This window comes from Brevundimonas sp. UBA4553, assembly GCF_002387245.1.
GTDB lineage: Bacteria > Pseudomonadota > Alphaproteobacteria > Caulobacterales > Caulobacteraceae > Brevundimonas.
Window position 1 is genome coordinate 111770 of record NZ_DGLD01000014.1, and the last position, 55267, is coordinate 167036.

The 55267-nt window shown below is 67.0% G+C and carries 54 protein-coding genes (2 of these 54 cut by a window edge); 24 read left to right on the forward strand and 30 right to left on the reverse strand.

Translation table 11 applies throughout. The annotated features are described in order from the left end of the window. On the forward strand, positions 1 to 808 hold the 3' portion of the coding sequence (locus B4A39_RS10025) for a polyprenyl synthetase family protein (RefSeq protein ID WP_292036335.1). Its footprint begins 167 nt before the window's first position; the window shows 808 of its 975 coding nt (coding positions 168–975); the start codon falls outside the window, past its left edge; the stop codon is at positions 806 to 808. Continuing rightward, positions 808 to 1221 (forward strand): hypothetical protein, encoded by a 414-nt coding sequence (locus tag B4A39_RS10030; RefSeq protein ID WP_292036118.1) that lies wholly within the window; start codon positions 808 to 810, stop codon positions 1219 to 1221. The genes B4A39_RS10025 and B4A39_RS10030 overlap by 1 nt, the downstream gene beginning before the upstream one ends. 6 nt (positions 1222 to 1227) lie before the next feature. Here the strand turns inward: B4A39_RS10030 and B4A39_RS10035 are convergent, their stop codons facing one another. Beyond that, on the reverse strand, positions 1228 to 2433 hold the full coding sequence (locus B4A39_RS10035) for a pyridoxal phosphate-dependent aminotransferase (RefSeq protein WP_292036120.1): 1206 nt from the start codon (positions 2431 to 2433) through the stop codon (positions 1228 to 1230). Between the two features lie 121 nt (positions 2434 to 2554). Here B4A39_RS10035 and B4A39_RS10040 point away from each other — a divergent pair, with 121 nt between their 5' ends. The 8 genes from B4A39_RS10040 to B4A39_RS10075 all read left to right on the forward strand — a co-directional run bounded on the left by B4A39_RS10040 (position 2555) and on the right by B4A39_RS10075 (position 10675). Continuing rightward, entirely contained in the window at positions 2555 to 3277 is a 723-nt protein-coding gene (locus B4A39_RS10040; protein ID WP_292036122.1) for a TVP38/TMEM64 family protein, read from the forward strand. A gap of 7 nt (positions 3278 to 3284) precedes the next feature. Further along, on the forward strand, positions 3285 to 3908 hold the full coding sequence (locus tag B4A39_RS10045; protein WP_292036124.1) for a glutathione S-transferase family protein: 624 nt from the start codon (positions 3285 to 3287) through the stop codon (positions 3906 to 3908). Positions 3909 to 4159: 251 nt separating this feature from the next. Continuing rightward, positions 4160 to 5200, forward strand: a complete 1041-nt coding sequence (locus B4A39_RS10050; RefSeq protein ID WP_292036126.1) for a rod shape-determining protein — start codon at positions 4160 to 4162, stop codon at positions 5198 to 5200. Positions 5201 to 5314: 114 nt separating this feature from the next. Further along, positions 5315 to 6493 (forward strand): rod shape-determining protein MreC, encoded by a 1179-nt coding sequence (mreC, locus tag B4A39_RS10055; RefSeq protein WP_292036127.1) that lies wholly within the window; start codon positions 5315 to 5317, stop codon positions 6491 to 6493. Between the two features lie 59 nt (positions 6494 to 6552). Further along, a complete protein-coding gene (locus B4A39_RS10060; RefSeq protein WP_409449570.1) occupies positions 6553 to 7008 on the forward strand; it encodes a hypothetical protein in 456 nt (151 codons plus the stop codon). Next, complete coding sequence (gene mrdA / locus B4A39_RS10065) at positions 7005 to 8996, forward strand: penicillin-binding protein 2 (RefSeq protein ID WP_292036132.1); 1992 nt, start codon at positions 7005 to 7007, stop codon at positions 8994 to 8996. Before B4A39_RS10060 ends, mrdA begins: the two co-directional genes overlap by 4 nt. Then, positions 8993 to 10150, forward strand: a complete 1158-nt coding sequence (gene rodA, locus B4A39_RS10070) for a rod shape-determining protein RodA (protein ID WP_292036134.1) — start codon at positions 8993 to 8995, stop codon at positions 10148 to 10150. The genes mrdA and rodA overlap by 4 nt, the downstream gene beginning before the upstream one ends. 27 nt (positions 10151 to 10177) lie before the next feature. Beyond that, positions 10178 to 10675 (forward strand): DUF6173 family protein, encoded by a 498-nt coding sequence (locus tag B4A39_RS10075; protein ID WP_292036137.1) that lies wholly within the window; start codon positions 10178 to 10180, stop codon positions 10673 to 10675. Here B4A39_RS10075 and pip read toward each other — a convergent pair. After that, on the reverse strand, positions 10672 to 11646 hold the full coding sequence (pip, locus tag B4A39_RS10080; protein ID WP_292036141.1) for a prolyl aminopeptidase: 975 nt from the start codon (positions 11644 to 11646) through the stop codon (positions 10672 to 10674). The two genes, B4A39_RS10075 and pip, sit on opposite strands and share 4 nt — an antisense overlap. Before the next feature lie 31 nt (positions 11647 to 11677). After that, positions 11678 to 12049, reverse strand: coding sequence for a DUF423 domain-containing protein (locus tag B4A39_RS10085; protein ID WP_292036144.1), 372 nt, complete (start codon positions 12047 to 12049; stop codon positions 11678 to 11680). A 49-nt stretch (positions 12050 to 12098) separates the two neighbouring features. Here B4A39_RS10085 and B4A39_RS10090 point away from each other — a divergent pair, with 49 nt between their 5' ends. Continuing rightward, complete coding sequence (locus B4A39_RS10090; protein WP_292036146.1) at positions 12099 to 13259, forward strand: MFS transporter; 1161 nt, start codon at positions 12099 to 12101, stop codon at positions 13257 to 13259. Here the strand turns inward: B4A39_RS10090 and B4A39_RS10095 are convergent. The 3 genes from B4A39_RS10095 to B4A39_RS10105 form a co-directional block, all read right to left on the reverse strand. Beyond that, a complete protein-coding gene (locus tag B4A39_RS10095) occupies positions 13256 to 13849 on the reverse strand; it encodes a hypothetical protein (protein WP_292036336.1) in 594 nt (197 codons plus the stop codon). The two genes, B4A39_RS10090 and B4A39_RS10095, sit on opposite strands and share 4 nt — an antisense overlap. A gap of 117 nt (positions 13850 to 13966) precedes the next feature. Then, on the reverse strand, positions 13967 to 16510 hold the full coding sequence (locus B4A39_RS10100; RefSeq protein ID WP_292036149.1) for a tipN: 2544 nt from the start codon (positions 16508 to 16510) through the stop codon (positions 13967 to 13969). A gap of 142 nt (positions 16511 to 16652) precedes the next feature. Continuing rightward, complete coding sequence (locus B4A39_RS10105; RefSeq protein WP_292036153.1) at positions 16653 to 16826, reverse strand: hypothetical protein; 174 nt, start codon at positions 16824 to 16826, stop codon at positions 16653 to 16655. A 160-nt stretch (positions 16827 to 16986) separates the two neighbouring features. On the opposite strand from B4A39_RS10105, the gene B4A39_RS10110 reads away from it, so the two are divergent. Then, entirely contained in the window at positions 16987 to 18465 is a 1479-nt protein-coding gene (locus B4A39_RS10110) for a phospholipase D-like domain-containing protein (protein WP_292036156.1), read from the forward strand. On the opposite strand, the gene B4A39_RS10115 is transcribed toward B4A39_RS10110, so the two are convergent. From B4A39_RS10115 to folD, 5 genes are all read right to left on the reverse strand, one after another. After that, positions 18450 to 19196 carry an endonuclease/exonuclease/phosphatase family protein gene (locus B4A39_RS10115; RefSeq protein WP_292036159.1) on the reverse strand — a complete coding sequence of 249 codons (747 nt, stop codon included), beginning with the start codon at positions 19194 to 19196 and terminating at the stop codon, positions 18450 to 18452. The two genes, B4A39_RS10110 and B4A39_RS10115, sit on opposite strands and share 16 nt — an antisense overlap. Positions 19197 to 19240: 44 nt before the next feature. Beyond that, positions 19241 to 19927, reverse strand: a complete 687-nt coding sequence (locus B4A39_RS10120) for a TPM domain-containing protein (RefSeq protein ID WP_292036162.1) — start codon at positions 19925 to 19927, stop codon at positions 19241 to 19243. Beyond that, complete coding sequence (locus tag B4A39_RS10125; protein WP_292036166.1) at positions 19927 to 20811, reverse strand: TPM domain-containing protein; 885 nt, start codon at positions 20809 to 20811, stop codon at positions 19927 to 19929. Before B4A39_RS10125 ends, B4A39_RS10120 begins: the two co-directional genes overlap by 1 nt. A gap of 7 nt (positions 20812 to 20818) precedes the next feature. Then, positions 20819 to 21523 carry a LemA family protein gene (locus B4A39_RS10130; RefSeq protein WP_292036169.1) on the reverse strand — a complete coding sequence of 235 codons (705 nt, stop codon included), beginning with the start codon at positions 21521 to 21523 and terminating at the stop codon, positions 20819 to 20821. Positions 21524 to 21618: 95 nt separating this feature from the next. Further along, positions 21619 to 22542 carry a bifunctional methylenetetrahydrofolate dehydrogenase/methenyltetrahydrofolate cyclohydrolase FolD gene (gene folD / locus B4A39_RS10135; protein WP_292036170.1) on the reverse strand — a complete coding sequence of 308 codons (924 nt, stop codon included), beginning with the start codon at positions 22540 to 22542 and terminating at the stop codon, positions 21619 to 21621. 94 nt (positions 22543 to 22636) lie between these two features. Here folD and B4A39_RS10140 point away from each other — a divergent pair, with 94 nt between their 5' ends. The 3 genes from B4A39_RS10140 to B4A39_RS10150 are packed head-to-tail and all read left to right on the forward strand — an operon-like array spanning position 22637 to position 26336. After that, the gene (locus tag B4A39_RS10140) at positions 22637 to 24472 is read left to right on the forward strand and encodes a PPC domain-containing protein (RefSeq protein ID WP_292036173.1); all 1836 of its coding nucleotides are present in this window, start codon (positions 22637 to 22639) and stop codon (positions 24470 to 24472) included. A 10-nt stretch (positions 24473 to 24482) separates the two neighbouring features. Next, positions 24483 to 25514: a type 2 isopentenyl-diphosphate Delta-isomerase gene (gene fni / locus B4A39_RS10145; protein ID WP_292036176.1), complete on the forward strand. Its 1032-nt coding sequence runs from the start codon at positions 24483 to 24485 to the stop codon at positions 25512 to 25514. A 60-nt stretch (positions 25515 to 25574) separates the two neighbouring features. Beyond that, positions 25575 to 26336: a peptidase gene (locus B4A39_RS10150; protein ID WP_292036177.1), complete on the forward strand. Its 762-nt coding sequence runs from the start codon at positions 25575 to 25577 to the stop codon at positions 26334 to 26336. On the opposite strand, the gene B4A39_RS10155 is transcribed toward B4A39_RS10150, so the two are convergent. The 3 genes from B4A39_RS10155 to hutU form a co-directional block, all read right to left on the reverse strand. Next, complete coding sequence (locus tag B4A39_RS10155; protein ID WP_292036180.1) at positions 26320 to 26781, reverse strand: hypothetical protein; 462 nt, start codon at positions 26779 to 26781, stop codon at positions 26320 to 26322. The two genes, B4A39_RS10150 and B4A39_RS10155, sit on opposite strands and share 17 nt — an antisense overlap. A 110-nt stretch (positions 26782 to 26891) precedes the next feature. After that, entirely contained in the window at positions 26892 to 28424 is a 1533-nt protein-coding gene (gene hutH, locus B4A39_RS10160) for a histidine ammonia-lyase (protein WP_292036183.1), read from the reverse strand. A gap of 4 nt (positions 28425 to 28428) precedes the next feature. Next, on the reverse strand, positions 28429 to 30096 hold the full coding sequence (gene hutU / locus B4A39_RS10165) for a urocanate hydratase (RefSeq protein WP_292036184.1): 1668 nt from the start codon (positions 30094 to 30096) through the stop codon (positions 28429 to 28431). A 95-nt stretch (positions 30097 to 30191) separates the two neighbouring features. Here hutU and B4A39_RS10170 point away from each other — a divergent pair, with 95 nt between their 5' ends. The 6 genes from B4A39_RS10170 to B4A39_RS10195 all read left to right on the forward strand — a co-directional run bounded on the left by B4A39_RS10170 (position 30192) and on the right by B4A39_RS10195 (position 35260). Next, the gene (locus B4A39_RS10170; protein WP_292036187.1) at positions 30192 to 30890 is read left to right on the forward strand and encodes a UTRA domain-containing protein; all 699 of its coding nucleotides are present in this window, start codon (positions 30192 to 30194) and stop codon (positions 30888 to 30890) included. Positions 30891 to 30895: 5 nt separating this feature from the next. Then, complete coding sequence (locus B4A39_RS10175) at positions 30896 to 31786, forward strand: agmatinase family protein (protein WP_292036190.1); 891 nt, start codon at positions 30896 to 30898, stop codon at positions 31784 to 31786. 170 nt (positions 31787 to 31956) lie between these two features. Continuing rightward, a complete protein-coding gene (locus B4A39_RS10180) occupies positions 31957 to 32214 on the forward strand; it encodes a hypothetical protein (RefSeq protein WP_292036193.1) in 258 nt (85 codons plus the stop codon). Positions 32215 to 32216: 2 nt separating this feature from the next. Then, positions 32217 to 33428, forward strand: a complete 1212-nt coding sequence (gene hutI, locus B4A39_RS10185) for an imidazolonepropionase (RefSeq protein WP_409449569.1) — start codon at positions 32217 to 32219, stop codon at positions 33426 to 33428. Between the two features lie 67 nt (positions 33429 to 33495). Then, the gene (locus B4A39_RS10190; RefSeq protein WP_292036198.1) at positions 33496 to 33618 is read left to right on the forward strand and encodes a hypothetical protein; all 123 of its coding nucleotides are present in this window, start codon (positions 33496 to 33498) and stop codon (positions 33616 to 33618) included. Between the two features lie 55 nt (positions 33619 to 33673). Then, positions 33674 to 35260 (forward strand): phytoene desaturase family protein, encoded by a 1587-nt coding sequence (locus B4A39_RS10195; protein ID WP_292036200.1) that lies wholly within the window; start codon positions 33674 to 33676, stop codon positions 35258 to 35260. Here B4A39_RS10195 and B4A39_RS10200 read toward each other — a convergent pair. The 12 genes from B4A39_RS10200 to B4A39_RS10255 all read right to left on the reverse strand — a co-directional run bounded on the left by B4A39_RS10200 (position 35247) and on the right by B4A39_RS10255 (position 50953). Beyond that, the gene (locus B4A39_RS10200; protein WP_292036203.1) at positions 35247 to 35624 is read right to left on the reverse strand and encodes a response regulator; all 378 of its coding nucleotides are present in this window, start codon (positions 35622 to 35624) and stop codon (positions 35247 to 35249) included. The genes B4A39_RS10195 and B4A39_RS10200 overlap by 14 nt on opposite strands. Beyond that, entirely contained in the window at positions 35621 to 37132 is a 1512-nt protein-coding gene (locus B4A39_RS10205) for a PAS domain-containing protein (RefSeq protein ID WP_292036205.1), read from the reverse strand. The genes B4A39_RS10200 and B4A39_RS10205 overlap by 4 nt, the downstream gene beginning before the upstream one ends. A 116-nt stretch (positions 37133 to 37248) precedes the next feature. Further along, positions 37249 to 38358, reverse strand: coding sequence for an endo-1,4-beta-xylanase (locus B4A39_RS10210; RefSeq protein WP_292036208.1), 1110 nt, complete (start codon positions 38356 to 38358; stop codon positions 37249 to 37251). Between the two features lie 224 nt (positions 38359 to 38582). After that, a complete protein-coding gene (gene bcsS / locus B4A39_RS10215; RefSeq protein WP_292036211.1) occupies positions 38583 to 39308 on the reverse strand; it encodes a cellulose biosynthesis protein BcsS in 726 nt (241 codons plus the stop codon). 91 nt (positions 39309 to 39399) lie between these two features. After that, positions 39400 to 40536 (reverse strand): NAD-dependent epimerase/dehydratase family protein, encoded by a 1137-nt coding sequence (locus B4A39_RS10220; RefSeq protein WP_292036214.1) that lies wholly within the window; start codon positions 40534 to 40536, stop codon positions 39400 to 39402. A 12-nt stretch (positions 40537 to 40548) separates the two neighbouring features. Beyond that, positions 40549 to 41988 (reverse strand): glycosyltransferase family 2 protein, encoded by a 1440-nt coding sequence (locus tag B4A39_RS10225; protein WP_292036217.1) that lies wholly within the window; start codon positions 41986 to 41988, stop codon positions 40549 to 40551. Positions 41989 to 42068: 80 nt separating this feature from the next. Next, positions 42069 to 43103 (reverse strand): UDP-glucuronic acid decarboxylase family protein, encoded by a 1035-nt coding sequence (locus B4A39_RS10230; protein WP_292036218.1) that lies wholly within the window; start codon positions 43101 to 43103, stop codon positions 42069 to 42071. Positions 43104 to 43374: 271 nt separating this feature from the next. Beyond that, complete coding sequence (locus B4A39_RS10235; RefSeq protein ID WP_292036221.1) at positions 43375 to 44397, reverse strand: DUF2891 domain-containing protein; 1023 nt, start codon at positions 44395 to 44397, stop codon at positions 43375 to 43377. Between the two features lies 1 nt (position 44398). Continuing rightward, positions 44399 to 45364, reverse strand: a complete 966-nt coding sequence (locus tag B4A39_RS10240; RefSeq protein ID WP_292036224.1) for a DUF979 domain-containing protein — start codon at positions 45362 to 45364, stop codon at positions 44399 to 44401. Continuing rightward, entirely contained in the window at positions 45361 to 46095 is a 735-nt protein-coding gene (locus B4A39_RS10245; protein ID WP_292036225.1) for a DUF969 domain-containing protein, read from the reverse strand. Before B4A39_RS10245 ends, B4A39_RS10240 begins: the two co-directional genes overlap by 4 nt. Positions 46096 to 46139: 44 nt before the next feature. Beyond that, complete coding sequence (locus B4A39_RS10250; RefSeq protein WP_292036227.1) at positions 46140 to 49754, reverse strand: hydantoinase B/oxoprolinase family protein; 3615 nt, start codon at positions 49752 to 49754, stop codon at positions 46140 to 46142. Positions 49755 to 49777: 23 nt separating this feature from the next. Next, complete coding sequence (locus tag B4A39_RS10255; protein ID WP_292036230.1) at positions 49778 to 50953, reverse strand: DNA cytosine methyltransferase; 1176 nt, start codon at positions 50951 to 50953, stop codon at positions 49778 to 49780. Between the two features lie 111 nt (positions 50954 to 51064). Here B4A39_RS10255 and B4A39_RS10260 point away from each other — a divergent pair, with 111 nt between their 5' ends. After that, positions 51065 to 52384, forward strand: a complete 1320-nt coding sequence (locus B4A39_RS10260) for an Hsp70 family protein (protein WP_292036234.1) — start codon at positions 51065 to 51067, stop codon at positions 52382 to 52384. Here the strand turns inward: B4A39_RS10260 and B4A39_RS10265 are convergent. Together B4A39_RS10265 and B4A39_RS10270 are read right to left on the reverse strand one after the other, a co-directional pair. Further along, a complete protein-coding gene (locus tag B4A39_RS10265) occupies positions 52381 to 53028 on the reverse strand; it encodes a glutathione S-transferase family protein (protein WP_312217472.1) in 648 nt (215 codons plus the stop codon). The genes B4A39_RS10260 and B4A39_RS10265 overlap by 4 nt on opposite strands. Positions 53029 to 53037: 9 nt before the next feature. Then, the gene (locus B4A39_RS10270; RefSeq protein WP_292036241.1) at positions 53038 to 53625 is read right to left on the reverse strand and encodes a DUF2971 domain-containing protein; all 588 of its coding nucleotides are present in this window, start codon (positions 53623 to 53625) and stop codon (positions 53038 to 53040) included. Positions 53626 to 53827: 202 nt separating this feature from the next. Here B4A39_RS10270 and B4A39_RS10275 point away from each other — a divergent pair, with 202 nt between their 5' ends. Beyond that, on the forward strand, positions 53828 to 54181 hold the full coding sequence (locus tag B4A39_RS10275) for an ArsC family reductase (RefSeq protein ID WP_292036244.1): 354 nt from the start codon (positions 53828 to 53830) through the stop codon (positions 54179 to 54181). On the opposite strand, the gene B4A39_RS10280 is transcribed toward B4A39_RS10275, so the two are convergent. Together B4A39_RS10280 and B4A39_RS10285 are read right to left on the reverse strand one after the other, a co-directional pair. Then, entirely contained in the window at positions 54178 to 54417 is a 240-nt protein-coding gene (locus B4A39_RS10280; protein ID WP_292036247.1) for a DUF2188 domain-containing protein, read from the reverse strand. The two genes, B4A39_RS10275 and B4A39_RS10280, sit on opposite strands and share 4 nt — an antisense overlap. A 10-nt stretch (positions 54418 to 54427) precedes the next feature. Next, entirely contained in the window at positions 54428 to 54922 is a 495-nt protein-coding gene (locus B4A39_RS10285) for a hypothetical protein (protein WP_292036250.1), read from the reverse strand. A gap of 235 nt (positions 54923 to 55157) precedes the next feature. Between B4A39_RS10285 and B4A39_RS10290 the strand changes: the two genes are divergently transcribed. Continuing rightward, positions 55158 to 55267: the 5' portion of a DUF6249 domain-containing protein gene (locus B4A39_RS10290; RefSeq protein WP_292036253.1), read on the forward strand. The gene runs 274 nt beyond the window's last position; 110 of the gene's 384 nt are visible here — the first part of the coding sequence; the start codon lies at positions 55158 to 55160; its stop codon lies off the right edge, out of view.

Below are 55267 nucleotides of genomic sequence, written 5' to 3' on the forward strand. Positions count from 1 at the left end.
CATCGGCGCCGCCGACGACATTTTGGGCGCCAAGAAGCTGGCCGCTTCGGTCGAGTTCATCCACACCGCAACCCTGCTGCACGACGACATCGTCGACGGCTCGGAAATGCGACGCGGCAAGGTGGCGGCGCACCTGATCTGGGGCGCCGCCTCGTCGGTTCTGGTCGGTGACTTCCTGTTCGCGCGCGCCTTTGAACTGATGGTCGAGACGGATTCGCTGCGCGCGCTCGGCATTCTGGCTACGGCGTCCAGCGTGATCGCCGAGGGCGAGGTGCTGCAACTGACGCGCGCCCACGACCTGAACCTGGATCAGGACACCTATCTGCAGATCATCCGCGCCAAGACCGCCGAACTGTTCGCCGCCGCCGCCGAGTCGGGCGCGGTGGGCGCAGGCGCGACCGAGGAACAGGTCAAGGCGCTGCGCGACTACGGCATGGCCCTGGGCATCGCCTTCCAGTTGGCCGACGACGCGCTCGACTATGGCAGCGACACCGCGACCCTGGGCAAGAATGCAGGCGACGACTTCAACGAGGGCAAGGCCACCTTGCCGCTGCTGCTGGCCGTCCAGCGCACCAAGGGCAGGGAAGATCTGTTCTGGGACCGCGTCATCACCAAGGGCGAACGCACGCCCGAAGACTTCATCCGCGCTCGTGAACTGATCCTGGGCACGGGCGCGGTCGAGGCGACGCTGGACGCCGCCGCCGACTATGCTGATCGGGCCAAGGCTGCGCTGTCGGTTCTTCCCGCCAGCGATTGGCGGTCGGCGCTTGAAGATCTGGCCGACTTTGCGGTCAGCCGCGCGGCCTGATGCTGCTGGCGGTCGTCATCGCGGGCATGCTGACAGCCGCCCCGCAAGACCTGCCGCGATTCACCATGACGCCGGAACCTGGCGACGCGCTGAAGGCCGAACTGTTCCGCCTGGCGTCGGGGGATCCCGAGGCGCAGGCGCGCAGCCTGCTTGGAGGGGATCAGGCCGAGGCTGGCGCTTTCAACCTGCACGCGGCCGGGCCTCTGATGATGATGTATCGCGAGGACGCCGGGCCTGCGGGCGGACTGGTGCTCTATGCCGGGGCCGAGGCGGGGCACAGGCCTGACGCCGCCTGCCTGCTGACGCGCAATCCCGACGGCCAGCAGAACAATGCGCGTCGTGCGACTGACTGGTGTCTGTCCTTCATCCTGAAGACGGCGCCGACGCTGAATATTCCGCCGGCGCCGCTTTAGTCGGACCTACTTCAGGCTGGCGCAGAAGGTCTGGATGCGCGCGCAGGCGGCTTCCAGCACGGCTTCCGACGTGGCGTAGCTGACACGGAAGTAGGGGCTGAGGCCAAAGGCCGTGCCCTGGACCACGGCCACGCCCTCCTGGCTGAGCAGTTCGGCGGTGAAGACCTCGTCGTCGGTGATGACGACGCCTGATTCCGTCGTCTTGCCGATCAGGCCTTCGATCGAGGGATAGACGTAGAAGGCGCCCTCCGGCGTGGGGCAACGGACGCCCGAGGCCTGGTTCAGCATGGACACCACCAGATCGCGCCGGCGCTCGAAGGCGGCGGAGCGCTCGCCCAGAAAGTCCTGCGGCCCGTTCAAGGCCTCGACAGCCGCCCACTGGCTGATCGACGACGGGTTCGAGGTCGTCTGGCTGGCCACCTTGCGCATCAGATCGATCAGCGGCTTGGGACCGCCCGCATAGCCGATGCGCCAGCCGGTCATGGCGTAGGCCTTGGACACGCCGTTGACCGTCAGGGAGCGGTCATAGAGGTCGGGCGCCACCTGGGCGATGGTCAGGTATTCGAACCCGCCATAGACGAGGTGCTCGTACATGTCGTCCGTCAGTATCCAGACCTGCGGGTGCTTGCGCAGCACCACGGCCAGGGCTTCCAACTCGGCTCGGGTATAGGCGGCGCCGGTCGGGTTCGACGGCGAGTTGAGGATGATCCACTTGGTCCGGGGCGTGATGGCCGCGTCCAGGACCTCGGGACGCAGCTTGAAGCCGTCGGCTTCCTGGCCGACCACGGTCACGGGCTCGCCGCCGGCCAGAAGCACCATGTCCGGATAGGAAACCCAGTAGGGCGCCGGCACGATGACCTCGTCTCCGGGGTTCAGCGTCGCCGCGAAGGCGTTGAAGATGACCGGCTTGCCGCCCGAGGCGACGTGAATCTGGTTGGCGGCGTAGGTCAGGCCGTTCTCGCGCGCGAACTTGGCCACGATGGCGGCCTTCAGCTCGGGCATGCCGTCCGCGTCGGTGTACTTGGTCTCGCCGCGATTGATGGCGTCGATGGCCGCCGCCTTGATGTTGTCCGGGGTGTCAAAGTCCGGCTCGCCGGCGCCCAGACCGATCACGTCACGACCCTGACGTTTCAGCTCACGCGCCTGGGCGGTCACGGCCAGGGTGGCCGAAGGCTTGACGCGGGCGAGGGCGGCGGACTGAAGGCTGGACATGTCTATCCCGTCTGGTGGATGTGGTGGGGGCCGGGGAGGCGAGGCTTGATACGCAACCCGGCGCAGACGCACAACGTTTGTGCGTCTTGCGGACGGTCAAAAGGCGATTTGGGCGAGATTTATGCGGCGGATCGTCGATTTTCTTCTGAACCTGGAGGCGCAGCGCTGGCGAACCCTGCTGGTCAGCCTGCTGTTGCTCGGGGGAATCATCGCCCTGTTCGCCTTCGGCAAGAGCCACCTCACCCTCGGCGCCGAGGAGAAGCTGGAAGCCTGGCTAGAGGGCTACAGGATCGGACCCTGGGGGCTGGCGGCCGCAATCGTCGTCTTCACCCTGTCGGCCTTCGTCGGGATTCCCCAGTTCATCCTGATCGCCGCCTGCGTGGTGGCCTTCGGTCCCTGGTTCGGGTTCCTCTACAGCTGGATCGCGACTGTGGTGTCGGCGGCGGTCACTTATTGGCTGGGGCGCGGGCCTACCGCCCGGGCGCTCGAGCGCTTTGGCGGCGGCGCGGCCGATCGGCTGAAGCGGTTCGTCGGGCGCAACGCCTTTTCCGCCAGCTTCATCATCCGCAACGTGCCTTCGGCGCCCTTCATCGTCGTCAACATGGCGTTCGGCGCGGTCCGAGCCTCGTTTCCGGGCTTTCTGGCGGGGTGCGCGCTTGGCGTTCTGCCCAAGACCGCACTGGTCGCCTTCTTTGGCGGCTCGTTCATGGCGGCGGTGTCCGGCGATGGGGTATGGACCTCATTGATCCTGGCGGGCGTTGCGGCAGCCTGGCTGGCGCTGATGCTGGCCGTGCGCGAACTGGTCAAGCGCCGCGAGGCGGCGCGCCCCTCGGATCCTGATTGAGACGGAGATGACGATGCTGAAACTCTATTACTCGCCCGGCGCCTGCGCCATGGCCTCGCACATTGCTCTGGAGGAGTCGGGCGCCGACTATGAACTCCAGAAGATCGACCTGAAGCAGGGTGAGCAACGGACGCCTGAGTATCTGGCGGTCAATCCCGCCGGCGTGACGCCCGCCCTGGCGACCGACCTCGGCGTGATCACCCAGAACGTGGCCATCCTCGCCTACATCGCCCAGACGCATCCGAAGGCGAATCTGGCGCCGCTGGACGATCCCTACGCTTTCGCCCGGATGCAGGCGTTCAACGCCTGGCTGGCCTCGTCCCTGCACCCGGCGATCGGCAAGGTCCTGTTCTCGCGACCGCCGCTGGAAGGCGCCGCGCGCGACGACGCACTGGAGTTGGCGCTGGCCAAGTATGACTTGGCGGAACAGCACCTGCTGGCGGGACCTTGGGCGCTGGGTGAAGATCATTCGGTCACGGATGGATATCTGATGGTCTTCACGCGCTGGGCCCGTCAGGCCGACCTCTTGGATCAGCGACGCTTCCCCGGCCTGAACGCCCATCTGGACCGTGTTCAGTCACGTCCCGCCGTTCAGCGAGCGCTCGCGACCGAGGGGCTGTCGGCGATCTGACGGCGAGGCCTGCAAGCGGGGCCGGAAAAGCTTGAGCAGAGGGGTTTCAAGCCTTGCTGTGACAAGGCCGTGATTGGCGTGTCATAGGCGCTTGCAATCGACGCGCCATGCGGGCAAACGGGCCTATAGTCGGCCAGGCGAGGACGATCAGGATGGTTCTGCGCACATGGGTGCGCAGGGCAGGGCGTCGCCGGAGCAGACAAAGCAAGACTCACGCCCTAGCAGGCCCGAACAAGCGGTAACCGACGCCCATGCTTTCACCCCTCTTCGGCATGTTCTCCAACGATATCGCGATGGACCTGGGGACCGCCAACACCCTGATCTACATGCGCGGCAAGGGCATCGTCCTGAACGAGCCGTCGGTCGTGGCCCTGCGCAACGTCGGCGGCCGCAAGATCGTCCACGCGGTGGGCCTGGAAGCCAAGCAGATGCTGGGCCGCACGCCCGGCCACATGGAAGCCATCCGCCCGATGCGCGATGGGGTCATCGCTGACTTCGAAGTCGCCGAAGAGATGATCAAGCACTTCATCCGCAAGGTTCATAACCGCAAGGGCTTCGTGAACCCCAAGATGATCGTCTGCGTCCCGTCGGGCGCCACCGCAGTCGAGCGCCGCGCCATCAATGATTCCTGCCTGAACGCCTCGGCCCGTCGCGTCGGCCTGATCGACGAACCCATGGCCGCCGCGATCGGCGCGGGTCTGCCGATCCACGAGCCGACCGGCTCGATGGTCGTCGACATCGGCGGCGGCACGACCGAAGTGGCCGTCCTGTCGCTGTCGGGCATCGTCTATTCGCGTTCGGTCCGCGTCGGCGGCGACATGATGGACGACGCCATCATCAGCTACATGCGCCGCAACCATAACCTGCTGATCGGTGAGACGACGGCGGAGCGTATCAAGAAGGACATCGGCACCGCCCGCGTCCCGGCCGACGGCGAAGGCCTGTCGATCGAGGTCAAGGGTCGCGATCTGATGCAGGGCGTGCCGCGCGAAGTGAAGATGAGCGAGCGTCAGGCGGCCGAGGCCCTGGCCGAGCCGGTCTCGCAGATCGTCGAGGCCGTCAAGGTCGCTCTGGAAGCCACTCCGCCGGAATTGGCCGCCGACATCGCCGACAAGGGCATCATGCTGACCGGCGGCGGCGCCCTGCTGCGCGGCCTGGACATCGAGATCCGCGACCACACCGGCCTGCCGGTTCAGGTGGCCGACGATCCGCTGTCCTGCGTCGCCATCGGCTGCGGCAAGGTGCTGGAGCACCCGTCGTGGATGAAGGGCGTCCTCGAGTCCTCGCTCTGAGGCAGAAACAGCCTGTCGCAGGGGCGTGGTTCTTCGAGAATCGGTTTTTGCGATAGGCTCTCATCGCCGGCGGCGAGACCGCCGGTCCCGGATCTCTAGGTAGGAAGGCTGGCCGTGGCGTTTCGCGACGGACCGTTCGAGAATCTGAAGGTGCCGCTGGCCTGGACGGCCGCGGTCGTCGTCGTCGTCGGCATCGTCGGCGCGGTCATGTTGTTGCTCGGCGACACCCGCCAGACGTCGAATGCCGAAAGCTTCGCCCCTGCACGGGCCGGGTTCGAAGCCGGTGCTGCGCCGGTGGGCGGGGTTCTGTCCGCCCCGGTCCGCTGGACGGGCAACGCCGTCGACTACGTCAAGGGCTACTTCTTCGCCGTGTCGGAGAACCGGCGGCTGCGGGCGGAGATCGCCGAGCTGAACGCCTGGCGCGACGACGCCCTGGCGCTGAAGAACATCAACGGTCGCTACGAACAGATGCTGGGCGTGAAGACCGAGCCGCCGGTGCCCATGGTGACGGGCCTGGCCATCACCGACGCGCGTGGACCGTTCGCCCGGTCTCGCCTGTTGAACATCGGCGCAGCCAAGGGCGTGCGCGTCGGCAATCCTGTGTTGAGCGAGCATGGTCTGGTCGGCCGCATCATGGGCGTCTCGGCGGGCAACAGCCGGATGCTGCTGCTGACCGACGTCGCGTCGCGCACACCCGTGCTGGTCGAGCGCACGGATGCGCGCGCCATGCTGACCGGCGACGGCAGCGGGAGTCCGCGTCTCGACTACATACGCGGCGCCGGCTCCGTTCAGGAAGGCGACCGCATCATGACGTCCGGCGACGGTGGCGGTTTCCCACGCGGTCTCCCGATCGGCGTCGCCGCAAAGGGCGTTGACGGGACATGGCGTGTGAAGCTGTTCAGCGACCGCACGGCCATCGACTATGTCCGCGTCCTGCTGTTCCAGGATTTCAGCCAACTGGCCGATCAGAACGCCCTGAACGCGCCGCCGCTGGCCAGTCTGGCCGCCGCTCCTCCGCCGACTCCGGCTCAGGCCGCCGCTATCCAGGACGTGGCCACCCGACGCGCCGCTGTCGCCGCCGCGACGGCCGAGCGTGTACGCGCCGCCAACGCCGCGCCGCCGCCTGTTCCAGCGGCTGCCCCGGCCGCTACGGCTCCGGCGCCGACCGCCGCCCGTCCGGCCGCGACGCGTCCGACCACGCCTCAGCCGCGCCCCGTCGCCCCTCGCACCACGACCCCGACGCCTCCGCCCACGCCTGAGGTCGAGCCGGCGCCTACAGGAGCCGCAGAGTGAGACGGGCGATCACGGTCCGCGTCGTCGGCCCGCTGCAATGGATCGTCTATCCGGCGCTGATGGCCGTCGCGGCGACCATCGTGCTGGCGATCCCGTTCCAGCTATTCGGTCTCAACCTGCCTGAGCCGGTGTTTCCGATCGTGTTGGCCTTCGCCTGGCCGCTGATCAGACCCTCCATGCTGGCGCCTGCGGTCCTGTTCGGCCTGGGCCTGTTTCTTGACCTGTTCTGGGGCGGAACCCTGGGGCTGTGGCCGCTGAGCCTGCTGACCGTTTACGGCGCGATCCTGCTGGCCTCGAACTTCCTGGCGGGCCAGGCGACGATCGTCCTGTTCGCGCTTTATGTGGCTTCGACCGGTCTGGCCTTCTTCCTAGCCTACATGATCACTACCTTGAGCCTGGGCAACGCGCCAAGCATCCTGGCCGTAATGGGGCAGGTCGTTCCGACGCTCCTGCTCTTTCCCCTGGCCGATTGGCTGATCCAGCGGTTTGACGACGCCGACGTGCGCTTCCGATGAGCAGCGAACCCCACATCTTCTTTTCGGACGTCAATGAGCGCCAGGGCTCCTTCCTGCGCCGGACCTTCCTGCTGGGTGGCGGGATGGCGCTGGGGACCGTGGCCTTGGTCGGGCGCCTGGCCCAGCTGCAGATCGTCAAGGCCGAGGAATACTCGACCCTGGCCACCAATAATCAGTTCAACTTCCGCCTGGTGCCGCCGCCACGCGGTCTGATCAAGGACCGCAACGGCGTCACCATCGCCGGCAACCGGCCCAGCTTCCGCGTTCTGGTCGTGCGCGACGAGACGAAGGATCTGGATCAGACTCTGGACCTGCTGGGGCAGCTGCTGCCGGATACGCTGGATCGCCGCCGCACTCTGATCCGCGAGATCAACGCAGCGCCGCGCTTCTCACCCGTTCCGGTCAAATCCGACCTGACGTGGGAGGAGTTCTCCAAGGTCAATCTGCACGCAGCCGAGCTGCCCGGCGTCATGGCTGACATGAACGAGGCGCGCTATTACCCGTTCGGCGGGTCCTACGCCCACGTGATCGGCTATGTGGCCAAGGTGTCCGATCGCGACGTCAAGGCGATCCGCGACAAGGGTGAGCAGCCGCCCTCCATCCTGTTCAACCCGGGCTTCCGCATTGGACGTCAGGGAATCGAGAAGTCGCTGGACACCGACCTGCGCGGTGAAGCCGGCGGCAAACGCGTCGAGGTCGACGCCCGCGGCCGCGTGGTGGCCGAGGATGTCGCGGGCTCACGTCCGCCTGTCCAGGGCGCCGAGGTCATGCTGACCTTGGACAACGACGTCCAGAACCGGGCGCTTGAAGTCTTTGGCGAAGAGGCGGGCAGCTGTGTCGTGATGGATGTCCGCAACGGCGACATCCTGGCCATGGTCTCGTCACCCTCGTTTGATCCCAACCTGTTCGTGTCGGGCGTGCCGTCCAAGATATATCGCGCGCTGGCCGATTACGAGCGGCGGCCGTTGCTGGACAAGGCCCTGGGCGGCACCTTCGCGCCGGGTTCGACCTTCAAGCCTGTGGTCGGGCTGGCGGCGATGAAGCGGGGCTGGGATCCCAATCGCCGGGTGGTGTGCAACGGCAGCTTCTACCTGGGGCGGCGCTTCGCCTGTCTGGGGCGGCACGGCGCGCTGGATATGCGCGGCGCGATCAAGGCTTCCTGCAACGTCTACTTCATGACGGTGGCGACGGAGTTCGGTCCCGACGCCATCGCCGAGGCGGCGCGCGAAATGGGCTTTGGGCAGAGCTTCGATATCGGACTTCCCGGCCAGAAGGTCGGGCTGGTTCCAGATCGGGAATGGCGTCGTCGCAATCCTGTGCGGGGTGACGGCAAGTGGTATCCCGGCGAGACGCCCAGCTATGGGATCGGGCAGGGCGCGTTGACCGTCAACGCCTTGCAACTGGCGGTCTATACGGCCCGCATCGCCAATGGACAGAAGGCGGTGACGCCTCGACTGATCAAGTCGATCGGCGGCGTCGAGCAGACGTCCGGCACGGCCTTCGCTGATCTGCCTTTCGATCCGTCGCTGCTGGACGTGCTTCGGGACGGCATGGAGGCTGTGACCGATGTCGGCGGCACCGGTTTCCGCAATAGCCAGCTGGGCCTTGGCGCCGTCCGCATGGCCGGCAAGACCGGCACGGCCCAGGCCCAGAACTACGGCGCCGGCTCGCGCAAGGGCGCCGGCCGTCCCTGGGCCCAAAAGGACCACAACCTCTTTATCGCCTACGCCCCTACCGACAACCCTCGTTACGCCGTGTCGGTCATCGTGCAGCACGGGGGGCTGGGCGGCGGCACGGCCGGCGCGCCGCGCGCGCGCGAGGTGATGCGGGTCGCCCTGCTCAAGAACCCCGAAATCCGCGCCCGTATCGAACAGGCAGGATTTGAGGCGCCCGAGGACGCGGGCGCGCGCGAAGCCGAGGCACGGGGCGAACCTGTCGATGCAACGACGGCTGACGTCGTCGCGCCGCCGCCGGAGCCTGCACTGTGACCGCATCTGCCCTGACCCGACCCGGGGAACGCGACCGCATCTCGAGCAAGCTGGCCGAGCTGGACTGGCGTGTGGTCGGCCTGTTGTGCGTCCTGGCCGGCATCGGCACGGCCATGCTGTATTCGATCGCCGGAGGGCACTGGGATCCCTGGGCGTGGAAGCATCTGCTGCGTTTCGGCGTTCTGCTGGTGGCCATGATCGGTCTGGCCATGGTCCATCCGAAATGGTGGTTCCACGCGGCCTATCCTCTGTACGGCCTGTTGTTGCTGCTGGTCCTGATGATCGAGTTCACGCCCCTGGGCTATACGGCCGGCGGCGCGCGGAACTGGCTGAATTTGGGTTTCATCCGCATCCAGCCGGCCGAGTTCGTCAAGATCGGCCTCGTTCTGGCTTTGGCCCGTTGGTATCATGGCCATTCGGCGCAGGACGCCCGCTGGTCGTGGAAGCTGTTGATCCCGGCGGGCATGATCGGCGTGCCCTTCCTGCTGGTGGCCAAGCAGCCGGATCTCGGCTCGGCCATGGTCATCGGACTGACCGGCGCGGCCGTTATGTTCATGGCGGGGCTGAGCTGGCGGGTGATCGCAGCCGGGGCCGCTGCGGCAGTGGCGATCATTCCGCCCTTCGTCATGTTCGTCATGCACGACTATCAGCGCAACCGCGTCCTGACCTTCCTGAACCCGGAAGCCGACCCCTCCGGGACCGGCTACAACATCATCCAGTCGAAGATCGCCCTCGGTTCGGGCGGTTTGATGGGCAAGGGCTATGGCCTGGGCAGTCAGAGCCAGCTTGAGTTCCTGCCCGAGCGCCATACGGACTTCATCTTCTCGACCGTGTCCGAGGAGTTCGGCTTCCTCGGCTCCTTCACCGTCCTGGCCTGCTACCTGGCGTTGATTCTGATCTCGCTGCGGATCGCCTCCCTGTCCCACAGCCACTTCGGCCGGATCAGCGCGGCGGGCATGACGGCCTTCCTCGCCATCTTCATCCTGATCAACGGGGCGATGGTGATGGGTCTGGCGCCGGTCGTGGGCGTGCCCATGCCGCTGCTGTCCTATGGGGGGTCGACCATGATGACGGTGATGATCGGCTTTGGGCTGATCCTGTCCACCCACGTGCACCGCTATGTCGAACTGCCGAAAGGGCAGGGGCTGTTCTGATCCGGGTTTGAGGCGTTAGGCTGAGGCATGACCAACGAAGCCCCTGCCGCCGCCATTCCCACAGCCGATCCCTCGATGTTCTCGGATTGCGGCGACACGCCCTGTCCGCAGCCGGTCATGGCTGATCCCACTAACGAGGCCGCGGTCCTGGCCGACGGCGTGCGTATGCGCAACAACCCGGCCGAATGGGCCTTCGTCCGCCTGTCCAAACTGATCGAGGAGTTCGAGGCCAAGCTCGACAAGGACGAAGAGATCGGCGCCCGCGTCGTCGGCTTGCCCGGCGAGGGCACGATGCAGATCGTCGACGTCGGCTTCTGGGGGCCGGACCTGATCATCTTCTTCGGGCGCAACCCCGACGGCAAGCCCGTGCGCCTGGTGCAGCACTACACCCAGATCAACGTGGTGCTGGCGGCGATCAAGAAGCCTGAGGAACGCGAGGCGCGCCGCATCGGCTTCCAGCTCAACGAAATGGTGATGAAGACCAACCCCGCGCCGACCGCCGCATCGACGGCTGGCGCGGGCTAGAGACCTGCCGCCCAGTCAGTGCCCTTGATCAGGCTGTCGATGATGCCGGGTTCGCTGGATGCGTGGCCGGCGTCGCCGACGATGTCCAGCTTGGCTTCCGGCCAAGCGCGGTGCAGGGCCCAGGCGCCCGAGATCGGCGTCACCACATCGAACCGGCCCTGGGCGATCCAGCAAGGGATGTGGCGAATGGCGTCGATGTTCTCCAGAATCCAGTTCTCGCTGTCGAAGAAGCCGCCGTTGGTGAAGTACCAGTTCTCGATCCGGGCGAAGGCCACCGCGAACTCCGGATCGGCGAACTTGTCCGGCTTGCCCGAGGGGCCCTGGACGCTGACCGTCTCGCCTTCCCAGCTGGACCAGGCGACGGCGCAGCGGTTGCGTTCGGCCACGTCGTCGCCAAGCAAACGCTTGTTGTAGGCGGCCATCAGGTCGCCGCGCTCGGCCTCGGGGATAGGGGCGACGAAGCGCTCCCAAGCGTCCGGGAAGATCATGGAGGCGCCGTCCTGGTAAAACCAGTGCAGTTCCTTTTTCGTCAGCAGGAAGATGCCGCGCAGGATCAGGGCCAGGCAGCGATCCGGGTGCTTGATCGCGTAGGTCATCGACAGGGTGGACCCCCAGGACCCGCCGAACACGACCCACTTCTCGATGCCCAGCTTCTCGCGCAGACGCTCGATGTCGGCGACCAGATCCCAGGTGGTGTTGTTCTCCAGCGAGGCGTTGGGCCGCGACAGACCGCAGCCGCGCTGGTCGAACATGACGATGCGGTACCTGGCCGGATCGAAGTAGCGCCGCATTCCAGGATTGACCGCCCCGCCGGGGCCGCCATGCAGGACGATGACCGGCACGCCGTGCGGGTTGCCGCTTTCCTCGTAATAGATTTCGTGGACGCCGTCGGTCGCCATCCAGCCAGAGGCATAGGCTTCCAGCTCGGGATAGAGGTCGCGGCGCGGGGTGTCGATCACTGGAAATGCCATGTCAGGAAATGGGGGTTTTCAGATTGGCCGGTCAGGCGTTGACGATGTGTGAGCGGAACGCGGCGATCGCCAGCACGATCCAGCCGGCGATCATCAGCACGCCTCCGATCGGGGCCACCGCGCCCATGGCGGGCAGGCTCAGCAGACCGATCATGGCCAGAGCCAGACAGAAGATCAGACCGCCGCTGGGGGCGAGCCAGCCCGCTATCCGCGCCGTCTTCCCGCCGGTCATCCAGGTGGCGCAGGCCACCGCCAGCACGGCGTGAACCATCTGATACTGGGCGCCGGTGGTCAGCAGGCTCTTGATGGCCGGGCCGGCGCCATGGGCCGCAAAGGCGCCCAGCGCGACGGCCATGGCCCCGTTGAAGGCCGCGAAGACGAGCAGGTTGCGATCGAGACTCATTGCTAATGTCTAGACCACAACTCGTGGCGAGTCTGCTATCGGAACGCTGATGAAATCCGCGCCGCGCATGGCCCTGCAATACGTCCTGCTGTTCGGCGCCAGCGGAGTGACCCTGCCGTTCGCAGGCCTGTGGTTTCGCGAGCAGGGATTGAGCGGCGCCCAGATCGGCGCCCTTCTGGCCATTCCCATGCTGGGACGACTGGCGACGGGTCCGTTACTGGCCGTCTGGGCCGACGGATTTCAGCACAGGCGCACGCCGATCGCCCTGCTGGGGCTGGCCATGGCCCTGGGCTACGGGGGAGCAGGTCTGGTTCAGGGCTTCGCCGCCTGGGCCGTCTGCTGGTTCGTCGGGGCCACGGCGGCGGCGGCCCTGATCCCGCTTAGCGACGTGATGACCTTGCGCGTTGCCAAGCGCGACGGTTTTCCCTTCTCTCTGCCGCGCGGCTGCGGTTCGGCGGCCTTCGTCGTCGCCAATGTGGTCATGGGCCTGCTGCTGACGCGAGCCCCGCCGGACGCGATCATCGTCTGGATCAGCATCGCGGCGGTGCTGATCGCGGTCACGGCCTGGCGCGTCCTGCCCGCCGAACCGGTCACCGAAGGTCCGCGCGTGCCGGGGCTGGAGCGGTTCAGGGGTCTGGGGCGACTGGTCGCCGATCCCATCTTTATGACCGCCATCTTCGCCGTCGGCGCGGTCCAGGCGGCGCACGCCTTCTACTACGGCTTCTCGGCCATCGCCTGGAAGGCGCAGGGCGTCCCCGAGAGCGTGACCGGTCTGCTCTGGGCCTTCTCCGTTCTGGTCGAGATCGGCTTCATGTGGGTGATCGAACCCTGGCGTCGCCGCGTCGGGATCGGGCCGTGGGTGATGCTGTCCGTAGGCGCCGCCGCCGCAGTCATCCGCTGGACCTTGATGGCGTTCTCGCCCCCGCTCTGGGCGCTGTGGCCCTTGCAGAGCCTGCACGCGCTCAGCTTCGCCGCCACCTATCTGGCGGGGGTCCAGATCGTCGAGCGTCTGTCACCTCCTGACAGTCACACAGCGGCGCAGACGTTGAGCTCCGTGCTGTCCGCTGGCGTCCTGATCGGGCTGGCGACGGCCGCGTCCGGGCCGCTGTACGACGCCTTTGGCCTGATGGGCTATCTGGCCATGGCGGGATTGGCGGCGCCCGGCGGGCTGGTCGGGCTGATCCTGCGGTCGCGGCTGGCGAAGACCTAGGCCGCGTTCGGCCGGGGCAGGGGCGCCAGGTGGCGGGCGATGACCGAGGCCGCCGTCTTGACCGCCGACTGGACCTTGGTGTTCGGCGCATCCGAGGGGGCGCGGATCAGGCCGATGGCGGGCGAAGCCGCGCCGTCCGGCAGATCATTGAGGATTCGATACAGGATGTAGCTGCCGGCATCCTCCTCTGCGTCCGAGGCGGCCAGGGCGTCGAGGCCCGCAGCGGTCAGGTCGCGCACGATCTCGGCGGCCGGCGCGGTGGCGCGGACAACGCCGGGGCCGGTGTGATCCAGGCGGTCGGCGCCGTCCAGACGCCGGTTCTCGGCCCGCATCTGCAGACGGAAGGCGCCCGCATGGGCGGTTCGACCCACCAGCAGCAGGGCGCTGCATTCCCCCCTGGACAGCAGAGCGCTGAGTTCGGCCGCCAGGACGTCGGCGGCGGGTGATCCTGGCACGGGAAGGGTGCGCGCGCCGACCGGGTTCCAGGGATCACCAGACAGGTCCTCGACCGGGTCCCAGGCGGTGAAACCCGGGTCCCAGGCGCAGATGGCGATGGCGGGACGTCGATCGGGGCGTAGCCCGGTATCCATATCCAGCAAGAAATCCACCCTGTATGACACTAACGCGACAGCGGCCGAGACCGTGCGGGCAACCCTGCGAGAGGTCAAGCCCGCCGGTTTGAATCGAGGCGGTTTTACGGCGAAGGTCTAGTTCAGATCGCCGATGGCCGCGTCCAGCAGCATGAAGGCGCGGCCTTCATCTGTGGCGAGGCGCGCCTGCACGTCGTGGGCGTCTCCCTGGCGCGCCTGGTCCTGCATCTCGCGTCCGAAGGCGCGGACATAGGCGTCGGCGTCGGCGCGCAGGTCGGCGTCGGCCAGAATGCGGCGCGACACGCTGCGCACGGCGGCGGGCGCAACCCGACGCACGATCTGACGGGCGCGGTCCGGCTCCTGCATCGCCAGCGCGCGCGCCGCTTCCTCGATCCGGGCGCGGGGCAGCAGAGCATTGGGATCGACCCCCATGCGGCGGATGGCGGCGGTGATCCGATCGGCCAGGGCTGCGGCGTCGACGGGCGCGGCCACCGGGGCGTCCAGTTCTAGCGGCGGTTCGTGAGCCTCATTATCGAGGTCATTCGCCAGATCGTTCCAGTCCAGCGGCTCGTCCTGAGCCGGCGCAGGCGAGGCCTCCTCGGTCGGCTCAAGCCTCAGACGGCCGCGCAGGCCGAAGCCGCGTTCCTCTACCGTCTTGGCGGCGGGTTCAGGCTTGGGTTCAACAGGGCGCGGCTTGTAGCGCGGGGTTTCGGCAGCGGGCGTGGCCAGCAAGGGCTCCCGGCGGCGACTGGCGGGCGTGTCCCCGGACACCACGCCCATGACGCGCACGGCCTCGGTCAGCATCTCGTAGTTGCGGCGTACGCGATCCTGGAAGCCGCTTTCGAGAGCTTCGGTGTCATCGGCGGCCTTGCGCGACGCCGCCGACAGTGCAGCCAGACCCTGCTCCACCGAGGCGCGAACCGCGTCGACGCGAGCGGCGGCCTCCTCGGGCAGGCGGTTGGCGCGGGCGTCCATATCGGCCACGGCGCTTTCGACCTGGGCCAGGGCGGCGGTCATGCGTCCCAGCGTGTCCTCCAGCCTTTCGACCACCTTCTCGCCGGTCAGATCGACCATGTCGGCGGTCTGGTTGACGATCTTGCGGGCGCCGTCGATGCGCGCCTCGGCGGCTTCATCCGCCTTCTGGGCGGCGTCAAACAGGGACTCGCCCAGGCGGTCGGCGCGAATCTGGGCCTGTTCCAGCGCGGCGGCGGCGGCGGTCCGCTGCTCGTCGGCGGTGGCCTGCAGGGCCGAGAGGGCGCGTCGGGTTTCTTCGACCAGGACGTCGCGGGATTCTGCCGCCAGGGCCTCGAAGCGGTCGAGCGCCAGTTTGGTGGCGTGGTCGAATCCGTCGGCCTCGCGCTGCGACAGGTCGACGAGGGCGCGGAACTGATCGGTCACGGCCTCGACCTGGGCCTTCAGGGCGTCGCTGACGTCGCCCGTCGTCTGGTTCAACTCGCCGGCGGCGCCGCGGGTCAGGGACAGTTGCTCGGTGAACTGGGCCCGCTGGCTCTCGATCTGGGCCGAGAAGTCCTCCTGGTCGGTGCGCAGGGCGTAGGCGGCGGTGACCAGGGCGGCGCGCTGCTGGCTCAGTCCTTCCTCGACCGATTGAATCTGTTCAGCGACGCCCGTCCCGGCGGTTTCCAGTCGCAGGGTCTGGCGCGCCAGGTCGTCGGCGGCGGCGCGGGCGGCGTCCTGCGCCTCGCTGGCGGCGGCGGCCAGATCGGCGGCGCGCGCGGCCAGCGCGGCTTCGGCCTCGCGGAGTTGGGTCTGGGCCAGGTCGGAGGCGTCCACCACCATGCGCGACTGGCGCTCGACCGCATCGACGACGCCGGTGGCTTGGCTGTCCAGTTGCACGCCCAGGGCGCCCAACTGCTCGCGCTCACGACCGAGTTGGTCGGTCAGGCGGCGGGCGGTGCGGCCGGCGCTGTCGGCGGCTTCGTTCAGGCGAACGGTTTCCTCCGCCAGGGCTTCACGCAACAGGGCCATGTCCGAGCGAGCGCGTTCGGCGGCCAGCGCCGCCTGATCGATGTCGCCGCGCAGGGATGTCAGCACCTGGCCCGTCTGATGGGCGGCCAGCGCCGTCGGCCCGACCAGGGCTTCAGCCATGTCGCGGGCGCGACGGGTCTCGGTGGCCAGATGGGCGCCCTGTCGAACGGCGTGGGCCAGCATGATGGCCAGACCGGCGGGGGCGAGGGCGATCAGGGCGTAGACGGCCAGACGCAGCGGCTCCAGCGGCACCACGCCCGAGCCGAACTCATAGGCGAACCAGGAGGCGACGCCGCCGATCCAGAGCGCGGAGGCGAGGCCGGCGATCAGATAGGCGTTCCCGCCGGATGGTTGAGCCGGAGCGCGGCGAGCCGCAACGGGCGCCGGCGCCATAGGTTCGTCGATTGGGGCGGGTGGGGTGTCCGACGAAACCGCCAAGGGGCCCAGGTCGGGCGCAGGCTGGGCATGAAGCGCGGCCGCGCGCTCATCAGCCAGGCGCTGCTCTTCAAGCAGGCGGCGACGACGACGCTCGGACATCGGCTTTTCAGGCGCCGGCTGCAGCGAGAGCTCGGCGTCCGCAGTCTCGTCGCCCGACGCGACGGCGGCGGACTCGTCGAGACCTTCGCCCGGTTCAGGGTCGGAGAGGTTGAGCGGCGGCCGATGGCTGGATTTCATGGGGCGTCGATCTCGTTCACTAATCGCCGGAAACGCGACGAGCGCGCGCTGGGATCGACCCTAACGGCTTGATCCTGTCGCGCAAAGGCTCACACGTTCGGATTCCGCTGCAGATGTCGATCGCCGCCCGGAAGCCGTGCAGTCAGCAGTCGCTGGGCGGGGTGACGGCGATGCTCGCCGCCGGCGTGTCCCGGCAATCCTGAACGCGTTGAATCTCGCGCTCTGCGTGGCGGGGAGCCTGCAAATCGACGCCGAACTGCGACAACGCCGCCGCAGCGAGCATCGCAATCAGGCCAGCCAGCAATTCCAGCAGCATTTGCATAACCTCGCTTATGACAGAAGCAGGCCCGGATCACAATGCGGCCCCATTGTGAAGCTGAGCCATTGTCGGTTCAGTGGAACGAAAACGCTCGCAGCGTCACTGTATGACGCGGGCGCGTAGCGGATCGTCACGCGAATCAGACAGCTATGGCGCAATGCATGAACCGGGCGACATCTATGAGGGCAGCCTGCTTGAGCCGGGGCGGGACTGCTGGCGCATAGCCACCGCCCACCGGTTCACGCCATTGATGGAGAACAACGCCTACTTCGATGCGCTCGCCTCCTCCCTGCAAAAGGCGAAGAAGTCGATTGTCATCCTGGGCTGGCAGTTCGATCCTCGCACGAGGCTGGACCCGGAATCGCCGCTCATAGATCGGCGTGGAGAGATTGGACATCAACTCCGCAGCCTGGTGCGTCAGAAGCCGGATCTGGATATCCGTCTGCTGATCTGGAAGTCGCCGCTGCTGATTGCGGCGTCGCAGGGCTTCTATCCCCATCGGGCGCAGAACTGGTTTCGCAAGCGAACGGTCGAATTCCGCCTGGACAAGCCCGGCATCCTGGGCGCGTGCCACCACCAGAAGGTGATCGTCATCGACGACAAGGTGGCGTTCTGCGGCGGGGGCGACATCGCCACCGATCGCTGGGACACCGACGAGCATCTGGATTTCGATCCCCGCCGCTGCCAGCCGTCCGGACTGTTCAGCGCGCCTCGACACGAGGTGATGAGCGTTATGGACGGTCCGGCCGCCCGGGCCCTGGGGGATCTGGCGCGGGAGCGCTGGTATCGCGCCACCTGGGAACGGACTGTCCCGGACGATTCCGACGACGATCCGTGGCCGGACGGCGTCGAGCCGGCGCTGACCGATGTCGCTATCGGCATAGCCCGCACCGAACCGCAGGTGCGCGGCCGCCCGGAGGTTCGCGAGAATGAGGCGCTTCATCTGGAGTCCATCCGTCGCGCCAGGCGGCTGATCTATCTGGAAAACCAGTACTTCACCTCGCCGATCATCGCCGCCGCCCTGGCCGAGCGGCTGGCCGAGCCCGATGGACCGGAAATCGTGCTGGTCTCGACAGGGCGCAGTCCCAGCTGGTTCGACGGCCTGACCATGGATACTGCCCGCGCTGAGGTTCTCTACCGCCTGGAACAGGCCGACGCCCACAACCGGTTCACTGCGTTCAGCCCGCGCACCGCCGAGGGCGAGCGCATTATCGTTCACGCCAAGATGTCGATCATTGACGATCAGTTGTTGCGTATCGGCTCGACCAATCTGAACAACCGGTCCCAGGGCCTGGATACGGAATGCGATGTGGCCGCCGAACCGACCTCGGCGGAAGGACGCGAAGTCGTGCGGCGCTTCCGCCAGCGCTCCATCGGGCATTTCATAGGGGTGTCGGGCGAGGCCTTCGCTCAGGCCGAGGCGATCATGGGCTCGGTCGGGCAGGCCATCATGACGTTTGGATCCGACCGGATGACCCTGCTCGGCTCGACCCCGCCGTCACCCGTCGAGCGGCTGTTCGCCGAATGGCAGCTGGGCGATCCCATGTCGTCGCGTGACGCCTGGCGCCCCTGGAAACGCCTGAACCGCACGCACCGGACGCGACCCCGCTCAGAGGGCGGTCAGGCGCCGGGCTGACTTTCGAACTCGAAGTCGATGGCGAGCGGCAGGTGGTCCGAGGCTGTGCGCGCCAGAGGGTGCAGCGGCGTCATGGCCCCCGTCACCCTGATTTCCGGACTGACGAAGCAATGGTCGATGCGGATGGCGGGGAAGCTGGAGGGGAAGGTCTTCACCGAGGGCTTCAGCCCCAGTTGGCGCTGGGCGTCGACCAGCCGTCGTGTCAGCGCCTGGTAGGGGCGGGTGATCGAGGTGGCGTTGAAATCCCCGGTCAGGATGGTCGGCCCGATACAGGCGGGATCCCCCAGCCATTCCCGTCCGACCAGAGCCGCCGCCTGAAGTCTTTGTTCGCGCGGCACCAACCCCAAGTGCGTGTTGAAGACGTTCAGGACGGTCCCGTCGAAGTCGATGGCCGACCACAGGGCGCCGCGGGGCTCCAGCCCCCTCAGATTGGGCAGGGTCGGCAGGGCGGCGGCGCGGATAAGCCGTTCGGGCCGCGCTGTCAGAATGGCGTCGCCGTAAAGCTCCGCCTCGATCGTCATGGCCGGGTGGAAGCGGAAACCCATCGACAGGCGCTCGGCGATGGCGTGGGCCTGATCGACGCCGTTGGTGCGGGCGCGCCCGACGTCCAGTTCCTGCAGACAGACGATGTCCGGCTCCAGTTCGGCGATGACGGCGGCGATGCGCGCCACGTCCAGCTTGCGATCAACGCCGACGCAGCGGTGCACATTATAGGTGACGAGTCTGGGCATGGGTCCTTGTCGGCGCGGTCGATCCCGCCGCCGGTCTATCCGCTCTAGATGACAACCAGACGGTCGGGGACCTCGTTGATATCAGCGGATCGCGGCGGAAACTGTTCCGCCAGAACCTGACCGCACAGGGCGATGGCCTGTTGCATGCCTTCAACGGGTTGATGGCGGCGCAGCCCGGCCGTCAGGGCGGCGACCGCCTCCGCCCAGACTTCCGGACTGACACGGGAATGGATGCCCGCGTCGGCGATGACCTCGACCTGATGATCGGCCAGGGCGGCGAAGATCAGGACCCCGGTGCGAGCCTCGGTCTTGTGCAGGCCGTGGGCGAGGAACTGTTGCAGCGCGGCGCGGCGCACACGGGTGCGACGCAGGGCGGCGGGGGTCAGCAATCGCCTCATGGCGGGGATCAGGCTCAGCAGGAAGACGGAGAGGAAGACCGCCGCCTGGACCAAGGCGTAGGCGGCCAGGGTTTGGCTGATCTCCAGCTCTCGCCCGGCAGCGTGGGCGGCCTGCCAGTCGCCGCCCAAACCCGACAGCCAGGGCGCGCCGAAGCCGAGCGGGATCAGGGCCAGGGGCAGCAACAGGGCCGCCGCCGCCGCCCAGGCCAGGCTGACGTCACGATAGGAGGACACCTGCCGCGCCACGACGCAGAAGATCTCGCCAGAGGTGGTCTCCTCGGCGCGGGCGATGGCCTCGGCCACACGCGCGTGGTCGTCGGTCGTGAACTGCATCACCATCCCCCCGAAGCGCCGCCGCCGCCGAAACCGCCCCCGCCGCCGCCAAATCCACCGCCGCCAAATCCACCGCCGCCGAAACCGCCGCCGCCGCTCCAGCCGCCGCCACCGCGACCGCCGCGTCCCTGGTTCTTCAGCGCCTCGCTGGCGGCCCAGATCAGGATGGGCGTCAGGCCGTCTCGTTTGCCGCCGCGACGACGTTTGCCGCCCGCCGCCGCCATCACCAGGCTGATGAAAAGGAAGAAGAAGATCAGGAAGATGATGATCGCCGGCAGAATCGGCTTCTCGCGCTCGCTGGTCGCGCTTCTGGCGTCCGCCGCTCGGGCCTGGGCCTCGGCTGGGTCAGCAGTCAGCTGGGCGATGACGGCGTCGGCGCCGGCCATGATCCCGGCGGCGTAGTCGCCCGTGCGGAAGGCCGGCAGGATGTCGTTGCGGATGATCTGCGACGAATAGGCGTCGGTCAGCACGCCCTCCAGCCCATAGCCGACCTCGATCCGCACCTTGCGTTCGTTCGGCGCGACGATCAGCAGGGCGCCGCCGTCGTTTTCCTTCTGGCCGATGCCCCAGTGACGACCCAGCTGATAGCCGAAGTCCTCAATCTCCTGATCCTGCAGCGAGGGCAGGGTGACGACGACCAGCTGGTCGCCGGTCTGGCGTTCCAGTGTCTCCAGCTTGGCGGTCAGGACCTGTTCCTGTTCCGGCGTCAGAAGCTGGGCGTCGTCGACGACTCTGCCGGTCAGGGCGGGGAACCGGATCTCGGCGGCCAGGGCCGGCAGAGCCGCCAGCCACAGAACGAGGCCGAGCACCAGGGCCGGGAGCAGACCCGGCCCAAGTGGACCGAGACCGAGGCGGTCCCTCAGGGCGAGGGCGGAGGGGATCATGTCGGGCTTAGGCTGCCGGGGCAGGCGTGGCGGCGGGCGGGGGCGAACCGGGCGCGGCCCCGGGCGTGGTCGCGGGCGCGCCGCCGCCGGGTTGAGCGCCGGGAACACCGAGGTTGAAGTTCACGCTCGGCGCGCTTTGCGCCTCGGCGGTGGCGGTGAACAGCTGCATGGGCTTGGAGCCGCCGTGCAGGGTCTTGGCCCAGATCACGGTGGGGAAGGTCCGCAGGGTCGTGTTGTAGTCGCGCACGGCCTCGTTGTAGTCGCGGCGCGCCACGGCGATGCGGTTTTCGGTGCCTTCCAGCTGCGACTGCAGGGTCAGGAAGTTCTGATTGGCCTGAAGCTGGGGATAGGCCTCGACCGTCACTAGCAGTCGCGACAGGGCGGACGACAGCTCGCCCTGCGCCTGCTGATATTGCTGGAAGGCGGCGGCGTTATCGAGGTTGGAGGCGTCGATGTTGACGCTGGTCGCCTTGGCGCGCGCCTCGATCACCTGGGTCAGGGTGGTGCGCTCCTGAATGGCCGCGCCCTGCACGGTGGCGACCAGGTTCGGCACCAGATCGGCCCGACGCTGATATTGGCTCTGCACGTCGGCCCAGGCGGCCTCGGCCCGTTCCTGCTTGGTCGGAATGGTGTTGTAGCCGCAGCCCGCCACGGCGGGGGTCAGGACGACGACGGCGGCGACGGCCGCGAGACGGGGCGAGAAACCAGCCATGAGATATGTCCTCCGGCGGTCGGCAGGACCGCTGATCCGCTAAAGACTATCGGAGCCGAAAGGCTCCGCTTCAAGACCGGATTTTTCTCGCCGCTTCAGCGGTTGAGGTCTTCCGGCTCGACCCCCGCCGCGCGACAGGCGGCGGTGTAGGTGTTGGCCAGCAGGCAGGCGATGGTCATGGGGCCGACGCCGCCGGGCACCGGCGTGATGCGTCCCGCGACCCCGACCGCCTCGTCAAAGGCCACGTCGCCGACCACGCGAGTCTTGCCCTCGGCGGCCTTGACTGGATCGCGCGACGGGACGCGGTTGATGCCCACGTCGATGACGGTCGCGCCCGGCTTGATCCAGTCGCCCTTGATCATCTCGGGCCGACCGACGGCGGCGACCAGAATGTCGGCGGTGCGGCACAGGGCGGGCAGATCCCGGGTGCGCGAGTGGGCGATGGTGACCGTGCAGCTTTCACCCAGCAGCAGTTGCGCCATCGGTTTGCCGACGATGTTGGAGCGCCCGACAATGACGGCGTTCAGGCCCGACAGGTCGCCGAGCTGGTCCTTCAGCATCATCAGGCTGCCCAGCGGGGTGCAGGGGATCATGCCCGGCAGACCGACCGCCAGGCGCCCGACGTTGACCACGTGAAAGCCGTCCACGTCCTTGTCCGGGTCGATGGCGCCCAGAACGGCCGCCGAATCGATATGCCGAGGCAGGGGCAGTTGCACCAGAACGCCATGAATGCCTGCGTCGGCGTTCAGCGCGGCGATCAGAGCCAGCAGTTCGTCCTGGGTGGTGGTGTCCGGCAGGCGGTGGGTGTCGGAGCGCATTCCCGCCTTCAGCGTCGTCTCGCCCTTGTTGCGGACATAGAGTTGGCTGGCGGGGTCTTCGCCGACGATGACGACGGCCAGACCCGGCTTGATCCCTTGGGCGGCTTCCAACCGCGCAGCGGCGACGGCGACGCGTCCGACCAGGGTCTGCGAGAAGGCCTTGCCGTCGATCAGCGAGGCGCGGGCGGGTTCGTCAGCCATGATCGGCTCCATGGGATCGGGAACGTGAAAGCGTGGCCGCGATTTACAGCCGTGGCGGTTCGGCGTCTATGATGGCGCCAGCAAAGAGGTTTTCATGCGTCATTCTGAGTACGGGGCCCTGTTCGCAGCGGTCAGCGCCATCGCCCTGCTGTCGTCCGGCGTTGTTTTCGCCCAGACGCCGACCGATATCCGGATCGGCGCCGAGGTTCGCGGGCGTTTGGAGGAGGGCGACGCCCGCACCCGGGGCGGCGACGCCTATCGCTATGACGACTATCGCGTTCAGCTTCGCGCCGGTCAGCGCTTGCAGGCGGAACTGCGCAGCAGCGACTTCGACGCCTACTTGGAGGTTTACGCCGAGGGCCGGACCTCGGGCGACTCCCTGGCCTCCGACGACGACGGGGCGGGCAGCGGCACCAACGCCCGCCTGCGCTTTACGCCGGAAAGCGACGGCGTCTACATCGTGCGTGCGCGTCCCTTCTCGGGACTGGAGACCGGCGCCTACACCCTGGCGCTCAGCGAGCGGGTCGCTCCGCGTCAGCCGCGGCCGGGCCGGATTTCGATCGGCGGCGACGTGTCGGGGCGTCTGGCCAGCGGCGACGCGGAAGATGAGGACGGCGCCCGGTTCGACGCCTACGCCTTCCGTGCCAACGCCGGTGATCGCGTGGCGATCCTGCTGGAATCCGACGTCTTCGACCCGCTGGTTCGGGTGGGTCGAATGGTCAACGGCGGCTTTGTTCAGGCGGCCCAGAACGACGATGGCGCGGGCAAGGGGCTGAACTCCTATCTCGTCTTCACAGCCCCTCAGGCCGGCGAATATGTGATCCAGGCGGCCTCCGTCAGCGGTGACGCCGAGGGCGACTATCGCCTGTCGCTGGAACAGGGTCCGCCCGCTCCGCAAGCGCGCAGCATCGCCATCGGCGAAGAGGTCAGCGGCCGTCTGGACGAGGACAGCGCCCAGAGCGATTCCGGCGCCCCTGCCGACCTTTATCGCTTCACCGGCCGGGCCGGCCAGCGGGTGGCCATCAGTCTGAAGGCCGACGATTTCGACAGTTTCCTTGAACTGTTCGACGCCAACCACAACAGCCTGGCCACCGACGACGACAGCGGCGGCGAGCTGAACGCCCGCCTGACCTTCGTCCTGCCCGACGACGGCGACTATCTGATCGAGGCGCGCGGTTTCTCGGACGCCACGGGCGCCTATGACCTGAAGCTGGACGAGGTGGCGCCGCCGCCGCCGCCGACCGCCATCAGTTTCGGCCAGACAGTGCAGGGAGACCTGAAGGAAGGCGGCGCGACCGACGACGCCGGCCGTCTGTTCGACGGCTACGCCTTTAGCGGGACCGAGGGCCAGCGCGTCCAGGCCATCATGCGGTCGGGCGATTTCGACGCCCTGCTGCAGATCGGCAAGGCCGGAGAGCAGTTCGAGGAACTGGCCTCCGACGACGACGGCCTGCGTCAGGGCACGGACGCGCGTCTGACCTTCACCCTGCCGGAGGACGGCGACTACATCCTGCGCGCGTTGCCCTATTCCGGGGAAGGCAAGGGCCTGTATTCTCTGGAGTTTGCAGATCGCGGTCCCGAACCGGGACCGGGCAGCCTGCTGGTCGGATCGACCGCACGCGGCAGCCTGTCCGAAGCCGACGCCATGAACGACGAAGGCGTCTCGTTCGACGCCTACACCTTCAAGGCCAAGGCGGACGAGAAGCTGCGTTTCACCATGATCTCCCCAGCCTTCGACGCCTTCGTGGAGGTGGGCGAGGACAAGGACGGCGACTTCCGCAGTCTGGCCGAAGACGACGACAGCCTGTCGGACACCCACGCCCGTCTGGACTGGACCGCCCCGCGGGACGGGACCTATGTCGTGCGCGCCCGCAGCTTCGCGCCTAGCTCGACCGGCGACTATGTGCTGACGGTCGAACGTCAGCCCTGACGATCACGGCATGAGCGATGATCTGATCCTTGGGCGGAAAGACCAGCACCTCGACGTGGTGCTGTCCGGCGGCGGGCGACACGCCCTGGCGTCCGGCTTCGACGACTGGCGCTTCGTTCATGAGGCTCTGCCGGATCTGGATCACGCCAAGATCGACCTCGGCGCCGACTTCCTGGGGCGGCGGTTGCAGGCGCCCCTGTTGATCAGCGCCATGACGGGCGGTCCCGCCCGGGCCGAGGCCATCAACGCCCGACTGGCCGAGGCGGCCCAGCATCTGGGCATCGGCCTGGCGGTCGGCTCGCAGCGCGCCGCCATTGAGGGCGGGGCGACCGGTGGGCTCGACCGTTCGCTGCGCGATCGGGCCCCGGACACCCCGATCCTGGCCAATATCGGCGCGGCCCAGCTGACGCGCGGCTTTGGCGTCGAGCAGGCCAGGCGGGCGCTGGACATGATCGGGGCCGACGCCCTGGTGGTGCATCTCAATCCCTTGCAGGAAGCCTGTCAGCCTGAGGGCGACCGTGACTGGTGGGGCGTCGGCGCGGCGCTTCAGGCCCTGATCCGCGATCTGAACGCGCCGGTCATCGTCAAGGAGACGGGGGCGGGGATTTCGGCCGTCACCGCCCAGCGCCTCATCGCCATGGGCGCGGCAGGCGTAGATGTGGCCGGGGCGGGCGGCGCCAACTGGGGCTTGATCGAGGGCGAGCGCGCGGTCGATGCGGCGGACAAGGCCCACGCCGCCGCCTTCGCCGCCTGGGGCATACCCAGCGCCCGCGCCATCGCCGAGGCTCGCAACGCCCTGCCGGAAGCCCTGATCATCGGCTCGGGCGGGGTTCGCGACGGCGTCGATGCGGCCAAGGCGTTGCGGCTGGGCGCGGACGTGGTCGGGATGGCCTCCGGGGTCATTCAGGCGGCGACGGAATCGACGGAGGCGGTGGTCGCCCACTTCCAGACCGTCATCCGCCAGTTGCGCACTGTCTGCTTCTGCACCAACGCCGCCAGCGTAGCGGCCCTGAAGCGCGTCCCATTGTTAAGTGTAAAATAAATCAACTGTTTAGGCGCTCTATCTAGGGTGCTGGTTCGGAACATCTACGGAGACCTCCCCATGCGAACCCTTCTGATGACGACTATGCTGGCTTCGAGCCTGGTCGTCGCCGGCGCCGCCGCGGCCCAGAGCACCATTCGCCCCGGCCAGACCATTCAGGGCAATTTCACCGCCAAGGACGCCCGCATGGGCGACGGCTCGCACTACCGCTGCTACGTCGTTCAGACCAACCCGGACGAGGCCTACACCGTCACGCTCAGTTCATCGGACTTCGACACCTATTTGTCGGCCGGAGAGGGGGCTGATTGCGACCAGACCTCGATCACCAATGACGACGGTCCGGACATGGGCACCAACTCCCAGTTGCGCTTCGTCTCGGGCGGTGGGCTGTGGATCATCAAGGCCAACACCCTCAGCGAGGGCGAGACAGGCCGCTACGAATTGCGCGTCTCCTCGGGCGAGCGCATCCGGCCGACCACGCAGGTCCTGCCGATCGCGGTCGGCGAAAGCCGTTCGGGCCGTCTCGAGTTCAGCGACCGTCGCGCCGACGACGGCTCGTTCTACGACTGCTACGCCCTGACCATCGCGCGCGCAGGCAGCGTCGCGGTGCGTCTCGACTCCGGCGATTTCGACGCCTACCTCGGCCTCTACGAAGGCCCGCAGTGCGACGGCGACTCCTTGGCCACGGACGACGACAGCGGCGGCGGCACCAGCGCGCAGATCGTTCAAAGCCTGCGTCCGGGGACCTATTCGATCCGCGCCAATACCCTCGGCGCCGCGGAAGAGGGCGACTACACCCTCAGCGTCACCTCGCGTCGTTGATGTCTGCAGCGGCCCCGGTCGGATCGATCGGGGCCGTTTCTGCGACCGTCTCCGGCAAGGGACGGTCGAAGCCGAAGCTGTAGTCATCGGGCGGAAGCTGCACGATCCGCCGGACAGGCGCGCTGGCCGGCCCCACGACGACGGTGACGGGCGTGGCGACGGGCGGCGGCGTGGGTTCGATCCAGGCGACCTCCCACGCGCTCTCGTCAGCCGGCAGGGCTGCGAGCGGCTGTAGGCGGTCCGGATCGTGCTCATAGCCATTGTTGAGCGTCCCAACCGCCAGAATGGGGCGGGGCGTCAGTTCCGGCTCGACCGGCGGCACCACCTCTATGCTGATCGACGAGCCTTCAGCGGCTGGACCCTGTGCGACCGAGGTCGACCGCCACAGCGTCCAGCTGCCGCCCCCGAGCAGAGCGACGAGGCTGATCGCTGCAACCGTCGTCATTACCGCCTTCATCGACCACCGCCCGCTTTAGATCTGCTCCGCAGGGGAAGCGCATAAGGCCCCGTGCGGTTCAGATTATCCTTGGAGCGTCGTCGATGATTGCGACTGCTTCAGGCTGAAGGCAGCAGCTCGCCGGCGAAGGCGCGGTAGCGTCCAGCCTGCACCCCCGCCGTGGCCCGGGCGATGTCCGGCGCGAAATAGCGGTCGGCGGAATAGGGCTCGGCGGCCTCGCGCACGATGGCGTAGGTCTGCTCCAGTTCCGGCGACGAGGTCAGCGGACGACGGAAGTCGATGCCCTGCGCCGCGGCCAGAAGTTCGATGCCGATCACGGTCGCCGTGTTGGCGGCCATGTCCAGCAGCCGGCGCGCGCCGTGAGTGGCCATCGACACATGGTCTTCCTGGTTGGCGCTGGTCGGCACGGTGTCGACGACGCAGGGGTGAGCCACCATGCGGTTTTCGGCCACCAGGGCGGCCGCCGTCACCTGGGCGATCATGAAGCCCGAATTCACGCCGCTGTCCTTGACCAGGAAGGCGGGCAGATCGGTCATCTTTGGATCGACCAGGATGGAGGTGCGGCGCTCGGAGATATTGCCGATCTCGCACAGGCTCATGGCGATCATATCTGCCGCATAAGCAACAGGTTCTGCGTGGAAGTTGCCGCCGGAGATGACGTCGCCGTCCTCGATGAAGACCAGCGGATTGTCGGTCACGGCGTTGGCTTCACGCTCCAGCATGGCGGCGGCGTTGCGCAGAACGTCCAGGGTCGCGCCCATGACCTGAGGCTGGCAGCGCAGCGAGTAGGGGTCCTGCACCTTGGCGCAGTCGTGGCGGTGGCTGTCGCGGATGGCGCTGCCGGTCAGCAGTTCGAGCAGGCGACGGGCCACGTCGATCTGACCCGGCTGGCCGCGCAGGGCGTGGATGCGGTGATCGAAGGGCGCGTCCGACCCCAGCAGAGCATCGACCGACAGGGCGCCGGCAGCGATGGCGGCGGCGAAGACGTCCTCGGCGGCGAACAGGCCGGCCAGGGCCAGGGCCGTCGAGCACTGGGTGCCGTTCAGCAGGGCCAGGCCTTCCTTGGGACCCAGGACGACAGGCTTCAACCCGGCCTTGGCCAGGGCCGTCACGGCGTCCAGCGTCTGCCCCTGATAGCGGGCCTCGCCGACGCCGATCAGGACGCAGGACATATGGGCCAGCGGGGCCAGATCGCCCGAAGCGCCGACCGAACCCTTGGCCGGGATCAGCGGCAGGACCTCGGCGTTGACCATGCCGATCAGGGTCTCCAGCGTGTGACGACGAACGCCCGAGGCGCCCTTGGACAGGCTGGCGATCTTCAGCACCATCAGCAGGCGGGTGACGTTTTCGTCGAGCGGTTGGCCGACGCCGCAGGCATGGCTGAGCACCAGGTTCTTCTGAAGGGTTTCAAGGTCTTCTGCAGCAATGCTGGTGTTGGCCAGCAGGCCGAAGCCGGTGTTGATGCCATAGACCGTGCGGCCCTCGGCGAGGATGGCGGCGACGACCGCCGCCCCCTTTTCGACATTGGCCCATGCGGCGTCGGTCAGGCTGACGGCGACGGGACCGTTCAGCACCGTGCGAAGCTGGGCGAGGGTGAGCGGCGCGGCGCCGATTTCGATGGTGGTGGTCATGGGTTTACAGGTCCAGCGAGGGCAGGTTCAGGCCGTGCTCGCGCGCGACGTCCTTGGCGATGACATATCCGGCGTCGGCGTGACGCATGACGCCGGTGGCCGGGTCGTTCCACAAAACGCGCTCCAGCCGCTTGGCCGCTTCCGGCGTGCCGTCGGCGACGATGACGACGCCCGAGTGCTGGCTATACCCCATGCCGACCCCGCCGCCATGGTGCAGGGACACCCACGAAGCGCCCGACGCCGTGTTCAGCAGGGCGTTCAGCAGGGGCCAGTCGCTGACGGCGTCCGAGCCGTCCATCATGGCCTCGGTTTCGCGGTTCGGGCTGGCGACGGAGCCGCTGTCCAGATGGTCGCGGCCGATGACGATGGGCGCGCTCAGTTCGCCGGAGGCCACCATGTCATTGAACATCAGACCCGCGCGGTGACGGTCGCCCAGACCGATCCAGCAGATGCGCGCCGGCAGGCCCTGGAAGGCGATGCGCTCGCCCGCCAAGTCCAGCCAGCGGTGCAGACCGGCGTTGTCGGGGAACAGCTTCTTCATCGCCTCATCCGTCTTGCGGATGTCCTCGGGATCACCCGACAGGGCGGCCCAGCGGAACGGACCGATGCCGCGGCAGAACAGCGGGCGGATATAGGCGGGGACGAAGCCGGGGAAGTCGAATGCGTTCGTCACGCCCTGATCGAAGGCGACCTGACGGATATTGTTGCCATAGTCGGTGGTGGGGACGCCCTGGGCGTGGAAGTCCAGCATGGCCTGGACGTGGACGGCCATCGACTGGCGCGCGGCGGCCTCGACGGCGGCCGGGTCGCTGACGCGCTTCTCTTCCCACTCGGCGACCGTCCAGCCCGAGGGCAGGTAGCCGTTGACGGGATCGTGGGCGCTGGTCTGATCCGTCACCAGATCAGGGCGGACGCCGCGCTTGACCATTTCAGGCAGAAGGTCAGCTGCATTGCCCAACAGGCCGATCGACAAGGGTTTCTTGTCCTTGAACGACTGCTCCAGCAGGGCCAGCGCCTCGTCCAGGGTCTCGGCCATGACATCGACGTAGCGGGTGCGCAGGCGGAACTCGATGCGGCTGCGCTGGCACTCGATGGTGATGCAGGACGCCCCGGCCATGGTCGCGGCCAAGGGCTGGGCGCCGCCCATGCCGCCCAGGCCCGCGGTCAGGATCCACTTGCCCGACCAGTCGCCGCCATAGTGCTGGCGACCCGCCTCCATGAAGGTCTCATAGGTGCCCTGAACGATGCCCTGGGTGCCGATGTAGATCCACGACCCGGCTGTCATCTGGCCGTACATGGCCAGACCCTTTTTATCCAACTCGTTGAAGTGGTCCCAAGTGGCCCACTTGGGCACCAGGTTGGAGTTGGCGATCAGGACGCGCGGGGCGTCGGCATGCGTGCGGAAGACGCCGACCGGCTTGCCCGACTGGACCAGCAGGGTCTCGTCGGCTTCCAGCTTCTGCAGTTGCTCGACGATGGTGTCGAAGGCCTGCCAGTTGCGGGCCGCCTTGCCGATGCCGCCATAGACGACCAGATCCTCGGGACGCTCGGCCACCTCGGGGTCGAGGTTGTTCATCAGCATCCGCATCGCCGCCTCGGCGGCCCAGGTCTTGGCGGTCTTTTCAGACCCGCGCGGGCTGCGGATGATGCGGGTGTTGGGCGTGGCGCTCATCGATTCCTCCATGCGGCCCGGAATGCGACTTGGGCCGTCGTGCGGGGATAGTGTTATGTCTAGACATTAATGCGCGCAAGGGGCAGTTTCGCGTCATGGATCACGAGCCGCTTCATCGCCGCATCGCGGGCGACATCGAGCGCCGCATCGCCTCGGGCGAATGGCGGCCGGGTTTCCGTATCCCGACCGAAGCCGAACTGATGGCCGAATACGGCTGCGCCCGCATGACGGTGTCCCGCGCCATGACGGACCTGTCGGCGCGGGCTCTGGTGGTGCGCCGACGCCGCGCCGGGACGGTGGTGGCCCATCCGCCGGTGCATTCGTCGGCCCTCGTCGCCATCCCCGACATCCAGTCCGAGGTCGAGGGCAGGGGGCTGGCCTACGCCCACCGCCTGCTAGGGCGCATCGTCCGCCCGGCGCGCCCTGATGAAGGGCTGGGCGAGCGGGTGATCGAGCTGGAAACCCTGCATCTGGCCGACGACTTGCCCTTCGTCTTCGAGCGCCGCCTGATCTCCCTGAACGCTGCGCCTGAGGCCGAAGTCGCCGACTTCAACGCCCAGCCGCCGGGCGGCTGGCTGCTGGCCCACATGCCCTGGACCGAGGCCGAGCATCGCATCTCCGCCGTCGGCGCCGACCCCGAGACGGCGACCCATCTGGGTCTGGCCGACGGCGCGGCTTGCCTCAGGCTGGAGCGTCGCACCTGGCGCGACGGTCAGGGCGTGACCTGGGCGTGGCAGACCTTCCCCGGCGCGGCCTATGATCTGGTCGCACGCTTTTCCCCCACCAAAGGATGATCCCGATGAGCCAACCGTCTGAAGCCCTGGGATGGCGCTCTGTCGGCGATCTGGTGGGGAATCATCCTGACGCCCCGGTCGCCCTGATCGGCGCGCCGTTGAACGAGCGGTCGCTGACGCCGGGCCGTTGCGACCTCGGTCCGAAAGCCCTGCGGTCCGTTCTGCCGCGCCTGTCCACCTATGACGTCGAGACCGGGCTTGAGTTGGATGTGTTGGTGCATGACGCTGGGGACGTGGCCTTGAAGGCAGTCTCGCCGTTCGACGCCTTCGAGCCTGTGCGCGAAGCGGTGGCGGCCCAGGCCCACCGCGCCTTGACCATCCTTGTCGGCGGCAACAACGCCATCACCCGGCCGGGCGTGCATGCCTTGGGCTTGGACCGCGTCGGCGTCCTGACGCTGGACGCCCATTTCGACCTGCGCGACACGGATCAGGGCCTGACCAACGGCAACCCGATCCAGGCCCTGCTGGATGACGGCATGGACGGCCGCCGGATCAGTCAGGTGGGCCTCGCCCCCTTCGCCAACACCCGCCGCGCCCACGAAAAGGCCGAGGCGGCCGGCATCAGCGTCCGCACCGCTCGCGAGTGCCGCCAGCGCGGTCTGGCCACCGTGGTGGTCGAGGAACTGGAGCGCCTGTCGTCCCTGTGCGAGGTCATCTACGTCGACTTCGACATCGACGTCATCGACCGCAGCCAGTGGCCCGCCAGCCCCGGCGCCCGCCCCGGCGGGGTCTCGGTCCACGACTTCTTCGACGCCGCCCGCGCCATCGGCGCCTGTCCCAAGGTCCGCGCCGTCGACCTGACCGAATACGACCCCTCGCTGGAAGTCGGCGATCTCGGCTCCCTGACCGCCGGGCGCTGGTTCTGCGAACTGCTTGCTGGGGTACAGGGAAGATGAGGGTGTTGCTGGCGGCTGCGGTAGCTGGGCTTGCTGTCTCGGCTTCCCCCGCAGGAGCCTGTGAGGCGGTCAACCGCACGCGTGAGCAGACCCTTGAGCTCCAACGCCAACTGGCGGCTACCGCTGATAGCATCTACCTCGCGCGGGCCGTGCCCGTCTCCGGCGGCTACATGAGCACCTACCATCGTGTCGCCGTGATCGATGGTGCGGCGCCGCCCCGCAGGCTGAAAGATTGGCCCAAAGACTGTGGACGTGCCGACGAGGGGCTGACGGTCGTCTTCGCGCAGCGGGTTCGCCCCACATACAAGCTGTTCGATGGCTGGTTCTGGGGTGGCTGGGCTCTCTCTGCATTTTATCCGTCCGAGATCGCTGATCCCGAGATGGCCGCAGCCTTGCGTGAGGCTCAAGAACGACTCAGGAGCAACTGATGATCCTCGCTGACCGCCTCATCACCGACTGCCACGTCGCCGCCATGACCGAGGGCGGCGAGCCCTATGGCGCGATCGAGGACGCCGCCATCCTGATCCAGGACGGGCGTATCGTCTGGGTCGGGCCGCGCGCCGACCTGCCTGTGCACAAGGCTGTGGAAACCGACAGCCTGGGCGGGCGCTGGGTCACGCCGGGCCTGATCGACTGCCACACCCATCTGGTCTTCGGCGGCGACCGCTCAGGCGAGTTCGAGCGGCGGCTGGAGGGCGCGACCTATGAAGAGATCGCCCGCGCCGGGGGCGGCATCGTCTCCTCGGTCAAGGCGACGCGCGAGGCCAGCGAGGATGACCTCTACGCCTCGGCCTGCAAGCGTCTGGAGGGGCTGAAGGCCACCGGGGTGACCACGGTCGAGATCAAGTCCGGCTATGGTCTGGATCACGACAGCGAGCTGAAGATGCTGCGCGTCGCCCGCCGCATCGGGCGCGACGCCGGGGTGCGCGTCCGCACCTCCTACCTGGGTCTGCACGCCGTCCCACCCGAGCATAAGGCCGACCGCGCCGCCTATGTGGACAAGGCTGTGGATCAAATCCTGCCCGCCGCCCATGCCGAGGGTCTGATCGACGCGGTGGACGCCTATTGCGAGCCTATCGCCTTTACTACGGACGAGGTCGCCCGCCTGTTCGACAAGGCCGAGGAACTGGGCCTGCCGGTCAAGCTGCACGCCGACCAGTTGTCGGACGGCGGCGGCGCGGCCTTGGCCGCCCGTTATCACGCTCTGTCCGCCGACCATATCGAGCACACGACCGAGCCGGGTGTTCAGGCCATGGCCGAGGCCGGTGTGGTGGCGGTCCTTCTGCCCGGCGCCTTCCTGATGCTACGCGAGACCAAGGCGCCGCCGGTGGCCCTGCTGCGCCAGCACGGGGTTCGCATGGCGGTGGCGACTGACTGCAACCCTGGCACCTCGCCCGTCGCCTCGATGACGGCGGCGCTGAACCTGGCCTGCGTCCAGTTCCGTCTGACGCCCGAGGAAGCCATCGCCGGCGCCACCCGCCACGCCGCCAGCGCCTTGGGCATGCAGGACGAGGTCGGAACCATCGAACCCGGCAAGGCCGCCGACCTCGCCGTCTGGGACATCACCCGCCCGGCCGAGCTCTGCTACTGGCTGGGCGCGCCCCTGCTGCATCGGCGCTATCTGGCGAGCTGCGCTTCGTAACTTTAGGTTGTGTTAACTGTTCTGTAGTTGCATTCTTCGTGCCTGTATCTGGGCGCGGAGCTGAATGATGGCGCATCCTCTTGAACGGTCATCGACGCGCGGCCTGACGCTCGCCCTGACCTTGCTGACCGCCGCCGCCTCGGCAGGACAGGTCTATCTGATCGCCAAGGGCGTCATCGCCCTGTTCTGAAGGCCGACTGACGCCGTCGACTTCCGGTGCTAGCCTCGCTCCGCGGAGGGGTGGCATGGCGCAATCGGCTACGGACATCGTCATTCTGGGCGGCGGGCATAACGGCCTAGTCTGCGCCTTCTATCTGGCGCGCGCCGGGTTGAAGGTGACGGTGCTGGAGCGGCGGGGCGTCGTCGGCGGGGCGGCGGTGACGGAGGAATTCCATCCGGGCTTTCGCAACTCGACCGCCAGCTACACCGTCAGCCTGCTGAACCCGCGCGTCATCGCCGACATGGATCTGGCCCGTCACGGCCTGCGGGTGGTCGAGCGACGTGCGGCCAATTTCCTGCCGTTCGATGACGGGCGCTACCTGCTGACCGGGGAAGGGCGAACCCAGGCCGAGGTCGCCAAGTTCTCGACCCGCGACGCCGAACGCCTGCCCGAGTATGAGGCGCGGCTGGAGACGATCGCCGCCATCCTGCGCGACCTGATCCTGACCACCCCGCCCAACGTGGTCGAGGGCGGCTGGCTGGCCGCCCTGCCGGAAATGCTGAAGACTGCGTCTATGGGGCGACGGGTCTCGGGACTGGGCCTGGCGGCGCAGCGTGACCTGCTGGACCTGTTCGCCAAGTCGGCTGGCGACTGGCTGGACGGCTGGTTCGAGAGCGATCCGATCAAGGCCCTGTTCGGCTTCGACAGCGTCGTCGGCAACTACGCCAGCCCCTATACCCCCGGCTCGGCCTATGTCCTGCTGCACCACGTGTTTGGCGAGGTGAACGGCAAGAAGGGCGCCTGGGGCCACGCCATCGGCGGCATGGGGGCGATCACCCAGGCCATGGCCGTCGCCTGCGCCGAGCAGGGCGTCGACATCCGTCTCGATGCGTCCGTCGCCGAGGTCCTGACGGAAAAGGGCAGGGCGGTCGGCGCCGTGACGGAGGCGGGCGACGTGATCCGCGCCCGCGCCGTGGTGTCCAACCTGCACCCGCGCCTGCTGTTCAACCGCCTGGTCGATCCGGCGGTGGTTCCGGCTGACTTCACAGAGCGGATGAGCCGCTACGCTTCAGGCTCGGGCACCTTCCGCATGAATCTGGCTCTGTCGGAACTGCCCCGGTTCACAGCTCTGCCGGGAGCGGGCGATCACCTGACGGCGGGGATCATCATCGCGCCGACCCTGGCGTATATGGACCGCGCCTACGCCGAGGCGCGGCTGAACGGCTGGTCGTCAAAGCCCATCGTCGAGATGCTGATTCCCTCGGCCCTGGATAACAGTCTGGCCCCGACGGGCCAGCACGTCGTCAGCCTGTTCTGCCAGCACGTCGCGCCCGATCTGGCGGACGAGCATCGCGACACGGTGGCCGATCTGATGATCGAGACGGTCGAGGCCCTTGCGCCGGGATTCAAGGCCTCGGTGGTGGGCCGGTTGGCCCTGGGGCCGCGCGATCTCGAGCGGCGCTTCGGCCTGATCGGCGGCGACATCTTCCATGGCCGGCTGACGCTGGATCAACTGTTCAGCGCACGGCCCGTGCTGGGCCACGCCGATCACCGGATGCCTGTGCCGGGCCTATACCTGTGCGGTTCCGGCGCCCATCCCGGCGGCGGGGTGACGGGCGCGCCGGGCCATAACGCGGCGCGCTCCATCCTTCGAGACGTCAGGCCGCGCTGATGTTCATCGCCTTCATCAGGGCGTCGCGGATGGCCCCCTCGGTAAAGGGCTTCTGGATCGTCGGATGGCCGCGCCAGTGCTCGGGCAGGCCCGCCTCCCCATAGCCGGTCGAAAAGACGAAGGGCACGCCCCGCGCCTTCAGGGCGTCGGCCACTGGAAAGACTTCGCGACCCGCCACGTTCACATCCAGCAGGGCGGCGTCCAGCACGGCCTCGGTCGTAGCGGACTTCAAGCCGTCGTCGATGTTGGAATCCGGCCCGATCACATCGCAGCCCATATCGTCCAGGATGGTTTCCAACAGCATGGCGACCAGAGACTCGTCTTCGATGATCAGAACCCGGCGGCCCTGCAAAGCTTTGGTCATGCGGCTTCCTTGTTGAGCGGAATGTTGATGTCGACGATCAGACCGTCGTCGCGGTAATGCATCTGGACGACGCCCGCCAGATCATGTCGGACATTGCGTTCGACCAAACGACTGCCGAAGCCCCGGCGTTCCGGTTGTGCCACCTTGGGCCCGCCGGTCTCGCGCCATAGGATGGCGAGGCGAGGATCGTTGAGGTCTGCGATCGACCAGTCGACCATGACGCGGCCTTCACCCGTCGACAGCGCCCCGTACTTGGCGGCGTTGGTCGCCAGTTCGTGGAAGATCATGCCCAGCGAAACGGCCATGGCAGGCTCCAGCGCCACGTTCGGCCCGTTCAGCGTCAGGCGGTGCAGGCCGTGGGCCGTCGTCTCGTGTTCCAGCACCTCGCGCAGGTCGGCGCCTTCCCAGTGGCTGCGGGTCAGAAGGTCATGGGTGTGGGACAGGGACAGGATGCGCGACTGGAACGTCTCCGCGAACGTCCTCGGATCCTCGTGCGAGCGCGCGGTCTGCATGGCGATCGATTGGACGGTCGCCAGGGTGTTCTTCACCCGGTGGTTCAACTCGTCGATCATCAGTTTCTGGCGTTCGGCGGCGATGACGGTCTCGGTGACGTCGTGCCCCTGAACGAAGACGCCGATGATTTTGCCGGCCTCGTCGCGGATCGGTTGATAGGTGAAGTCGAGATAGCGGGTCGAGGGCGGACCCTTGCGGGCCTGCTGCAGTTGCACGGGGCTTTGACGGCCGCGGAAAGCCTCCCCCGTGGCCAGCACCTCGTCCAGACAGTCGTCATAGCCTTGGCCAGCCAGCTCGGGCAGAGCCTCGCGAATGGGCTTGCCGATGACCTGACGCTGGCCGATCAGTTGGCCATAGGCGTCGTTGTGCATCTGGACGATATGGTCCGGCCCATTCAAGACGGCCACGAAGCCCGGCGCCTGCATGAACATGTCCAGCAGTTGTCGCCGTTCGATCTCCAGTCGGCGATTGTCGGCCTGGACGCTCATGGCGCGCCTGAACATGCCGCCGCCGATCAGGCTGTCGAGCGCCGAGGGCGGTTCATCAGGCCGGAGCCGGCCGATCTGCCGGCGCAGCTTTTCCAATTCCGTGATGTCGGTGGTGTGTTGCAGGATGTGCGTGACGCGCCCGCCGCCATCCTTGATCGGGGTATGTGTGCAACTCCAATAACGATCATCATAGGCGGTCGCGCCGTCGTCCTGAGGCACGGGGATCGGATAGTGAAGCACGGCGAGGTGATCGGGCTGCCCGGTCGCCATCACCTTGTTGAACGATGCTGACAACTGGCGGGCGTTTTCGCTGGATTGCTCTCCTTGACCCCCGTCGAACATTTCCATCACAGGCTGGCCCAGAAGGTCCTCGCGACGCCGTTGGGTGACGTCGAGGTAGGCCTGGTTCATGCCGGCGTAGCGGAACTGATCATCCAGAAGCATGTAGGGGTTGGGCGACGCGTCGAAGGCTGCGACCAGATCGATTGTCTTCGCAAGTGTTCGCAACCTAGCCCCCGTGTCCGTTCAGCCTAACGCGAGCCAGGGCGAAAGGGTGCGTCATCGCCGCTAAAAGACAGGAATGTCATTGGACGGGCGCGGAGGGAAGGGGGCAGGTGCAGCGTCTAGGCGCTGGCGCGCAGGGTGTCCGCCAGGGCCCAGTACATGGGCTTGGGGCTGTAGGCGTCGTCATAGGGCAGGCCGCGGTTGACGCCTCTGTCGGCGCGCACGCGCGCGTCGACCTGTTCGGTCAGCCATGAAAACTTGTCGGTCAGCCCCCAGGTCACCACGCCTCGCACCTCCGGGAAGGCCAGCATGACGTCCAGGTAGCGTCTCGTCTCATCGGCAACCTTCTGATCGCGCGCCGGAGTGGAGGCGCTGGCTTCGGTTTCCTTGACGTCCAGTTCGGTCACGGTGATGTCGAGGCCCAGATCGATCAGGGCCTTGGTCATTTCCTGCAGTCCGACCCGGTCGATCGGTCCCTTGGACAGGTCGAGGTGGGCCTGGACTCCGACGCCGTCCAGCGGCACGCGCGCCGCCCGTAAACGTCGCGCCAGGGCCACGAAGGCCTGGCGCCGCGCCTTGTCCACGGGGTTGCCGTACTCAAAGCCGTAGTCGTTGATGACCAGATGGGCGTGCGGCGCGTGCGTGCGCGCCTCTTCCATCGCGCGCTCGATATAGGTCGGGCCAAAGGCTCTGAAGAAGGTGTTGCGACGCAGGGCGTGGGCGCCCGACACAGTGTCGATTGGTTCGTTGATCACGTCCCATTCGTCGATGCGCGACGCATAGCGTCCCAGAACGCGCGAAAAATGCTCCGACATCAGCCGCCAGTCGCGGCGATCCAGCATTTCATGCTTGGCCCAGTCAGGGGTGCTCTGGTCCCAGAGCAGGGTGTGGCCGCGCACTCGCAGTCCGTTCTCGTCGGCAAAGGCCAGAAGATCGTCGACGGGCGTGAAGTGGAACTGGCCTTTGCGCCATTCCAGCGAATTCCATTTCAGATGGATTTCGGGCGTCAGCACTTCGCAATCGCGGAGGACGGCGGCGCGAAGCGCCTTGTCCTGACGCAGGTGATCAGCGCGAGCGGCTGCACCGTAGTAGCGGCCGCCGCTGCGGGCTGCATGAGACAGGGAGGGCGTCGGGGTCGCCGATACGTGGACGGGAGACGCGCCTTCGCCTTCAGCCCAGGCCCCGTTCGGCGCAACGGTCAGCACGGGCGCCAAGGCCAGACCAGTCATTACAGAACGTCGTGACGGAAGCGTCAGCATAACACGCCTAGCCTTCTCAGGGAGGGAGAAGAATGAGCGGATTACTTAAGATACCCGGAGATAACGGCGGGTTAACAATTGCCGCGTGCGTCTCTGGCGCGACTATAAAGCGCTCACTTCAGCAAGTGAGACCGATTGGCATTATAGAATGGTCTGCTGGGAATGTCTCGCGCGGAAACGAACTGTTCTCGCGACTAGAAGCTCCGATAGAAGCCTACCCGCACATAGCCGTCCGAGCTGCGGTCATCGCCGTCGCTGAGCCCGGCTGAAATCTGGAATTCCGCCTGTTCGCCCATCTTGAAGCCGACGACGGGACCAATGTGGTAGGCGCTGTAGTTGGAATCGCCGTCTGCCGCGACCTCCAACCCGGCGCGAATTCGGCCGGAGCTTCCGACGGTATGCGTCAGGCTGACAAGCGCATCGTAGTCGTCAAGCCGGAAGCCGTAGGACCCGTACCAGTCCACCCGCCATGGGCCGGCGACATGGCCGCCGTCGAGGCTGACTATCATTTCGCCCTGTCCGCCCTCGCGACGGTTTCCTGGGTCCGCCGGGCTGAGATCCGTGTCGACATAGCGATAGCCCGCGCCGACGCTGCCCCAGGTGGCGCCTGAGCCGTATCGATAGACCAGTTCCGCTTGCCCCCCGGTGAAGTCGGCGTCGATCGTGGTGGACCCGCTCTCGTACTCGTAACCGCCGGTATAGATCGAGCCGCGGACGGCCCAACCCTTGCCGTCGATCGACCCCGGCAGTCCGACTGCGGCGCCGGCGTAGGCGGAATCCGCGACATCCAGCTTGCCGCCCGCGAAGACGGTCACGTCGCTCTGCGCCGCCGCCGTTTCGCTCCAGCTCACCGCGCCCAGGACGGCAGCGGCGGCGATGAAGGGTGTTTTCGATGCGAAGCGACGCGGTTGGTGGGTCATGACTTTCCCTGACGACAATATCGATGCGTCGCGCAGCGGTCGACGCTTAGGAATGCACTTCAGTTACGCTGCAACATTCTGGTTAATACTTTCAGACGACCAATCTTCCTCGTGACAGCTCTGCCAGACACTCGGCGCTGCGATCCACCGGCGGCTTGGCTCGTCCGACCCAGGCGATCAGTTCTTCCATGCCGGTCATCATGTCGCGTTGCGGCTTGAAGCCGTAGGCCCGCTCGATCTTGGAGATGTCGCCAAAGCAGTGGCGGATGTCGCCGACGCGAAAGCGGTTCAGAACCTCAGGCGCGATGTTCTTGCCCAGCAACCGCGCCAGCACCCCGGCGATTTCGTTGACCGAGATCGGAGCGCCGCTGCCGACGTTGAACACGTCCCAGGTCGCCTGATCGCTGTCGAGCACGGTGGCGAAGGCTTGCGCCACATCCTGGACGTGAACGAAGTCCCGCATCTGCCGGCCGTCCTCGAACACCAGGGGAGGCTGGTCGTTCAGCAGGCGGGCGATGAAGATCGCCGCCACCCCGGTGTAGGGATTGCTCAGAGCCTGTCGGGACCCGTAGGCGTTGAACAGTCGCAAGGCCACGGTCGGAATCTGCAGGGCCCGGCCGACCGAAAGGAACATCTCCTCGTGGTCGCGCTTGTTCACGGCGTAGATGGAGTTGGGCTGCAGCAGCTTGTCCTCCGCGGTGGGGACGGGCTCCAGTTCCTCGCCGTCGATCATCACCTCCCATTGCCGCGCTTCCAGTTGGGCGTGGGAGCGTATGTCGGCCGTCACATGGGCGTGGGTGGACGGACGGATATAGTCGCCTTCGCCGTAGATCGACATGGACGAAGCCACGGCGATCCGTTCGATCGTGTGCGGCTTCTGCGACAGCGTCTCCAGCATGACGGCGGCCGTCATGACGTTGTTGCGCGTGTAGTCGACGATATTGGTCATGCTCTGCCCGACGCCGACCGAGGCCGCCAGATGGGCCAGGTGGGTCACGCCGTCCAGCGCCGCTTCGAACACGCCCTCGTCCAGCAGGTCGCCCCGGATGCGACGGGCGCGGGGGTCGAGATAGGTCGGCCAGCCGTCCGCCGCCATTTCCCCGTCCCCGTGGACCTGCGGCGACAGGCTGTCGAGCACGCTGACGCGATAGCCCCGCGCCAGCATGGCGTCCGTCAGGTGCGAGCCGATGAAGCCGGCTCCGCCGGTGATCAGGATGTGCTTGTCCATGATCCTGTCCGCCTAGTGGTGATGGTGAGGAAGCACGCCGAACTGGTCCAGCTTGGACCGCACGAGCGCATTGTTGGCGTCGATCTTCTCGGTGCGCTGCCAGACCTGGCCGCTATCCTTCAGGTACATGACGAAGCCCAGGGTCAGCGGAATGATCCAGACGCACCACCAGATCATCACGAACACCGGATTGACCATAAGCATGTAGACGATGCGGTCGGTGGTGCGCTCCAGCACCAGACCTGTGCGTGTCCACGTCCGCATGTAGAGGCCGATGACCAGCAGGGTGAAGGCGATGATGTTGAACACCGACAGCACGACCAGCCACAGGGGCAGGAAACTGTCCCCGGCGGCGAACCGCCACGCGGCCCACACGCCCAGCGGGAAGCCCAGGGTGTTCACCCACAGCGACATGCAGGGCAGGAAGTTGGCCCAGGCGCGCATCCGTTCGCCAAACGAGAAATCCATCTCCTTCAGCGGCGCGCCCAGGCTCTGGAAGAAGCCGGCGACCCAGCGTTTCCTCTGCGTTATGCCTTCGCTGAAGGTTTCGGGAACCTCTTCGATCAGTGAACTCTCGATGATGCCCAGGGTCTTGCCGTTCTTCCAGAAGCGCTCGCCGACCTCGGGGTCCTCGATCGTGATCCAGGGATGGAAACCGCCCAGGGCGATCAGGTCGTCGACCTTGAAGAACAAGCCCTTGCCCAGCACCCAGAAGGGTTGTTTGGGATCCGACAGATGCCCGTATTTGGCCCCGTCCCAGGTCATGTGGTCAAAGGCGTGGAAGGCGGCGGCCAGGCTGGCGTTCAGGTTGCCGGCGACATTGCGCGCCTGCAGCACGTCATACTTCTGCAAACCAATGGCGGCCGCCTTGAAGTGGTCGGCGGGCGGGCAGCTGTCGGCGTCGATGTAGTCGATCGTCAGGTTGGTCTTGTCGCGATGGATCTCGGCGACCTGATAGAGGGCGTAGATCAACTGCCGCGTCTTCTTGGGGGGCAGGTCCTTGACCCCGGCGCGCTTGCCGCGGTGCCACCAATAGGCCTTGGGGTTGGCGTCCCAGGCGTTCCAGACGGCGTCCCAGCGCGGATCGGTGGTCGGCGGGACTTCCATGATCTCGACAAATGGGAAGGCCGTTCTCAACCTTTCCAGGCTCGCGACCGTCTCGTGGTCATTGGCGTTGGGGATGGCGACGACGCGATAGCGGCTGGTCGGATAATCGAGCTTGGCGAGCGCCGTGAAGGTCGTCTCCATCGTGCGCTCCAGTTCTCGCAGGACTGGATAGAGCAGGACGATGAAGGGCGTTTCCGCCTCGGTAGCGGGCAGCGGATCATCCATGTCCACGGTGTTGACGCACAGCGAGCGGAAATAGAGCTCCAGCAGGAAGCAGCCGAAGTACAGCAGTTGGGAAATGGCGAACAGCCACACCAATACCGTTGTGAATTCAGAGGTATTCATCGAAATGCCCGCCCAGGATTTTCGTGCTTGATTGCTGTATCGGTTCGTCGCGTCAGGTGATCCGTTGGAATTTCGCTGTGCTAGGAAGCCATTGCGCTGGTCGAAGTTCGTCCGCTGCTGCGCATCTCTTCCATGAAATAGGCGATGGTCTGGGACAGGCCCTCCTGCAGCGGCACCTGCGGGGACCAGTTCAGACGCGCCAGCGCATTGGAGATGTCGGGCTTGCGACGGCGCGGATCGTCGACCGGAAGCGGGTGGTGGACGATCCTTGATCTCGATCCGGCCATGGCGAGGATTTGCGCCGCCAACTGGTTGACGGTGGTTTCGTTCGGGTTGCCGATATTGATCGGGCCGTCGATGCCGGAGTCGGCGTTCATCAGGCGCACGAAGCCTTCCACCAGATCATCGACGAAACAGAACGAGCGTGTCTGTTCGCCGCTGCCGTAGATGGTGATGTCCTCGCCCAGCAGGGCCTGGACGATGAAGTTGGACACCACGCGTCCGTCGTCGGGATGCATGCGTGGCCCATAGGTGTTGAAGATGCGGACGATCCGCGTGGTCAGCCCGTGCTGGGCGCCGAAGTCCGTTACCAGGGTTTCGGCGAACCGCTTGCCTTCATCATAGCAGGATCGAGGACCGACAGTGTTGACGTTACCCCTGTAACTCTCGGTTTGAGGGTGAACTTCGGGATCGCCATAGATTTCGGATGTTGAGGCCTGGAAGAATCTGGCCCGGTCTTCTGCCGCTCTCTTCAACAGATTGAGCGTGCCTATGGAGCAGGTCAGGGCTGTCTTCACCCGATCATACTGGTAGTGGACCGGAGATGCCGGGCACGCCAGATTGTATATTTGATCGACCTTGGGAATATCCTGAGGGAAGGCATCGTTTATGTCGTGATGAACGAGCGTGAACCGATCTGACGAAATCAGGTGGTCGACATTCTGAGGTCGTCCGGTGTGGAAGTTGTCGATACAGAATACCGAGTGCCCGCCTTCGATCAATTTGGTGCACAGGTGAGATCCTAGAAAACCAGCGCCGCCTGCAACGACAATTACAGCTGCCTCAGGCTCGGCATAGTTTTCGTGACGATTGTAGAAATGACGATTTTCAACCATCTCTTACGACCTCAGGTGATCAGCTATTTCTAATCGACTTCTTTACGGGTGACGACTTCATTCATCTTGGACGCGAATCTTGGAAAGCGTAAATGCAGCGCTAAGAACCTGTTAACCAAGATGGCGAAAATGAGTTCCGCCTGATTTTGGTGCAAATGCGACAAAGCTATGCCGCGCGTGGCGCGGGTCGATGACGCGCACGATCTTGCAGGGCTCAAAGCGAGCCTGAAATCTCAGGACAGGGGGTTGCGGGGCGGCCGCGCGCCTCGGCTCAAACGGTGGGCGTGATCTCGGTCAGCAAGGCCAGAAGAGCGAAGCTCGCCAGCCAGTGCTCCCCCATATAGTCGCCCGTGACGTGAGGCAGGGCGACGTCGAGATGCGCCGTCGCCGCCGCCTCGCCGACCCTGCGGCGGACGTCCTCGCCCGGCAGCCCAGCGATGATTTCACGCCAGCACCAGCCGCGGCTCAGGTTCAGTCCGTCCAGGTGGGCGATCTTGCCGTCGGTGCGGTCGCTGACCCGGGCCGGCGCCAGCAGCGTCGCCGGCTGTCCGTCGCCCAGGTGGGGCAGGAAGGTGTCGAACCAGGTCCGGAACTCGCCGGCGGCAAGGACGCGCCGCATCAGCACGGCCTCCATCAGGGCCGGCGACAGGAACTCGTCCTGCGACGGCTCCCAGGCCTGGCAGTCGCGGTCTGCGGCGTGCCAGCGGACGGCGGCGGCGCGACAGGCGGCGGCCAGATCGACATCGTGGGTCTCGGCGTAGTCCAGCGTCAGGCGCAGGGCGAAGGCGGTGTTGTAATGGGTTCCGACCCGCACCGGGTAATCCGCCAGCGGCAGGAAGGCCTTGAATCGCTCGGCGAAAACCCGGGCCAGCGGCCGCAAGGTCTCGGCCCAGCGACGGCCCTCGTCGGTGTCGTGCCGTTCCAGTTCTGCGGCCAGCATCAGCAACCAGGCCCAGCCGTAGGGCCGCTCGAACCCTCGGCTTTCGGGACGCGCCAGATAGGCGGCCTCGCCCGCCACGGTCTCCGTCGTGAACAGGTCGTCGGCCAGGGCGCGGATGGCCGACGCCTCGGCCATGTCGGGATGCAGACGATAGAGGGTGAACAGGGTCCACCAGCCGTGGACGCAGGAATGCCAGTCGAAGCTGCCGAAGAAGATCGGATGCATGTCGCGCGGCGTGCGCGCATCCTGCGGACCCGTCAGCACATGCATGATGTGGTTGGGGTATTCGCGCGTCACATGGCCCAGGGCCGTGGAGGCGAAGCGTGAAGCGAGTGCGGCGTCGATCTGGGGCATGTCAGAACCGGAAGGCGAGGAAATACATAAGCAGCATATTGGCGACCAGCATGATCGCCGCTGTAGGGATCTGGGCCCGGATCACCCCGTTCAGCGGTGCATTGCGGTCTGGCAACTCCAGCAGGTTGGCTGGCACCACGTTGAAGTTGGCGGCCATGGGGGTCATCAACGTCCCGCAGAACCCAGCCAGCATGCCGATGGCGCAGACGATGGCCGGGTCGCCGCCGAACTGATGCACGACGATGGGCAGACCGATGGCGGCGGTCATCACCGGGAAGGCGGCGAAGGCGTTGCCCATGATGATGGTGAACAGGGCCATGCCGGCGCAATAGGCGAAGACGGCCAGGAAGGCCGAGGTCATGGGGATGACCCGCGCGATCAGATCGCCCACCACCTGACCCACGTCGGCGGCCAGGAAGACCGCGCCCAGCGAAGCCAGCATCTGCGGCAGCAGGGCGGCCCAGCCGATGGAGTCCATCAGGCGTCGTCCCTCCTGAACCGGCGCCATGACCGGGGGGCGGAACCAGACCATGGCGGCGACCAGGGCGATGACGCACCCCAGCCCCAGCGAGATCAGCGTAGTCTGCACCGGCGAGATCAGCCAGGCCCCGGCGGGCGTATGCTTGGCCAGCAGCGTGCCCCCGACGGCCACCAGAGGCACCATCAGGGCCGGCACGAACAGGGCGTTCCCCCAGCGCGTGGCGCTGGCCTGACGCTGCTCGGCTGAGGTGGTGACGGGCCTGCCGACGCCCAGCTTGCCGCTGGCGCCGATGACGACCAGAGCGATCACCAGCATCCCGTTGCCGAACCCGCCCAGCCAACTGCCGAACAGCATCGAAAGGGCGATCAGGCCCCAGAACAGGGCGCTGCGGAACCGCGTCGGATTCAACGGATCGCGCAAGCTGAGGATGGAAAAGGCCGCAAACATCAGGCCGGTGGCGATATAGGCGTGCTCCAGCGTGATCATCGACCGGCCTCCGCGTCTGCGGATACGTCGGGGACGGCCATGTCCTTTTTCACCTGCCGGTCGAACATCAACAGGCGGACCCCGTGAACAATAAAGGCGACGATGGCGGTGGGGATGGCCCACAGCGAGACGTGCAGGGCCTCGACCCGGACTCCGGCCTGTTCCAGAAAGCCGACGATCAGGACGATGGAGCCGATGGCGATGAAGATATCCTCGCCGAAGAACAGGCCGATGTTGTCCGTGCCGGCCGCCATGCCGCGGATACGGAACCGCGCCTTGTCGGTCAGGGGGCCGTGCTCGCTTTCGGCCGCGCCCTCGGCCATCGGCGCGATCAGGGGGCGCACCATCTGCGGGTGGCCGCCCAGCGAGGTCAGGCCCAGCGCCGACGTCGCCTGCCGCACCAGCAGGTAGATCAGCATCAGCCGCCCGGCCGTCGCCGCCTTGAATCGGGTCACCAGTTCACGGGCGCGTTCCTGAAGTCCCGCGCGCTCCAGCAGACCGATGACCGGCAGCACCAGCCAGGTGATATGGAAGTAGCGGTTGTCGTTGAAGGCCTGACCAAAGCGCGCGATCGTGTCTATCCCGGCCGTCAGCAAACCCTCCGCGTCAACGCCCGGTCCGACCGCCGCCAGCACCCCGGTCGCAATCGCCGCGATCAGGATGACGACCAGCGGATTGATCCGGGCGACAAAGCCCGCGACCACGATCAGAATTCCCAGAAGCACCAGCATTGATCACGTCCTCCCCAGACGGATGGTTGCGCGGAACGGTCGTTTCAGGAAGGCGCTTTCGCGCCGAAGCCGCCGCCGCCGGGCGTTTCGATGACGAAGACGTCGCCCGGAGCCATCGCGACCTCGGCGGTGGCGCCCAGCGGCTCGACACGACCGTCGGCCCGCTCGACCTCGTTGACCCCGACCGCGCCGGCGGCGCCGCCGGCCACGCCGAAGGGAGCGACGCGTCGGTGATTGGACAGGATGGCGGCGGTCATGGGCTCGAGGAAGCGAACGCGCCGCACCGTCCCGTCGCCGCCACGCCAGCGCCCGTCGCCGCCCGACCCCCGTCGGATCGCGAATTCCTCCAGCAGGACGGGGAAACGCGTCTCCAGAACCTCGGGGTCGGTCAGACGGCTGTTGGTCATGTGGGTCTGGACCGCGCTGGTCCCGTCAAACCCCGGCCCCGCGCCCGAACCTCCGGCTATGGTCTCGTAATACTGGCGCGTGGCGTCGCCGAAGGTGAAGTTGTTCATGGTCCCCTGGCTGGCCGCCAGGACTCCGAGCGCGCCGTAAAGGGTGTCGACCACCGCCTGGCTGGTCTCGACATTCCCCGCCACGACCGCCGCCGGATAGCGTGGGTTCAACATCGACCCCTCGGGCACGATCAACTCGATCGGCTTCAGGCAGCCCTCGTTCAGCGGAATGGCGTCATCCACCAGGGTGCGGAAGACATAGAGGGTCGCGGCCCTCGTAATCGAAAGCGGAGCATTGAAGTTGGTCGGTCGCTGCTCGCTGGTGCCGGTGAAATCGACCACGGCGCTGCGAGCTTCGGTGTCCACGTCTATGCGGACGCGGATGGCGGCGCCGTCGTCCATCTCATAAGTGAAGTCGCCGGGTTTCAGGGCAGCGATGGCCCGACGCACGGCCTCTTCGGCATTGTCCTGGATATGGCCCATATAGGCCGCGACGACCGGTCGGCTGAACTCCTGCGTCATGCGGGTCAGTTCATCCGCTCCCCGCGTGCACGAGGCGATCTGGGCCTTCAGGTCGGCAATGTTCTGATCGACGTTGCGCGACGGATAGCGGCCGGAAGCGAATAGGGCGCGGGTTTCGGCGTCGCGCAGTCTGCCGGCGTCCACCAGCAGGAAGTCGTCGATCAGCACGCCCTCGTCGTCGACCGTGCGCGAGGACGCAGGCATGGATCCCGGCGTGGTGCCGCCGACGTCCGCATGATGCCCCCGCGCCGCCACGAAGAAGGCGGGCGCATCGTCCTCGTCCAGAAACACCGGCATGATCACGGTGATGTCGGGCAGGTGGGTGCCGCCGTTATAGGGCGCGTTCAGCATATAGACGTCGCCCGGCTTCATGCCGCGCCCGCCGCGTCCGGCGCCGCGAGAGGCGATGACGGTGCGGATGCTCTCGCCCATCGAGCCCAGATGGACCGGGATGTGCGGCGCATTGGCGATCAAGGCGCCGCCCGCGTCGAAAACGGCGCAGGAGAAGTCCAGTCGTTCCTTGATATTCACCGAATAGGCGGTGGCGCGCAGGGCCTCGCCCATCTGTTCAGCGCAGGCCATGAAGCGGCTGTTGAACACCTCCAGCATGATCGGATCGACCTGGGTGCCGATCGCGGTGCGGGCGGGCAGGGGAACGACCCGTAGCAACAGCAGGTTGCCGGTCGTGTCGACCGTGGCGCGCCAGCCGGGCTCGACAACGGTGGTGCCGGTGTCTTCCAGCAGGATGACCGGGCCGTCGACGGCCGCGCCGGGCGTCAGGGCCTCGCGCCTGTAGACGGGCGTGGCGTGATCCTCGCCCGCCATGCGGACCGTCAGTTGCGCGATGGCGCTCAAGTCCCCTTCGCCAGCCGCGATCGACGTGGCCGGCGACTGCTCCGAGCGTCCGATCGCCTCGACCTCCAGTGTCTCGACCGTCAGGGCCTTGCCCTCGGCGAAGAATCCGAAGCGGCGGCGGTGCAGAGCCTCGAACGCCTCTGCCATGGCGCCGGCGGGACCGAAGGCCACCGTCAACGGGGTGTCCGATCCGGCGAACTTGATCTCGGCGCGTGGATACGTCGAGATCGCGTCAGGGGCGAAGCCCTGGGCCGCCAGGTCGGCGCGTGCGGCGCTGGCCAGTTCAGCGGCGCGCGCGGCCAGGCCTTCGTCCTGATCGGCGGCCAGCGGCGCGGCGACGGTGGTCTGGCGGATCGCCCGCACCTCGGACAGGCCCATGCCATAGGCTGACAGCACCCCTGCGAACGGGTGCAGCATCACCTGGGTCATGCCCAGGGCGTCGGCCACCAGACAGGCGTGCTGGCCGCCCGCGCCGCCGAAGCAGTTCAGCACATAGCGCGTCACGTCATAGCCGCGCTGGATCGAGATGGAGCGGATCGCCTCGGCCATGTTCTGCACGGCGATGGTGACGAAACCCTCGGCCAGTTCGCCGGGCGTGACCGCGCGGCCCATGGCGGCGGCGACTTCGGCCGCCATGGTCTCGAACCGGGTCCGCACCGCCTCCGCGTCCAGCGGCTGGTCGGCGTGGGCTCCGAAGACAGCGGGGAAGAAGTCGGGGCTCAGCTTGCCCAACATGACGTTGCAGTCGGTCACCGTCAGCGGTCCGCCGCGACGATAGGCGGCCGGCCCCGGCACGGCGCCGGCGGACTCTGGTCCCACCCGCAAGCGTCCGCCGTCAAAGCGACAGATGGAGCCGCCGCCCGCCGCGACCGTGTGGATGCTCAGCATGGGCGCCCGCAGCCGCACCCCGGCGACCACGGCGTCGGACGTCCGTTCATAGTCCCCGGCGAAATGGGACACGTCGGTCGAGGTGCCGCCCATGTCGAAGCCGATGACGCGCTCGAAGCCGGCGGCCTTGGCCGTCTCAGCCATGGCGACCACGCCGCCCGCCGGTCCTGACAGGATGGCGTCCTTGCCCCGGAAGGCGTCGGCGGCCGTCAGCCCGCCGGACGACTGCATGAACTGCAGCGGCGTCGCCTCGCCCAGGTCTGCGCCGACCTGGTCGACATAGGCGCGCAGGATGGGCGACAGATAGGCGTCCGCCACCGTGGTGTCGCCGCGCCCGATCAGCTTGATCAGGGCGCCGACCTCATGGCTCACGGAGATCTGCTCGAAGCCGACCTCGCGCGCGATCTCGGCCAGCCGCGTCTCATGGGCGGTGAAGCGCCAGCCGTGGACCAGGACGATGGCGATGGCGCGCAGGCCCGCAGCGTGGGCCGCCGTCAGATCGGCCCTCGCTCTGTCCTCGTCCAGCGGGCGATCCAGCGCGCCGTCGGCGGTCACGCGTTCGTCGATCTCGATCACGCGGTCATAGAGCTGATCATTCAGCACGATGTGTCGCACGAACAGTTCGGGCCGGGCCTGCCAGCCGATCCTCAGGGCATCGCCGAAGCCGGCGGTGATGGCCAGCAGCGTCGGCTCGCCCTTGCGCTCCAGCAGGGCGTTGGTCGCCACTGTGGTGCCCATCCGCACCTCGTCCACCAGTCCTGCGGCCAACGATCCCGGCGCGGCTTTCAGGATGCGGCGAATGCCCTCGACGGCGGCGTCGGCGTACTGCTCGGGATTGACCGACAGCAGCTTGCGGGTCTGCAGGGCGCCGTCCGGCGCGCGCGCGACGATGTCGGTGAAGGTGCCGCCGCGATCGATCCAGAAACGCCACGCTGTCATTCGGCTGCTCCTGTCGATGGAGCTCAGGCGGCCTGAACGCCGTCAAGAGCGGCGGCCGCGCCCAGCGCCAGCGGCTCGAAGATATGCGCCGCCAGATGCCGCACGACCGGGGCCGCCACGCCGTCGCCGGTCAGGTGATAGGCGTCGCTGTATTGCCGGGGCAGGATGTAGCTGTCCTTCAGCCCCATCAGCCGCGCCGTCTCCCGGGCCGAGATCAGGCGCGAACGAATTCGCCGCCCTTCGACAACCAGGATGACCTGTCGGCTGGACCCGCCCGCCGGCGTGCGCAGGCAGCCCGCCACGTCGTCAAAACGGACCTCGGCGCGCTGGACCTTGGCGCCCGTCTCATCGACACGGGTGCGGCGATAGACGCCGCCGACCATGCGGCGCCCGGCGCGGCGCGCGGCTGCTACCTTGGCCATATGGACCGGCGACATCATGTCGAGCAGCTTCTTCGTCTCGGGCTGCGTGTGCCAGGCGACGCTGGTGGGGCGGTCCTCGATGATGTCGGCGAAGGTGGCGATGCGGCGTTCGGGCGTCGGCACGTTCCACCACAGCAGGCGGTCGCGCACGTCCTGGGGCAGATCGCCCACCGCACGACGCAGGGCGCGGGTGTGGAAGGGCTCGATCGGTTCCGGCGACAGCAGCTCGGGCGCGACCTCCACGTCGGCGCGGACGCCGATGACGAACAGGCGCGGGCGCGACTGGGGCACGAACAGGTCGGCGTTGATGACCAGGGCGCCATAGCTGTAGCCGGCCTCGGCGAAGGTCCGGCAGATGGCCTCGAAATCCTTGCCGCCGTGCGACGTCAGGGCGCCGCAGACGTTCTCGACCGCCACAATGCGCGGGGCCCGGTCATCCGCGATCAGCCCGTGAATCAGGTCCCAGAAGGCGTAGAAGGTCCCGGAACGCTCGCCCTTCAGGCCGGCTCCAGCGCCCGCCAGCGACAGGTCCTGACAGGGAAAGGACCCCCACATCATGTCGGCGGTCCCCGGCAGTTGCGCCGGCTCCAGCGCGCGGATGTCGCCTACCGTCAGCTCGCCGCCGGTGCCCCAGTTGGCCTGATAGGAAAAGCCCTTCTTGGCGTCGAAATCATTGGCGAACAGGCAGGTCCAGTCGGCGCCCAGACCGGCGCGCACCATGCCGCCGCCGGCGAAGAATTCGTAGAAGCTGGGGGCCGAAGGGGGCGAATCGCGCATCCCGGCACTGTGACCCAGGCGGCCCTCCATTTCCACGCTCGCCACGCACGCCCTTGACGCCAGCGGGCAGGGGGCTACGAACCCCGGCCCGTCTCCCCGCAGGTTCTCCCCATGACGTCCGCGACGCCCGCCACCATCGGCATCGACTTCGGCACGACCAATACGGTGGTGTCGCTGACCCACGGCGACGGCCCGGCGACCCTGGTGCGGTTCCAGGCCGAGGAGAAGGACCTCTTCGCCTTCCGCTCGGCGCTCAGCTTCCAACTGCACGAAGCCCACGACGGCGGGGCGCCGGAGCGGGTCATCGAAGCTGGACCCTGGGCCATCGAGTCCTACGTCGAGGACCCGCTGGAGACCCGCTTCATCCAGTCGTTCAAGACCTTCGCCGCCAGCGCCGCCTTCACCGAGACGCGCATCGACAACCGCCGCTATCGCTTCGAGGACCTGCTGTCCGCCTTCCTGCTGCGACTGAAGCACCACGCCGGCGGGACGATGGACGCCCTGCCGCCGCGCATCATCGTCGGTCGGCCCGTGACCTTCGCGGGCGGCAATCCCGATGAGGCCCTGGCGCTGGAACGGTATGAAGCGGCCTTCGCCCGTCTGGGCTTCACCGACATCCGCTACGCCTACGAACCCGTCGGCGCGGCCTTCTTCTTTGCGCGCGAGCTGAAGCAGGACGCCAATGTCCTGGTCGCCGACTTCGGCGGCGGCACCAGCGACTTTTCCATCGTGCGGTTCGAACGGGCCGACGGCGCGCTGAAGTCCACGCCGCTGGCCCGGTCGGGCGTGGGCGTGGCGGGCGACGCCTTTGACTACCGGATCATCGACCAGCTTGTGTCGCCGGAACTGGGCAAGGGCAGCCTGTATCGGGCCTTCGACAACCGCCTGCCGATCCCGCAACGCTACTACAGCGCCTTTGCCCGCTGGGACCAACTGGCCCTGCTGCGCGCGTCGAAGGACATGCGCGACATTCGCGGCCTGGCCTCGACGGCGCTGGAGTCCGAGAAGATCGAACGCCTGATCGAGGTGTTGGACGACAACCACGGCTACGCCCTCTACCGCGCCGTCTCGGGCCTGAAAGAGGCCCTGTCGCGGGATGAAGAGGCGGTCTTCTCTTTCATCGCCGGATCGGTGCGGATCGAAAAGCCGGTCAAACGCGCGGATTTCGAGGTCTGGATCGCGCCTGAGCTTCAGGCCATGGAGGCCGCCGTCGACGAGGCCATGGCCCAGTCGGGTCTGGAGGGCCCGCAGATCGACCGCGTCTTCCTGACCGGCGGCACCTCCTTCGTCCCGGCGGTGCGCGACATCTTCATCCGCCGCTTCGGCGCCGACCGCATCGAGACCGGCGGCGAGTTTGAATCCATCGCCTCGGGCCTGGCCCTGATCGGCCGCGAAGCCGATCTGGACCTCTGGAGCCAGAAGGCGGCCTAGTCCCTGTCAGGCGCGCCCAGCGGGAAATAGGCGCGATAGGGCCGGGCCTCGTCCACCGCCCGCGCCATCGACGGTCGAGCCAGCAGCCGGGCGCGATAGGCCTTCAACGTCTTGAACCGCTCATCAATGGGATGGGTCCAGTCGGCGTAGAACAGCGCGGGCGCGGCGGCGCAGTCGGCCAGGCTGAAGCCGTGGTCGGTCGCCCATTCCCGCCCCGTCAGCCGTTCGTCCAGCCAGGCGTAGGTCGTGTCCAGCATCCGCTTCGCCTCGGCCACGCCATAGGGGTCGCGGTCCGCCTCGGTGCGGATCGCGTTAAAGACGACCTTCTGCTGCGGCGACGAGATATAGTTGTCGAACACCCGGTCCATCATCCGCACCTCTACGGCGGCGGCCGGATCGTCAGGAATCAGGCGTACTGGGCCGGGGTGATGCACGGCCAGATGCTCGATGATCGAAGTGGTCTCGACGATGGTGCGACCCTCGTCCTCCAGCACCGGAAACCGTTTCAGCGGCCACAAGGCCGCTAACTCGGCCATCGACGCCTCGTCCTCCAGGAGTTTGAACTCAAACGGCGTGTCGTTCTCATACAGCGCGATCAGCGCCTTCTGGCAGTAGGACGAGAAGGGGTGGGCGTAGAGCTTCATGGGCAATTCCTATCTCAAGCCCTCGTTGATCGCTTTTCTCCAGCTCGCATTGTTATCTACACGCGAGTGTGCCCAATCGATTTTGTCGCATCCGCCGTAGGCGCAGGCGATATCCTTTAAGGTCCGTGCAAGGGTATCGGGCATTTTGGGGCCGAAAACGACGCGTCGGATGAGGCTTGCGGGCATAGGTATAGTGTAAGTATCGGATGCCAACAGATCCTCTTCCCATGCAATGACGCGATATTCCTTCTCGTCCTTGAAGGTATCTCGTTTCAGGAAGGGGAGAACGTCGGTCTCGATTGGTCGAAGTTCACGGACCTCCTTCAGGTTCATGTATTTCATGGGGCCGTGGAGCACGGGCCAGCGTGCTCCATCACAAAAGGATTTGAACTCGTCTAGGTCAAAGAATAGGCACACGCCGTGTGATGAACCGGCAAACAGCTGCCAGTGATGGCCGGTCTCAGGCCCCTCAGTCATGCACAGTGCGAAGGCCTCACCCTCACCCTTTCGCCTACCGTACTCGTTCAGCCCGTAGGTGTCGTTCTGATCGAACCATGTTGCTGGCGACAATAGGGTCAACCGATTGTTCTTGATCATGTCCAATAGGGACAAAACGTCAGTGTATCGGCGCAGGTAAGGCATGGCCTAAAAGATAACAGCGGATTACCAAATAGCGATAGCGGTCACGCTTAGCCGCAACGGGTCGAAAGCGGAAACCCGCTTCAACTTGGCCTGCGCAATTTGACCCCTCCGCCTCCCGATGCCAGATCGCGGCCCTCAGCACGCGAGGGAGCGCCCCATGACCATCACCCTGTACGGCATCAAGGCCTGCGACACGATGAAGAAGGCGCGCGTCTGGCTGGACGGGCAGGGCGTGGACTACGCCTTTCATGACTACAAGGTCGCGGGCGCGAACAGGGCCGATCTGGAGCGCTGGATCGCCGAGCATGGCTGGGAGACGGTGCTGAACCGCGCCGGGACCACCTTCCGCAAGCTGCCGGACGCCGACAAGGCCGACCTGAACGCCGACAAGGCCGTGGCCCTGATGCTGGCCCAGCCGTCGATGATCAAGCGGCCGGTGCTGGACCTGGGCGACGGGCGGACCCTGGTCGGCTTCAAGCCCGAGCGCTACGCCGAGGCCTTAGGGGCCTAGTCCTCAACCTCGGTTTCCGGGCGGTCGTGGCCGTCCGCGCGCTCGGTGATCCACTGGCCCGAAGCGTCCTCGAACTCGATCCACGAGGTGCGGTCGGGCACCTGCTGCTCGCGCGAGACGGCGACGGCGGCGGCGCGTGCGGCGGCATGGGTGGCGAAGGTCTCGGAGAAACTGTCGCCCAGCTTGTAGGCCCAGCCGCCGTCGTGCGGGACGATGCGATAAACGATACGGGTCACGCGGTCTCCTTTACGCGAGAGCCGCCGTCGACAGGCGACGACGGCGGGACAAGAGCTGCAGGGTCACCCCCAGGATCAGCAGGACCAGGACCGTCAGCTGGAAGCCGACTACCAGAGGATCCTCGACGCCCGAGGCGACAGGATCACCCGCCGGCAACCGGGTCAGGGTCTCGGTGACGCTGGGCAGCAGCAGGGTGAAGTAGGAAATGCTGAGCGCGATGGTCTCGATCGACCAGCGATAGCGGGCCAGAGGCTTGATGAAGCCGACCGTCGCCCCGACGGTCAGCGAGATCAGGCTGAGCGCCGCCACTGCGGCTCCCGGCGGCGTGCGGATGACGAAGATCGCCGAGATCGCGCCGATGAACATGAAGACCAGATAGGCCTTGCCCAGTCGTGTGGCGGGATCGATTCGCCCGTGCATCAAAAGCAGGATCAGACCGATGGGCACGGCGGGCAGGCTGCCGAGCGTGTGAAACCAGCCCAGCGCAGAGAGTTGAGGCAGCATGGCGATACCTGGGGTTTGAAGGAAAGGATCAAAGCCACTGCACGCGCGAACGACGCCGCACCGTCACCGTTGATCGCCCCGCGCCCGCTGTCGAGTCACGCTGTGGTGACGACGCGCGCCGCCTTACAAAGAGTTCATGCGCGATCCTGCATCCGATCGGCGCGATCACCGCCTCTTGTTATCAGAAGGCCGCAGCGTCACGCTCGGCTGAACCATTCAAGAAGGGGCGAAACCCATGGACGGACTCGAAGTTCTCATTCCTCTGGCGCCATTCATCATGATCATTGCGATCGTGGTCGTGCCGGCCTGGCTCAAGAGCAAAGAGCGCAAGGAGATGCAGGCAAC

What these genes read in the sequence shown, in the direction of transcription:
- B4A39_RS10245 (WP_292036225.1), bottom strand. Translation starts at nt 46,095, where the DNA reads ATGCTGGTGCTTCTGGGAATTCTGATCGTGGTCGCGGGCTTTGTCGCC.
- B4A39_RS10100 (WP_292036149.1), bottom strand. Translation starts at nt 16,510, where the DNA reads ATGAAATCCAGCCATCGGCCGCCGCTCAACCTCTCCGACCCTGAACCG.
- B4A39_RS10110 (WP_292036156.1), top strand. Translation starts at nt 16,987, where the DNA reads ATGCATGAACCGGGCGACATCTATGAGGGCAGCCTGCTTGAGCCGGGG.
- B4A39_RS10040 (WP_292036122.1), top strand. Translation starts at nt 2,555, where the DNA reads ATGCGGCGGATCGTCGATTTTCTTCTGAACCTGGAGGCGCAGCGCTGG.
- B4A39_RS10090 (WP_292036146.1), top strand. Translation starts at nt 12,099, where the DNA reads ATGAAATCCGCGCCGCGCATGGCCCTGCAATACGTCCTGCTGTTCGGC.
- B4A39_RS10125 (WP_292036166.1), bottom strand. Translation starts at nt 20,811, where the DNA reads ATGATCCCCTCCGCCCTCGCCCTGAGGGACCGCCTCGGTCTCGGTCCA.
- B4A39_RS10115 (WP_292036159.1), bottom strand. Translation starts at nt 19,196, where the DNA reads ATGCCCAGACTCGTCACCTATAATGTGCACCGCTGCGTCGGCGTTGAT.
- B4A39_RS10255 (WP_292036230.1), bottom strand. Translation starts at nt 50,953, where the DNA reads ATGCGCGATTCGCCCCCTTCGGCCCCCAGCTTCTACGAATTCTTCGCC.
- B4A39_RS10225 (WP_292036217.1), bottom strand. Translation starts at nt 41,988, where the DNA reads ATGAATACCTCTGAATTCACAACGGTATTGGTGTGGCTGTTCGCCATT.
- B4A39_RS10150 (WP_292036177.1), top strand. Translation starts at nt 25,575, where the DNA reads ATGCGAACCCTTCTGATGACGACTATGCTGGCTTCGAGCCTGGTCGTC.
- B4A39_RS10200 (WP_292036203.1), bottom strand. Translation starts at nt 35,624, where the DNA reads ATGACCAAAGCTTTGCAGGGCCGCCGGGTTCTGATCATCGAAGACGAG.
- B4A39_RS10175 (WP_292036190.1), top strand. Translation starts at nt 30,896, where the DNA reads ATGAGCCAACCGTCTGAAGCCCTGGGATGGCGCTCTGTCGGCGATCTG.
- hutU (WP_292036184.1), bottom strand. Translation starts at nt 30,096, where the DNA reads ATGAGCGCCACGCCCAACACCCGCATCATCCGCAGCCCGCGCGGGTCT.
- fni (WP_292036176.1), top strand. Translation starts at nt 24,483, where the DNA reads ATGAGCGATGATCTGATCCTTGGGCGGAAAGACCAGCACCTCGACGTG.
- B4A39_RS10250 (WP_292036227.1), bottom strand. Translation starts at nt 49,754, where the DNA reads ATGACAGCGTGGCGTTTCTGGATCGATCGCGGCGGCACCTTCACCGAC.
- pip (WP_292036141.1), bottom strand. Translation starts at nt 11,646, where the DNA reads ATGGCATTTCCAGTGATCGACACCCCGCGCCGCGACCTCTATCCCGAG.
- B4A39_RS10180 (WP_292036193.1), top strand. Translation starts at nt 31,957, where the DNA reads ATGAGCACCTACCATCGTGTCGCCGTGATCGATGGTGCGGCGCCGCCC.
- folD (WP_292036170.1), bottom strand. Translation starts at nt 22,542, where the DNA reads ATGGCTGACGAACCCGCCCGCGCCTCGCTGATCGACGGCAAGGCCTTC.
- B4A39_RS10265 (WP_312217472.1), bottom strand. Translation starts at nt 53,028, where the DNA reads ATGAAGCTCTACGCCCACCCCTTCTCGTCCTACTGCCAGAAGGCGCTG.
- B4A39_RS10190 (WP_292036198.1), top strand. Translation starts at nt 33,496, where the DNA reads ATGGCGCATCCTCTTGAACGGTCATCGACGCGCGGCCTGACGCTCGCC.
- B4A39_RS10275 (WP_292036244.1), top strand. Translation starts at nt 53,828, where the DNA reads ATGACCATCACCCTGTACGGCATCAAGGCCTGCGACACGATGAAGAAG.
- B4A39_RS10050 (WP_292036126.1), top strand. Translation starts at nt 4,160, where the DNA reads ATGCTTTCACCCCTCTTCGGCATGTTCTCCAACGATATCGCGATGGAC.
- B4A39_RS10230 (WP_292036218.1), bottom strand. Translation starts at nt 43,103, where the DNA reads ATGGTTGAAAATCGTCATTTCTACAATCGTCACGAAAACTATGCCGAG.
- B4A39_RS10095 (WP_292036336.1), bottom strand. Translation starts at nt 13,849, where the DNA reads ATGGATACCGGGCTACGCCCCGATCGACGTCCCGCCATCGCCATCTGC.
- B4A39_RS10270 (WP_292036241.1), bottom strand. Translation starts at nt 53,625, where the DNA reads ATGATCAAGAACAATCGGTTGACCCTATTGTCGCCAGCAACATGGTTC.
- bcsS (WP_292036211.1), bottom strand. Translation starts at nt 39,308, where the DNA reads ATGACCCACCAACCGCGTCGCTTCGCATCGAAAACACCCTTCATCGCC.
- B4A39_RS10285 (WP_292036250.1), bottom strand. Translation starts at nt 54,922, where the DNA reads ATGCTGCCTCAACTCTCTGCGCTGGGCTGGTTTCACACGCTCGGCAGC.
- B4A39_RS10140 (WP_292036173.1), top strand. Translation starts at nt 22,637, where the DNA reads ATGCGTCATTCTGAGTACGGGGCCCTGTTCGCAGCGGTCAGCGCCATC.
- B4A39_RS10170 (WP_292036187.1), top strand. Translation starts at nt 30,192, where the DNA reads ATGGATCACGAGCCGCTTCATCGCCGCATCGCGGGCGACATCGAGCGC.
- B4A39_RS10195 (WP_292036200.1), top strand. Translation starts at nt 33,674, where the DNA reads ATGGCGCAATCGGCTACGGACATCGTCATTCTGGGCGGCGGGCATAAC.
- B4A39_RS10235 (WP_292036221.1), bottom strand. Translation starts at nt 44,397, where the DNA reads ATGCCCCAGATCGACGCCGCACTCGCTTCACGCTTCGCCTCCACGGCC.
- B4A39_RS10085 (WP_292036144.1), bottom strand. Translation starts at nt 12,049, where the DNA reads ATGAGTCTCGATCGCAACCTGCTCGTCTTCGCGGCCTTCAACGGGGCC.
- B4A39_RS10240 (WP_292036224.1), bottom strand. Translation starts at nt 45,364, where the DNA reads ATGATCACGCTGGAGCACGCCTATATCGCCACCGGCCTGATGTTTGCG.
- hutH (WP_292036183.1), bottom strand. Translation starts at nt 28,424, where the DNA reads ATGACCACCACCATCGAAATCGGCGCCGCGCCGCTCACCCTCGCCCAG.
- B4A39_RS10260 (WP_292036234.1), top strand. Translation starts at nt 51,065, where the DNA reads ATGACGTCCGCGACGCCCGCCACCATCGGCATCGACTTCGGCACGACC.
- B4A39_RS10210 (WP_292036208.1), bottom strand. Translation starts at nt 38,358, where the DNA reads ATGACTGGTCTGGCCTTGGCGCCCGTGCTGACCGTTGCGCCGAACGGG.
- B4A39_RS10060 (WP_409449570.1), top strand. Translation starts at nt 6,553, where the DNA reads ATGGCCGTCGCGGCGACCATCGTGCTGGCGATCCCGTTCCAGCTATTC.
- B4A39_RS10155 (WP_292036180.1), bottom strand. Translation starts at nt 26,781, where the DNA reads ATGACGACGGTTGCAGCGATCAGCCTCGTCGCTCTGCTCGGGGGCGGC.
- B4A39_RS10030 (WP_292036118.1), top strand. Translation starts at nt 808, where the DNA reads ATGCTGCTGGCGGTCGTCATCGCGGGCATGCTGACAGCCGCCCCGCAA.
- B4A39_RS10120 (WP_292036162.1), bottom strand. Translation starts at nt 19,927, where the DNA reads ATGCAGTTCACGACCGACGACCACGCGCGTGTGGCCGAGGCCATCGCC.
- B4A39_RS10035 (WP_292036120.1), bottom strand. Translation starts at nt 2,433, where the DNA reads ATGTCCAGCCTTCAGTCCGCCGCCCTCGCCCGCGTCAAGCCTTCGGCC.
- B4A39_RS10130 (WP_292036169.1), bottom strand. Translation starts at nt 21,523, where the DNA reads ATGGCTGGTTTCTCGCCCCGTCTCGCGGCCGTCGCCGCCGTCGTCGTC.
- B4A39_RS10075 (WP_292036137.1), top strand. Translation starts at nt 10,178, where the DNA reads ATGACCAACGAAGCCCCTGCCGCCGCCATTCCCACAGCCGATCCCTCG.
- mrdA (WP_292036132.1), top strand. Translation starts at nt 7,005, where the DNA reads ATGAGCAGCGAACCCCACATCTTCTTTTCGGACGTCAATGAGCGCCAG.
- B4A39_RS10220 (WP_292036214.1), bottom strand. Translation starts at nt 40,536, where the DNA reads ATGGACAAGCACATCCTGATCACCGGCGGAGCCGGCTTCATCGGCTCG.
- B4A39_RS10105 (WP_292036153.1), bottom strand. Translation starts at nt 16,826, where the DNA reads ATGCTGCTGGAATTGCTGGCTGGCCTGATTGCGATGCTCGCTGCGGCG.
- B4A39_RS10045 (WP_292036124.1), top strand. Translation starts at nt 3,285, where the DNA reads ATGACGATGCTGAAACTCTATTACTCGCCCGGCGCCTGCGCCATGGCC.